General features: G+C 60.5%; 52 protein-coding genes and 1 pseudogene (2 of these 53 only partly in view). 17 read left to right on the forward strand and 36 right to left on the reverse strand.

What is annotated here, in order from left to right:
- From ACU0DV_RS02695 to ACU0DV_RS02705, 3 genes are all read right to left on the reverse strand, one after another.
- Positions 1-1,056 (reverse strand): acyl-CoA dehydrogenase family protein (locus tag ACU0DV_RS02695; RefSeq protein WP_446273470.1); only part of this gene is annotated, 1,056 nt, incomplete at its 3' end.
- 16 nt (positions 1,057-1,072) lie between these two features.
- Positions 1,073-2,311: a thiolase family protein gene (locus tag ACU0DV_RS02700; protein ID WP_027264384.1), complete on the reverse strand. Its 1,239-nt coding sequence runs from the start codon at positions 2,309-2,311 to the stop codon at positions 1,073-1,075.
- Between the two features lie 16 nt (positions 2,312-2,327).
- Positions 2,328-3,116 (reverse strand): enoyl-CoA hydratase/isomerase family protein, encoded by a 789-nt coding sequence (locus ACU0DV_RS02705; RefSeq protein WP_027264385.1) that lies wholly within the window; start codon positions 3,114-3,116, stop codon positions 2,328-2,330.
- Positions 3,117-3,229: 113 nt separating this feature from the next.
- Here ACU0DV_RS02705 and ACU0DV_RS02710 point away from each other — a divergent pair, with 113 nt between their 5' ends.
- Entirely contained in the window at positions 3,230-4,333 is a 1,104-nt protein-coding gene (locus ACU0DV_RS02710) for a CaiB/BaiF CoA transferase family protein (RefSeq protein WP_036051655.1), read from the forward strand.
- A gap of 25 nt (positions 4,334-4,358) precedes the next feature.
- On the opposite strand, the gene ACU0DV_RS02715 is transcribed toward ACU0DV_RS02710, so the two are convergent.
- The 18 genes from ACU0DV_RS02715 to ACU0DV_RS02800 form a co-directional block, all read right to left on the reverse strand.
- Positions 4,359-5,147, reverse strand: a complete 789-nt coding sequence (locus ACU0DV_RS02715; RefSeq protein ID WP_027264387.1) for an SDR family NAD(P)-dependent oxidoreductase — start codon at positions 5,145-5,147, stop codon at positions 4,359-4,361.
- Between the two features lie 12 nt (positions 5,148-5,159).
- A complete protein-coding gene (locus ACU0DV_RS02720; RefSeq protein WP_027264388.1) occupies positions 5,160-5,951 on the reverse strand; it encodes an ABC transporter ATP-binding protein in 792 nt (263 codons plus the stop codon).
- A gap of 61 nt (positions 5,952-6,012) precedes the next feature.
- Positions 6,013-7,251 carry an ABC transporter substrate-binding protein gene (locus ACU0DV_RS02725; protein ID WP_027264389.1) on the reverse strand — a complete coding sequence of 413 codons (1,239 nt, stop codon included), beginning with the start codon at positions 7,249-7,251 and terminating at the stop codon, positions 6,013-6,015.
- Between the two features lie 34 nt (positions 7,252-7,285).
- Complete coding sequence (locus ACU0DV_RS02730) at positions 7,286-8,338, reverse strand: branched-chain amino acid ABC transporter permease (RefSeq protein ID WP_027264390.1); 1,053 nt, start codon at positions 8,336-8,338, stop codon at positions 7,286-7,288.
- 3 nt (positions 8,339-8,341) lie between these two features.
- A complete protein-coding gene (locus ACU0DV_RS02735; protein ID WP_027264391.1) occupies positions 8,342-9,226 on the reverse strand; it encodes a branched-chain amino acid ABC transporter permease in 885 nt (294 codons plus the stop codon).
- Between the two features lie 15 nt (positions 9,227-9,241).
- Positions 9,242-11,239, reverse strand: a complete 1,998-nt coding sequence (locus tag ACU0DV_RS02740; RefSeq protein ID WP_223228100.1) for an AMP-binding protein — start codon at positions 11,237-11,239, stop codon at positions 9,242-9,244.
- Between the two features lie 4 nt (positions 11,240-11,243).
- Entirely contained in the window at positions 11,244-12,023 is a 780-nt protein-coding gene (locus tag ACU0DV_RS02745; protein ID WP_446273471.1) for an ABC transporter ATP-binding protein, read from the reverse strand.
- Between the two features lie 212 nt (positions 12,024-12,235).
- Positions 12,236-13,075 carry an FAS1-like dehydratase domain-containing protein gene (locus tag ACU0DV_RS02750; protein WP_027264394.1) on the reverse strand — a complete coding sequence of 280 codons (840 nt, stop codon included), beginning with the start codon at positions 13,073-13,075 and terminating at the stop codon, positions 12,236-12,238.
- A gap of 11 nt (positions 13,076-13,086) precedes the next feature.
- Positions 13,087-14,250, reverse strand: coding sequence for an acyl-CoA dehydrogenase family protein (locus tag ACU0DV_RS02755; RefSeq protein WP_027264395.1), 1,164 nt, complete (start codon positions 14,248-14,250; stop codon positions 13,087-13,089).
- A gap of 3 nt (positions 14,251-14,253) precedes the next feature.
- Positions 14,254-15,048 carry a citryl-CoA lyase gene (locus ACU0DV_RS02760; RefSeq protein ID WP_027264396.1) on the reverse strand — a complete coding sequence of 265 codons (795 nt, stop codon included), beginning with the start codon at positions 15,046-15,048 and terminating at the stop codon, positions 14,254-14,256.
- Complete coding sequence (locus ACU0DV_RS02765) at positions 15,048-15,962, reverse strand: SDR family NAD(P)-dependent oxidoreductase (RefSeq protein ID WP_446273472.1); 915 nt, start codon at positions 15,960-15,962, stop codon at positions 15,048-15,050. Before ACU0DV_RS02765 ends, ACU0DV_RS02760 begins: the two co-directional genes overlap by 1 nt.
- Before the next feature lie 12 nt (positions 15,963-15,974).
- Positions 15,975-16,934, reverse strand: coding sequence for a hydroxymethylglutaryl-CoA lyase (locus tag ACU0DV_RS02770; RefSeq protein WP_027264398.1), 960 nt, complete (start codon positions 16,932-16,934; stop codon positions 15,975-15,977).
- A gap of 4 nt (positions 16,935-16,938) precedes the next feature.
- Complete coding sequence (locus tag ACU0DV_RS02775; RefSeq protein ID WP_009803515.1) at positions 16,939-18,945, reverse strand: acetyl/propionyl/methylcrotonyl-CoA carboxylase subunit alpha; 2,007 nt, start codon at positions 18,943-18,945, stop codon at positions 16,939-16,941.
- Positions 18,946-18,955: 10 nt separating this feature from the next.
- Positions 18,956-20,563 (reverse strand): acyl-CoA carboxylase subunit beta, encoded by a 1,608-nt coding sequence (locus tag ACU0DV_RS02780; protein WP_088652161.1) that lies wholly within the window; start codon positions 20,561-20,563, stop codon positions 18,956-18,958.
- The gene (locus tag ACU0DV_RS02785) at positions 20,560-21,951 is read right to left on the reverse strand and encodes a phenylacetate--CoA ligase family protein (RefSeq protein WP_271109768.1); all 1,392 of its coding nucleotides are present in this window, start codon (positions 21,949-21,951) and stop codon (positions 20,560-20,562) included. Before ACU0DV_RS02785 ends, ACU0DV_RS02780 begins: the two co-directional genes overlap by 4 nt.
- A gap of 26 nt (positions 21,952-21,977) precedes the next feature.
- A complete protein-coding gene (locus ACU0DV_RS02790) occupies positions 21,978-23,138 on the reverse strand; it encodes an acyl-CoA dehydrogenase family protein (protein WP_271109767.1) in 1,161 nt (386 codons plus the stop codon).
- Between the two features lie 9 nt (positions 23,139-23,147).
- The gene (locus ACU0DV_RS02795; protein WP_271109766.1) at positions 23,148-23,927 is read right to left on the reverse strand and encodes an enoyl-CoA hydratase/isomerase family protein; all 780 of its coding nucleotides are present in this window, start codon (positions 23,925-23,927) and stop codon (positions 23,148-23,150) included.
- A complete protein-coding gene (locus ACU0DV_RS02800; RefSeq protein ID WP_446273473.1) occupies positions 23,924-25,174 on the reverse strand; it encodes an acyl-CoA dehydrogenase family protein in 1,251 nt (416 codons plus the stop codon). Before ACU0DV_RS02800 ends, ACU0DV_RS02795 begins: the two co-directional genes overlap by 4 nt.
- A 59-nt stretch (positions 25,175-25,233) precedes the next feature.
- Here ACU0DV_RS02800 and ACU0DV_RS02805 point away from each other — a divergent pair, with 59 nt between their 5' ends.
- The gene (locus tag ACU0DV_RS02805; protein ID WP_271109771.1) at positions 25,234-27,234 is read left to right on the forward strand and encodes an FAD-dependent oxidoreductase; all 2,001 of its coding nucleotides are present in this window, start codon (positions 25,234-25,236) and stop codon (positions 27,232-27,234) included.
- Positions 27,235-27,260: 26 nt separating this feature from the next.
- Positions 27,261-28,781: a class I adenylate-forming enzyme family protein gene (locus tag ACU0DV_RS02810; RefSeq protein ID WP_088652157.1), complete on the forward strand. Its 1,521-nt coding sequence runs from the start codon at positions 27,261-27,263 to the stop codon at positions 28,779-28,781.
- Between the two features lie 415 nt (positions 28,782-29,196).
- Here the strand turns inward: ACU0DV_RS02810 and ACU0DV_RS02815 are convergent, their stop codons facing one another.
- Together ACU0DV_RS02815 and ACU0DV_RS02820 are read right to left on the reverse strand one after the other, a co-directional pair.
- Positions 29,197-29,949: a glutathione S-transferase family protein gene (locus ACU0DV_RS02815; RefSeq protein ID WP_088652156.1), complete on the reverse strand. Its 753-nt coding sequence runs from the start codon at positions 29,947-29,949 to the stop codon at positions 29,197-29,199.
- Positions 29,946-30,380: a DoxX family protein gene (locus ACU0DV_RS02820; RefSeq protein WP_040608736.1), complete on the reverse strand. Its 435-nt coding sequence runs from the start codon at positions 30,378-30,380 to the stop codon at positions 29,946-29,948. The genes ACU0DV_RS02815 and ACU0DV_RS02820 overlap by 4 nt, the downstream gene beginning before the upstream one ends.
- 98 nt (positions 30,381-30,478) lie before the next feature.
- On the opposite strand from ACU0DV_RS02820, the gene ACU0DV_RS02825 reads away from it, so the two are divergent.
- Entirely contained in the window at positions 30,479-30,907 is a 429-nt protein-coding gene (locus ACU0DV_RS02825) for a MarR family winged helix-turn-helix transcriptional regulator (RefSeq protein ID WP_084658444.1), read from the forward strand.
- Positions 30,908-30,994: 87 nt separating this feature from the next.
- On the opposite strand, the pseudogene ACU0DV_RS02830 reads toward ACU0DV_RS02825, so the two are convergent.
- The 6 genes and pseudogenes from ACU0DV_RS02830 to ACU0DV_RS02855 all read right to left on the reverse strand — a co-directional run bounded on the left by ACU0DV_RS02830 (position 30,995) and on the right by ACU0DV_RS02855 (position 36,648).
- Positions 30,995-31,494: pseudogene (locus tag ACU0DV_RS02830) on the reverse strand (DNA-3-methyladenine glycosylase I).
- A gap of 305 nt (positions 31,495-31,799) precedes the next feature.
- Positions 31,800-32,255: a PaaI family thioesterase gene (locus tag ACU0DV_RS02835; protein ID WP_088652155.1), complete on the reverse strand. Its 456-nt coding sequence runs from the start codon at positions 32,253-32,255 to the stop codon at positions 31,800-31,802.
- 21 nt (positions 32,256-32,276) lie between these two features.
- A complete protein-coding gene (locus ACU0DV_RS02840) occupies positions 32,277-32,981 on the reverse strand; it encodes a helix-turn-helix domain-containing protein (RefSeq protein ID WP_254698509.1) in 705 nt (234 codons plus the stop codon).
- A 4-nt stretch (positions 32,982-32,985) separates the two neighbouring features.
- The gene (locus ACU0DV_RS02845; RefSeq protein ID WP_088652153.1) at positions 32,986-33,840 is read right to left on the reverse strand and encodes an SDR family oxidoreductase; all 855 of its coding nucleotides are present in this window, start codon (positions 33,838-33,840) and stop codon (positions 32,986-32,988) included.
- Complete coding sequence (locus ACU0DV_RS02850; RefSeq protein ID WP_100931406.1) at positions 33,837-35,774, reverse strand: AMP-binding protein; 1,938 nt, start codon at positions 35,772-35,774, stop codon at positions 33,837-33,839. Before ACU0DV_RS02850 ends, ACU0DV_RS02845 begins: the two co-directional genes overlap by 4 nt.
- Positions 35,775-35,886: 112 nt before the next feature.
- Complete coding sequence (locus tag ACU0DV_RS02855; protein WP_088652151.1) at positions 35,887-36,648, reverse strand: glucose 1-dehydrogenase; 762 nt, start codon at positions 36,646-36,648, stop codon at positions 35,887-35,889.
- Between the two features lie 154 nt (positions 36,649-36,802).
- On the opposite strand from ACU0DV_RS02855, the gene ACU0DV_RS02860 reads away from it, so the two are divergent.
- On the forward strand, positions 36,803-38,137 hold the full coding sequence (locus tag ACU0DV_RS02860; protein ID WP_446273474.1) for a TetR/AcrR family transcriptional regulator: 1,335 nt from the start codon (positions 36,803-36,805) through the stop codon (positions 38,135-38,137).
- On the opposite strand, the gene ACU0DV_RS02865 is transcribed toward ACU0DV_RS02860, so the two are convergent.
- Genes ACU0DV_RS02865 through ACU0DV_RS02890 form a run of 6 tightly spaced genes read right to left on the reverse strand, consistent with a single transcriptional unit; the run spans position 38,119 to position 43,104 of the window.
- Positions 38,119-38,520, reverse strand: coding sequence for a PaaI family thioesterase (locus ACU0DV_RS02865; protein WP_028093915.1), 402 nt, complete (start codon positions 38,518-38,520; stop codon positions 38,119-38,121). The two genes, ACU0DV_RS02860 and ACU0DV_RS02865, sit on opposite strands and share 19 nt — an antisense overlap.
- Positions 38,520-39,002, reverse strand: coding sequence for a PaaI family thioesterase (locus tag ACU0DV_RS02870; protein WP_027264417.1), 483 nt, complete (start codon positions 39,000-39,002; stop codon positions 38,520-38,522). The genes ACU0DV_RS02865 and ACU0DV_RS02870 overlap by 1 nt, the downstream gene beginning before the upstream one ends.
- 12 nt (positions 39,003-39,014) lie before the next feature.
- Positions 39,015-39,827: an enoyl-CoA hydratase-related protein gene (locus ACU0DV_RS02875; RefSeq protein ID WP_446273475.1), complete on the reverse strand. Its 813-nt coding sequence runs from the start codon at positions 39,825-39,827 to the stop codon at positions 39,015-39,017.
- Positions 39,811-40,665, reverse strand: a complete 855-nt coding sequence (locus tag ACU0DV_RS02880; RefSeq protein ID WP_027264419.1) for an SDR family NAD(P)-dependent oxidoreductase — start codon at positions 40,663-40,665, stop codon at positions 39,811-39,813. Before ACU0DV_RS02880 ends, ACU0DV_RS02875 begins: the two co-directional genes overlap by 17 nt.
- A gap of 11 nt (positions 40,666-40,676) precedes the next feature.
- Positions 40,677-41,876 (reverse strand): acyl-CoA dehydrogenase family protein, encoded by a 1,200-nt coding sequence (locus tag ACU0DV_RS02885; protein WP_027264420.1) that lies wholly within the window; start codon positions 41,874-41,876, stop codon positions 40,677-40,679.
- A 13-nt stretch (positions 41,877-41,889) separates the two neighbouring features.
- Complete coding sequence (locus ACU0DV_RS02890; protein ID WP_051372710.1) at positions 41,890-43,104, reverse strand: acyl-CoA dehydrogenase family protein; 1,215 nt, start codon at positions 43,102-43,104, stop codon at positions 41,890-41,892.
- A gap of 133 nt (positions 43,105-43,237) precedes the next feature.
- Between ACU0DV_RS02890 and ACU0DV_RS02895 the strand changes: the two genes are divergently transcribed.
- From ACU0DV_RS02895 to ACU0DV_RS02915, 5 genes are read left to right on the forward strand one after another with little or no spacing between them, the layout of a single operon-like run.
- On the forward strand, positions 43,238-44,023 hold the full coding sequence (locus tag ACU0DV_RS02895) for an enoyl-CoA hydratase-related protein (RefSeq protein WP_027264422.1): 786 nt from the start codon (positions 43,238-43,240) through the stop codon (positions 44,021-44,023).
- 21 nt (positions 44,024-44,044) lie between these two features.
- Positions 44,045-45,844 (forward strand): acyclic terpene utilization AtuA family protein, encoded by a 1,800-nt coding sequence (locus tag ACU0DV_RS02900; RefSeq protein WP_027264423.1) that lies wholly within the window; start codon positions 44,045-44,047, stop codon positions 45,842-45,844.
- 12 nt (positions 45,845-45,856) lie between these two features.
- Positions 45,857-47,326 (forward strand): acetyl-CoA carboxylase biotin carboxylase subunit, encoded by a 1,470-nt coding sequence (locus ACU0DV_RS02905; protein ID WP_027264424.1) that lies wholly within the window; start codon positions 45,857-45,859, stop codon positions 47,324-47,326.
- On the forward strand, positions 47,314-47,829 hold the full coding sequence (locus tag ACU0DV_RS02910; RefSeq protein WP_027264425.1) for an acetyl-CoA carboxylase biotin carboxyl carrier protein subunit: 516 nt from the start codon (positions 47,314-47,316) through the stop codon (positions 47,827-47,829). Before ACU0DV_RS02905 ends, ACU0DV_RS02910 begins: the two co-directional genes overlap by 13 nt.
- A gap of 2 nt (positions 47,830-47,831) precedes the next feature.
- Positions 47,832-49,439 (forward strand): acyl-CoA carboxylase subunit beta, encoded by a 1,608-nt coding sequence (locus tag ACU0DV_RS02915; RefSeq protein WP_027264426.1) that lies wholly within the window; start codon positions 47,832-47,834, stop codon positions 49,437-49,439.
- A gap of 111 nt (positions 49,440-49,550) precedes the next feature.
- Here ACU0DV_RS02915 and ACU0DV_RS02920 read toward each other — a convergent pair whose 3' ends face one another.
- Positions 49,551-50,162, reverse strand: coding sequence for an acyltransferase (locus tag ACU0DV_RS02920; RefSeq protein WP_027264427.1), 612 nt, complete (start codon positions 50,160-50,162; stop codon positions 49,551-49,553).
- A 253-nt stretch (positions 50,163-50,415) separates the two neighbouring features.
- Between ACU0DV_RS02920 and ACU0DV_RS02925 the strand changes: the two genes are divergently transcribed.
- Positions 50,416-51,600, forward strand: a complete 1,185-nt coding sequence (locus ACU0DV_RS02925) for a lipid-transfer protein (RefSeq protein ID WP_027264428.1) — start codon at positions 50,416-50,418, stop codon at positions 51,598-51,600.
- Between the two features lie 24 nt (positions 51,601-51,624).
- The gene (locus ACU0DV_RS02930) at positions 51,625-52,455 is read left to right on the forward strand and encodes an SDR family NAD(P)-dependent oxidoreductase (protein ID WP_027264429.1); all 831 of its coding nucleotides are present in this window, start codon (positions 51,625-51,627) and stop codon (positions 52,453-52,455) included.
- A 180-nt stretch (positions 52,456-52,635) separates the two neighbouring features.
- Positions 52,636-53,265 (forward strand): TetR/AcrR family transcriptional regulator, encoded by a 630-nt coding sequence (locus tag ACU0DV_RS02935; RefSeq protein WP_036051609.1) that lies wholly within the window; start codon positions 52,636-52,638, stop codon positions 53,263-53,265.
- Between the two features lie 4 nt (positions 53,266-53,269).
- Entirely contained in the window at positions 53,270-54,868 is a 1,599-nt protein-coding gene (locus ACU0DV_RS02940) for an acyl-CoA carboxylase subunit beta (RefSeq protein ID WP_027264431.1), read from the forward strand.
- 9 nt (positions 54,869-54,877) lie between these two features.
- The gene (locus ACU0DV_RS02945) at positions 54,878-55,672 is read left to right on the forward strand and encodes a crotonase/enoyl-CoA hydratase family protein (protein WP_009803479.1); all 795 of its coding nucleotides are present in this window, start codon (positions 54,878-54,880) and stop codon (positions 55,670-55,672) included.
- A protein-coding gene (locus ACU0DV_RS02950; RefSeq protein WP_271109765.1) for an acetyl/propionyl/methylcrotonyl-CoA carboxylase subunit alpha crosses the window boundary here: on the forward strand, positions 55,669-57,671 show its 5' portion. Its footprint extends 1 nt past the window's final position; the window shows 2,003 of its 2,004 coding nt (coding positions 1-2,003); the start codon lies at positions 55,669-55,671; its stop codon straddles the right edge of the window (only 2 of its three bases are visible, at positions 57,670-57,671). Before ACU0DV_RS02945 ends, ACU0DV_RS02950 begins: the two co-directional genes overlap by 4 nt.
- Positions 57,669-57,671 carry the 5' end (the start) of an acyl-CoA dehydrogenase family protein gene (locus tag ACU0DV_RS02955; protein ID WP_035366643.1) on the forward strand. 1,164 nt of this gene lie beyond the right edge of the window, so 3 of the gene's 1,167 nt are visible here — the first part of the coding sequence; it begins with the start codon at positions 57,669-57,671; the stop codon falls past the right edge of the window. Before ACU0DV_RS02950 ends, ACU0DV_RS02955 begins: the two co-directional genes overlap by 4 nt.

Consider the following 57,671-nt stretch of genomic DNA (forward strand, 5'->3'; position numbering starts at 1 on the left):
GAACTCTTTGGTGATGCCGTTGCCGCCGTGGATCTGCACCGCTTTGCCGGCGATTTCGACGGCCATTTCGGTTGCATACCATTTCGCCATCGAGGTCTGGGTGTCACAGCGCACGCCCAGGTCCAGAAGTTGCAGCCCGCGCTGGCACAACAGGCGCGCGGCATCCAGGTGCGTGGCCATGTCGGCCAGGTAGCCTTGAATCAACTGGTGCCCGCCGATCGGCTTACCATGTTGTTGGCGATCCTGCGCATATTTGACGGCACATTCCAACGCCGCCTGCGCTATGCCAATGCTCGTCAGGCCGACAAACACGCGAGCGCTCTCAAACAGTTTCAATGTCTGGAACAGGCCGCCGCCTGCATTACCCAGAACATGGTCAGCGCTGGTTTCGGCACGGTCGAAAAACAATTCGCAGGTCGATGCACCGACAAGCCCCAGCTTGCGCAATTCGCGGCTCTCGTAGTTGCCGGTATCGCGGTCGACGATGACCATGGAAATACCGTCGTCCAGATTGCAGACAACGATGGCGAAATCCGACTGGGCCCCATTGGAAATCCAGAGCTTCTGGCCAGTGACGAAAATCTTATCGCCCTCGCGGTCCGCACGTGTCTTGACCTCGCGTACGTTCGAACCGACCTCTGGTTCGGAAATACAGGTGGCACAGATCCGTTCGCTGCGCAGGAGCGGCTTCAGATAGGCCTCTTTCTGCGCCACATTTCCCAAGAGGTTGACCGCGAACACGGCATGACCCTGAATCAGCACCGCGATTGCCAGATCGGCCCATATCCGGGCCAGTTCCTCGTATAGGATGCCATAGGTCATGCGGTCGATTCCGGCACCGCCGTCCTCTTCGGGGATCAGGCCGCTGATCAGCCCGAATTCCTCGACCTTGGCGAACAGGGACTTCAGGGTTTTCGCATCGGGGGGGTGGCCGAGGTTCTCGTATTTCTCGGCCAGCGGCGCGAACTCTGCCTCGGCCATCTTGCGGAAGTTTTCCAGCAACATGCGTTGCTCATCTGTATAGATTGCCTGAGCGGCGGCGATCACGTTTTCCATGGTTCGTCTCCTTGTTTCAACGGCCCAGAATGGTGACGCAGGCGGCCGCTTCTTCTACCCCGTGCAACCCCCCGCCGTTTTCGGCGATGGCGTTCTTTGCCCCTTCGACCTGACGCGCGCCAGCTTCGCCGCGTAGTTGCGTGACCAGTTCGAAAACCTGCCCTATCCCTGTGGCACCGACCGGGTGGCCCTTGGATTCCAACCCGCCCGAGGGGTTCACCGGAATGCGTCCACCGATCTTTGTCTCGCCGCGCAGACTGGCGGGACCGCCCTCGCCGAATTCGACAAATCCGAGGTTCTCGATCTGGATCACTTCGCCCACGGCCGTGGCGTCATGCACTTCGGCCACCGATATATCCTCGGGGCCGATCCCGGCCTGTTCATAGGCCTCAAGCGCGGCAAGCCGGGTCAGGTGGTTCTTGTAATCTTCCGGCGGACGATCGGTGCCCGAGCGCAGGATCGCGGCCTTGACCTTGATCGCGCGCGCGGGATCTAGGCCCAGACGTTTTATCCCCTCGCCGGTGCATAAAACGGCCGCAGCGGCCCCGTCCGAGATCGGGGCGCACATCGGCAGGGTCAGCGGATAGGTGATCGGCGGCGCGGCCAATACCCGATCGACGCTCATGGCTTCTCGGTATTGCGCCAGTGGATTATGCACGGAATGCGCATGGTTCTTGGCGGCGACGGCGGCGAACTGTTCCTGAGTTGTGCCAAAGGTCTTCATGTGCAGCCGGGCGAAGCCTGCGTAGACATCCATGAACACGCTGTAGGGCTTGGGCGATTTCGATCCTTCGGGTTCCTCGACCCCTGCACCCAGATCGGCCAGCCGTTGCGCGACCTCTTCGCTGTTGCTGACGTCCCAGCCGCTGTCGAAGGCCGAAAACATCAACGCACGGTCGTCAGAATACATCTTTTCGGCGCCCACGGCGAGACAGCAGTCGCCATTGCCGGCCTTGAGGAAATCGACTGCCAGTTTGAACCCGGTCGAGGCGCTGGCGCAGGCGTTTTCGACATTCACCACCGGAATGCCCTGAATGCCCATTTCACGCAGCGCGATTTCGCCGCGGATCATGTGCTGGCCCTCCATGTGGCCCTGCACCGCGTTCGAGAAGAATGCGCCGTCGATACGATCTGCCGTCACTCGGGCATCGGAAAGCGCGGCGGCGACGGCCTCGCCGGTCATGTCCTTGATGGTTTTGTCCCGGAACTTTCCGAACGGCGTCATCCCGATGCCAACGATGTAAATGTCCTGCATCGTTTGTCCTCCTGACCTAGTATCCGCGAAACTGCGGTTTTCGTTTTTCATTGAACGCCGACAGACCCTCGTGCATGTCCCAGGATCGCATGTGCGCGCGCAGGTTCAGCATCTCTTCGGAAAGCGCGGCGGTTTCGTCCACGTCCAGCGACCGATTGGAAACCGTCTTCATGCGGCGTAAGACCGCCGGGCTTTTTTCTGCCAGCCTGTCGGTAAAGGCCTGCACCGCTTGTCGCAGGTCTTCGTCCGCGACGACCTTGTTCACCAGTCCCCAGTCCATCATGTCCCGTGCCGAAACGTTCTCGCCCGAGAACAGCAGGTATTTCGCGCGGTTCAGGCCAATCCTACGCGGCAGGATCGCCGCACCGCCGGCCCCGGGAAAGACGCCAAAGTTGGAATGTGCGTCGCCCAGTTGCGCGCTTTCGGCGGCAAAGACCAGATCGCAGGCCATCACCATTTCCAAACCGCCCGCCATCGCCAGCCCGTTCACTGCGGCGATCACCGGTTTCGGGCCATGTCGCATAAGCCCAAACGTGTGATCGACAAGATCCAGAAGATCCGGCTCGCCTGGTGCATGTTTGGCGCCAGCAACTTCTTTCAGATCGGCACCGGCGCAGAATGCCCGGCCAGAGCCGGTCAGGACAATTGTACGCACCCCATCGTCGGCCAGCGCCGATTCCAGTGCTGCCGCCATCTCGCGCAGCATCTGCGTTGACATTGCGTTGAGCTGTTCGGTGCGCTGGAAGGTAATCCATTCAGTTTTTGCGACCCGCTCAACGAATAGCGTCTGCTTTGCCTCACTCATGCTAAGCTCCTGATAATTATACATATTATTGGTTTTTCGCCTTGTCTTTTGCGGCGATTTACGCTGCACTCGGGCGGACCCGCACGTGGAAAACAAAAGAACTGGAGATTGATATGAGCACTGCACCCCTGGCCGGCCTGAAAATCCTCAGCCTTGCCGAACAGTTTCCCGGTCCCTATGCCACAATGCTGTTGTCCGACATGGGAGCCGAGGTGATCATGATTGAACGCCCGGGCATCGGTGATCCGGCCCGGCAATTTCCGCCCTTGTTCCGGGCACTGAACCGAGGCAAGCGCAGCGTTGCGTTGGATCTGAAATCGGCCGAGGGGCTGGCACGGTTTCGCGAACTGGCCAAGGAATCGGATGTCATCGTCGAAGGGTTCCGCCCTGGCAAGCTTGCGGCCTTGGGTGCCGGTTTCGAGGACATGCGTAGTGTCAACTCGCGGCTGGTTTATGTATCGATTTCGGGTTACGGGCAGGACGGCCCCTATCGTGACAGGGCTGGCCATGACCTGAGCTATGAAGGGGTTGGCGGTTTGCTGGCCGATCAGGCCGATGCAAAGCAGCCCGGCCCTGTGCCGCCGATCCCCCTTGCGGATGTTGGCGCGGCGTTGTTCGCGGCGATCGCAATCCTGTCGGCGGTGGTGTCGAGCCAGCGCACAGGGCAGGGGCGTTACGTGGACGTGTCCATGTCGGATGCGGTGGTTTCGATGTTGACCGCATTCCTCGTTCCCGCCGCCAATGGAACACCGCTGGGCGAATTTATCGCCGAGCCGGGCTATGGCGTGTTCACCTGCAAAGACGGCAAGCTCTTGACCTTGTCCATCGCGCATGAGGACTGGTTCTGGAAACCGTTCTGCGATGTGATCGACAGGGCGGATCTTGCGCCGTTGACAGGCCGCGACCGTGTCGCCCGCAAGGCCGCGCTGCGCGAAGAAATCGCGGCGATTCTGGTTGGCAAGACGCGCGCCGAATGGGGCGACCTTCTGGATAAGGCGGGGGTGCCATGGGGTCCGGTCAATTCCCTGGTCGAAACGTTGGACGACCCCCATGTGCGTGCGCGCCAGCTGCTGCGCAAGATTACGCATGACGGCGGCAAGGCCGAGACTTTTATTGTCCAGCCGTTGAAATTTGATGGCTTCGAAACCGCAACACCGAATCTGCCCCCTGAACTCGGGGCAGATAATGACAGCGTTTTTTCGGACGACGCCACCTAGAGGCGGCGGTTGGTCGATGTCTACTCTAGCAGGCAAACGAATACCCACCATTCACTGGATAGGTCTGTCCGGTGATCCAGCTGGCAGCATCCGAGCAGAGGAACAGGATCATTCCGGCGGGGTCTTCCGGCTCGCCCAGACGGCGGATCACGTATTGCGACAATGCCCGCTTCTCGGTCTCTGCATCCGGGATCAGGTCGGCGACAGCCGGAGTTCTTGTGCCCCCCAAGGCGACGCAATTCGCGGTGATCCCGAACCGGCCGCCGGCCTTTGCAATTGCCCGCATGAAGCCGGCCGCACCGGCCTTGGCCCCGGAATAAACCGCCAGATGCGGTTCACCGACACGGCCGGCGTCGGAAATGACGGTCACAATGCGCCCATAGCCACTGTTAACCATCAACGGCATGGCGTGACGGGTGCAGTTCAGCACCCCATCGAAATTGGTGGCCATCCAGCGGCGCCATTCATCGGGATCGGATTCCCAAAAAGGGACCAGATCGTCGAGCCGCGATGTCGGCCCGGCGTTGCCCGCATTGTTGACCAGAATATCCACGCCGCCAAATGTGGTCTGCGTTTCGGCAAACGCCGCGCCAACCGCGTCGAAATCCGAGACGTCGAAGGCGAGCGGCAGAGCCTTTGCACCCGCTGCCTCCACTTCCGCGGCAACGCTTTCGGCCCGTTCGGCGTGAAAATCGTTGACAACGATGGCACCGGCTCCGTGTTCCGCCAGATAAAGCGCGACTTGCCGACCAACGCCTTGCCCCGCTCCGGTTACAAATGCGGTACGACCTTTGATGGAAAGCAGGTTACTCATCTTCGCTCCTTTCTATCCCAGCCATCTCTTCCGGCGGCGATAGTGTTTGATATCTCGATAGCTTTTGCGCTCGCCCGATGCGGTTACGCCGAGATAGAATTCCTTGATGTCCTCGTTGTCAGCGAGCTTGTCGGCAGGGCCGTCCATCACGATCCGGCCGTTCTCCATCACATAGGCATAGTCGGCGATCGATAGCGCCGCGGCGCTGTTTTGTTCGACCAGGAAGAAGGTCGTGCCTTCTGACTTGAGCTGCTTGAGCACTTCATAAACATCCCGGACCATCATCGGGGCCAATCCCAACGACGGTTCGTCGATCGCGATGATCTTGGGGCTGGCCATCATGGCCCGGCCGATCAGCAGCAGTTGTTGTTCGCCACCAGACATGAAGCCAGAGGTGCGGTTGCGCAGGTCCGCAAGCCGGGGCATCAAGGTGTAAACATGGTCCAGGCGCTTTTTCAGCTCGGCGGAGTTGGGCACCATGTGCCCGCCGACGATCAGGTTTTGCTCTGACGTCAGATGCCGCAAAACGCGCCGCCCTTCCATCACATGGATGAGACCGTTCTTCACGACTTCCGAGGCTTCCATGTTCTGAATGGGAGTTCCGTCCAGAACGATGGACCCCGCCGAAACGGTTCCATCCTCGGATTTGAGCGTTCCCGAGATGGCTTTAAGCGTCGTGCTTTTTCCTGCGCCATTGCCACCGAGCAGAGCAACACATTGTCCCGCACGGACTGTCATGGACACGCCTTTGAGCGCCAGGATGACGTCGGAATATGTCACCTCTACGTTGTTGAGTTCCAGCATGGTCATATTGCCCGGGGCTAAGGATCAGAACGGGCGCCGCGACTGCGGCGCCCGGATTAATTCACCATTTCTCAACTTGCGGAACGTCGACACCCGTTGCCGCGATGGTGATTTTCCCATCTTTGACGGTGCCCACATTCACTTTGAGGCCTTCCAATGGGAACGGTGCTTCTGGCGTAAAGGACAAGGTCGGCAGGAACCCATGGGTTTCTTCGGTGGTGATCGGTTTGGCAAAAAGCGCCTCACGTACCATCTCTCCGGTCAGGCCCTCGGCGCCGTTCGCCTCGATCGCGTGATCGATCACGGTCACGGTATAGAGACCCTGAGATACGCCCATTGCGGTCACGACGTTCCAAGGTGCTTCGAGTCCGTAATCGGCAACCAATGTCTCGTAGAATTGTCGCGCGGGAGTGTCCTCATCGGCCGCAATCACCATGCCGTAGGCTTCAAAGTCCCCCTCCATTTGCTCAAGCCCGCCAAGCGCGCTACCCGAGGCTGGAAGCCCGTTATGCGAACTCATCATGATCGGGATGTTCGCCCCGTTGGCCTGCAGCCCACGTTTCGCGGCAACCACGATAGAGGTGTTCGTTTGGATTACCAGCACCTCGGCCCCGGCTCGTACAACGCGGCGCATTTGCCCCGTCAGATCGGTGGGTTGAACTTCGGTATAGATGACCTCGACGAGGTCGATCTCCTCGGGGTGCTCTTCGGCATAGAGTTCAATGCCCTTTGCCATGTCGACATAGGCAGGCGATGCTTCTGAGGCGAGGATCGCAACCTTGAGCGGTTCGTCTCCGCCGCGCTGTTCACGCATCCAGTTCAGAAAGCCGACACTTTCGTGCGAATAGGTCGGGCGTGGGTTGAAAATCCAGGCATCCGGTTGCCAGGCAAAACCGTAGGCCGCTGTGGCCATGAACATCGGGATTTTGTCTTCCGGCAGGCGTTCGGAAAGGGCCGCGACGTCGGGCCCGCCGAGGCCGACAACCGCAATCGGGTCCAGTTCCGATTTGATCCCGGGCCAGAGACTTGCCACCTGTGCCGCGTCATAGCGGGTTTCGTAGTTTTTGTAGTTCAGCGTGACGCCAAGTTCCTTGCCGCGGGTTTCATTCCACCAGGTGAACACAGCCTCACGTCCGCCGGCCAGAATGGGCATGATGTCAGCATAAGGGCCGGAAAAGTCCGACAGCAGGGCCAGATTATAGGTCTCTTCGGCCTGCGCCTTCAAAGGCATGGTCGCCGCGGCCGCCAAGGCAGCCGCAGCCAGAAAGCCGCGAAGACCTCGATTCGATTGGTAAGTCATATTCTTCCTCCCAGGTTTAGAGCCGCTCTATTTCTCAGTAAGGAAACGGCCAGATACGGTATGACGACTTCAGGATGTTCCAGCGGTGCATCAGCCCCTTGGGTTCGAGGATCATAAACAATGCGATCACGCCGCCAAGAACGACATTCATGCCAGCGAACACGATGTCACCGCCAAGGAATGATACCGAGTCGGCGATATTGGGGCCGACCGTCGCGATAATTTCCTGGATGATGCGGATAATGAAGACGCCGATCAGGGCCCCCACGATTGAACCCATCCCGCCGACGATGATCATCGCGACGAAGAAGATCGAGTGAAACAGGGTGAACTGGTCTACCCCCACGAAGCGGATCAGATAGGCCCAAAGCGCCCCGCCGACGCCCGCATAGAAAGCGCCGATCAGGAAGGCATTTGCCTTTGTGGCCGCGACATTGATCCCCATTATACCCGCGGCCACGTCATCATCCCTGACCGCCACGAAGGCACGGCCGAAGCGTGACCGAACGATCCCGAACGCGCCCGCCACCATGATCGCGGTGACCGCGAAATTCAGATAGAACTGCGAAGATTCGCTGACAAATCGCAGCCCGAAAAGCTCGGCCGGGGGCACGGTGATACCGTTCGATCCACCCAGCCAGGTAGACGGCAGGTTCAATACGGCAAAGTGGAACAGGAACTGAGCTGCAATCGTGGTCAGTGCCAGATAGAACCCCTTGATCCGCGCCGCGGTCAAGCCAAAGAGAAAGCCGAACAGCGCAGCCGAGAGCCCGGCCAGAGGAATGGTCAGCAGAAACGTAAGGCCGGTCTTCGAGGCCAGTATCGAGGCCGTATAGGCCCCGACCCCCATGAAAGCCGCCTGACCCAGGTTGATCTGGCCCGCATAGCCGGTGCAGATCTGAAGCCCGACGGCGATGACGGCGCTGATCATCATCATATTCAGGATAGCGATGATACGGCTGCTCACCAGGTAAGGCGCCAACAGCAGTAGAGCCATGAATACGACGAGGGCCAGAAACTGCCAGCGCGTTCGGATCAAACGTCTGTCACTGCGATAGCTTGTCGGGAATACGCCGGAAGGGTCCATGGATTACACCCGTTCAATTGTGCGCCAGCCGAACAGGCCGGTCGGTCGGATCAGCAGAATGGCAAGCATGATGATATAGGGGACAACGCTGCCCAGTGACCCTCCGATCAGCGGGTCAAGATAGTTGGTTGTCAGGCTCTGGACGATGCCGATAATCACGCCCGCAAGGATCAGCCCGCCGATGGATTCCAGCCCGGCAAACAGCGCCACCGGCAGGGCCGCGAACCCGATATCCGAGGCCAGGAAGGTCAGCGATTTGCCGCTGAGAAAGATCATCGCACCAATTGTGGACAGGATTGCCCCGAGAACCCAGGCAAAGGCAATCGAGCCTTTCACCGAAATGCCCATCGAGGAGGCCACGACGTGGTCTTCCGCCACGGCGGTCATCCGCAGGCCGGACCGGGTCCGGTTGAAGAACCACGACAGGCCGACGGCGGCGACAATGGTGATGATCCCGCCTATCAGGAGGTTCATCGGGATCAACATGTCGCCGAGGAACAAGGGTTTCAGCGGGAAAATGATCGGGAAGGGCCGCACGGCGGGACCGAACACAAGCAGCACCAGACCGCGCAGCAGGATCAGAAGACCGACGGTGACCATGACCATCGAGAAAACCGATTCACCGATCAGCTTTGTCAGGAAAATCCGTTCGATTGCGTACCCGACCAGCCCGGCCAGAACCAGCGAAAGGGGTATCGACAACCAAAGGCTAAGCCCCGCTTGCATCGTTGTGAACCAGACGATGAACCCGCCGATGATCACAAGCTCGCCCTGCGCGAAGTTGAACACCTTGCTGGCGCGATAAATCACAACAAAGCCCATGGCCACCAGCGAATACAGAAGGCCGATCAAAGCCCCGGTAATGATGTCATTGATGAAATAGACCATTGTCGCCGACCTCCTTTAAGATTTGGACTGCCGCTTGGCAGCCTTCGATGCGTTTTCAACATCCGACACGCGAACCGTGGTCTTGAGAACGCCTTGACGACCGTCCTGATAGGTCACAGCGATTTCGAGATCTGTCTCGTCATCGCCAGCATAGATCGCCTCGACGAGCTTGGCATACCGTTCCTCCAGAAAGGCCCGGCGAAGCTTTCGGCTGCGGGTCAACTCGCCTTCATCCGGGTCGAGTTCCTTGGGAAAATTCGCAAAACGTGCCACGCGCGAGCCTTCGGGCAGGAGCGCATTGATGCGCGCCACTTCGCCTTTGATAAGGTCCAGAACTTCGGGTTTCTGCGACAGATCGGTGTAGGTCGAAAAGCTGATCTTGTTCTCTTCCGCCCAACGCCCGAGAACTTCCATATCGATATTGATAAGCGCGCTGACGAAATTCCGGCGTTCGTCGCCCAATGTCATGAGGTCCTTGATGAAGGGGCTATACCGCAACCGCGTTTCGATGAACTGCGGCGGATAGCTGTGACCGTTTGCCAGGCGGCGCATGTCCTTGACACGGTCAAAGAACAATAGCTCGCCGTCGTCGGTCATCGAGACCGCATCACCGGTCTTGTACCAACCGTCTTCGGTCAGCACCTCTGCGGTCTTTTCGGGCTTGCCGTGATAGCCGCCGAAGCCCGATCCGCCACGCACCTGAAGCTCCCCTTCGTCCGAGACCCTGTATTCCAGCGGTTCGCCGTAGTTCGTGTTGCTTTGCATCCAGCTGCCGCTGGTTTCCAGCTGATAGCTTTCGCCGACATGCGCGGTCAGAAGGCCGATTTCGGTCGCGCCATACACGTTGCGCAGCTTAACCCCCATCGCGTGGAACATACGAAAGACGTCAGGTGCCATCAGGGCGCCGCCGCTCATTGCGTTTTTGGCCTTACCAAGGCCAAGATTGTCGCGCAGGTGATGCAGCACCAGAGCTTCGGCAAAGGGAAGCTGCAGGCGTGCGGCAAGGCTGGGGCTACGCCCTTCCAGCCGCTCGACGTAAACGTTGCGGCCAACCTTCATGCCCCAATTGTACATCGCATTGCGGAACTTGCCCGCGCCCAGCATCCGGGCCTGAACGATGGAGGCGAGGTTTTCCCACTGGCGCGGACTGAACACCAGTGCATCAACCGCCAGTTCGCGAATGTTGGTCAGTACGTCTTCAGGGCCTTCGGGAAAATTGACGACCATGGGCGCGATCAAACCGATCGACAGGCCGAAAATCTGTTCCGTGACCCAGGCAGGCGAAATGTAGGTCAGGTATTCGGTGCCCGGCGCGATTTCGATTGCCCCCATCACCCGCGAGCAATTGTCGAACAGGTAGCGATGGCTGATGACAACGCCCTTGGGTTTTCCCGTGGTCCCCGAAGTATAGGACAGCAAGGCGGTATCGTCCGCCCGTCCACGTTTTACGTGTTCTTCAAATCTGGCGGGTTCCTTGGCGTGGATCTGACGCCCTGCCGCGCTCACACTTTCAAACGAATGCAACAGGGGATGATCATAGCCCCACAGACCGGAATCGTCCCAGTAAACGACCGCCAGGGCGCCCGAGTACTTGCCCGCAATCTCGATGCATTTATCGACCTGCTCCTGATCCTGCGCCAGAAAAACCCGCGTTTGCGAGTCTTCGGCCAGATACAGAATCTCTTCAGCGTTTTGATCCGGATAGACAGACAGGACTTTGCCGCCTAACGACTGGACGGCGTATTCAGCCCAGAAATGTTCGGGTTCGTTTTCGCCAATCATCATGACGGATTCGCCAGCCGACAAGCCCAGGTTCTCCAACCCGAGAGCCAGGGCGCGAACCCTGTCAAGAACATCGGCCCAGGTGAATTCACGCCAGATGCCCAGGCGCTTGTGCCGTTCGGCGAGGTTGGTCGGTGTGGATGTCGCTCGCGCGAGCAAAACCTGCGGCAGGGTTTCGCTATGTGTCACTGCTGGGTCCGAAAAGACCATTGCTGTCCGTTGTTTGACCATGCCGCTACCCCAGATATGCCTTTATGACAGCCGGGTCCTTCTGGATTTCTTCCGGGGTGCCTTCGGCGATGACCCGCCCGAAATCCAGCACCACGATCCGGTCGGCAAGGTCCATCACGACGCCCATGTCGTGCTCCACCAGAACTACCGGAATCTTGCGCGCCTCGCGCACATCGAGAATGAAGCGCGCCAGGTCTTCTTTTTCCTCCGAGTTCATGCCGGCCATCGGTTCATCCATCAGCAGGATCGACGGTTCCTGCGCCAATGCACGGCCCAGATCGACACGCTTGCGCAACCCATACCCCAACGTGCCCACGGGCCGGTTGCGGATTGCCTCGATCTCGAGAAAATCGATGATCTCCTCTGCGGCTTCACGATGTTCCGATTCCTCGCGCATCACGGGACCGAACTGGAAAAAGGCCTGGACTACATTCGATTTCATCAGCATGTGGCGGCCGATCATAATGTTTTCCACCACCGTCTGCCCGGCAAAAAGATGGGTGCCCTGAAACGTCCGCGCCAGACCGCGCCCGGCGATCTGGTCAACACGCAGGCCGGTCACGTCCTGCCCGGACAATTCGACACGGCCCTTCTGCGGACGGTAGAAGCCCGCAGTCACGTTCAGAAGTGATGTTTTTCCGGCACCATTCGGACCGATAATTGCAAGCAATTCATCGTCGGCCACGGAGATGCTCACATCGTCGAGCGCGGTCACACCGCCAAATTTCAAAGTTGCGCCACGCACCGCAAGCGGTGACGATACGTGCCCGTTATTCGTGGTCATGTTACAACCCGTGCTTTTCCCCAACACCTCATGGAGGCACGCATAGCCTGACCGCACGGTTTTCCGTTGGTTACGAGTTTTCCTCGCATCGTTCCTCCTCCCACCTCTTAATTCAGAGGTTTGCCTGGTCTATTTTACCAAGTCTCTCCGCGCAGCCTAACAGATGTTAGAAAAATTGGTCAGCAACTGAATCCGCTACCAAAGGAAACCGATCAGACAGCCGCGTACTCTGCGGAAAAGCTTCGAAGACCGTTTTGATCCTGACACCAGACTGTCCCGGAGGTGCCGGTCTCTTCATTGTGCAGTTGCAATTCGCAGGGCAGGGTGAGTGGCGCGAGGCCGCGGAACGAAAACCGGTGGGGCGATGTTTTCAACGCATCCGCCGCCAGATTCAGAAGCAGCGTGGCCTGCAATGGGCCATGCACAACAAGCCCGGAATAGGCTTCGGTTTCGGTGGCGTAGACGTAATCATAGTGAATGCGATGGGCATTGAACGTCAGCGCCGAATAGCGAAACAGAAGAACAGGATCCGGTGTCAGCGTCGATCTAAGCGTGGTGGGGTCACCCGCGTCAGCTGCGCTCTCGCCCGTGCGGGGGGTGGAAATCTCACGATAAACGATCGTTTGCTGCTCCCGGATACAAAGCCGGTTGCCACTCAGATACTCATGTTCGACGGTCACAAACACCAATGGTCCACTACGGCCCTGCTTGGCCACAATATCCCTGATCGAAGAGCGCCGGGTGATGGTTTCGCCGATTTTCAGCGGCGCGATATGTTTAACATCGCCGCCGGCCCACATCCGGGCGGGCAGCGGGACAGGGGGTAGGAATCCACCCCTTGCGGCATGGCCGTCTTCTGACAGGGCGGTCGCTGGCACGGTATCAAGGGAAATGCACCAATGAATTCCCAGCGGGACATCGCCTGATCCGTCCCAAAGATGCGGACCGAGCGTGGCGCGGAATTTGTCGATCAGCCCCTCCGTCAGAACGTCTTCTTTAGTCTCGGTGCGTCCCAGCCAGGGCGCCAGCGCGTCAAGGTCGATCTCACCCATAATCCTGGCCTTCAGAACGATCTTGGCATGCCGAGGATATGTTCTCCGACATATGACAGGATCAGGTTGGTCGAGATCGGGGCGACCTGATAGAGGCGCGCCTCGCGGAACTTGCGCTCGACATCGTATTCCCGTGCGAAACCGAAGCCGCCATGGGTCTGGATGCAGGCATTGGCCGCTTCCCAGCTGGCCTCCGAAGCCAGCAGCTTGGCCATATTCGCCTGTGCTCCGCAATCCAGCCCAGCATCGAACCGCCTGCAGGCTTCAAAGCGCATCAGATTGGCGGCCTCGATGTTCACATAGGACCTGGCGATAGGGAATTGCACGCCCTGGTTCTGGCCGATGGGGCGGTCAAAGACCATGCGGTCGCCGGCATAGGTGCGGGCCTTGTCGACGAACCAGTATCCATCACCGATACATTCCGCCGCAATCAGGGTACGTTCGGCGTTCAGCCCGTCAAGAATATGGTAAAATCCGCGCCCCTCGGTCCCGATCAGGTTCTCGGCGGGGATTTCCAGGTTGTCGAAAAACACTTCATTGGTTTCGTGGCCGGGCATATTGGCGATGGGGCGGACCTCCATGCCGTTGCCGATCGCCTCTTTCAGATCGACCATGAAGATCGACAGGCCCTGCGATTTCTTCTTGACCTCGGCCAGCGGCGTGGTGCGTGCCAGCAGGATCATCAGGTCGGAATGCTGGATACGGCTGATCCAGACCTTCTGGCCATTGATCTCATACCGGTCGCCCTTTTTCACCGCCGTGGTCTTCAGTTTGGTGGTGTCGGTGCCGGTGGTCGGTTCGGTCACGGCCATGGATTGCAGGCGCAATTCGCCGCTGGCGATGCCGGGCAGATATTTCTGTTTCTGCTCCTCCGAACCATGCCGCAGCAGCGTGCCCATATTGTACATCTGCCCGTGGCAATGGCCCGCGTTGCCGCCGCAGCGGTTCACCTCCTCCATGATGATCGAGGCTTCCGTCAGGCCCAGACCCGAGCCGCCGTATTCTTCTGGGATCATCGCGGCGAGCCAGCCCTCGCGGGTCAGCGCATCGACGAATTCCTCGGGGTAGGTTTCATCCTCGCCGAACTTGCGATGATATTCTGGCGGAAACTGCGCGCAAAGTGCGCGCAAGGCGTCGCGCAGATCGGTGTGAGTGTCTGGGGCTGACGTCTGCATCGGTTACTTCGCTCCTGAACCCGACGTTTCAAGAATTTCCTGCTCGGCACGCTGCCAAAGCTCATAGGAAATCGGGTTTTCGCTCTCTTCGAGGATATGACCGACCAGACCGATGGCGCGTGCCATGACGCCAAAGCCCCGCACGATCTTCCAGGGGAAGCCAAATTCACAGCAGATTGCTCCGATCGCCCCGGTGGCGTTAATCGGCAGCATCTTACCCGATTTTTCTTCGGCAACGGCCTGAATTTTCTGGATCAACTCGATGTATTCACCGGACTTGCCGTTCTCGGCAGCGATCTGGAACAGGCGAGGTGTGCGCGGATCGACCGGCTTGTGCACCGGATGTCCGAGCCCCGGCACGATCATCTTGCGGGCGCGGAATTTTTCCACCGTCTCGACGGCCAGCGCATCCAGATCGACACCGGTGCCCAACTTGTCCTGTGGCAGTGCCTCGTAAAGCATTTTCGAGGCACCTTCCATAGAACCGACAAAGACGGTGCCCAGCCCACACAAGCCAGCCGCCACAGCCGCCTGAAGCGATTCCGGCGCCCCCATATAGGTCATCCGCGCCGCCAGGGCCGATGGCGTGATGCCATGTTCGACAAGGGTGATGATGATGGCGTTGAAGACGCGGCTTTCCTCGAGCGTGGCCTTGCGGCCCGTCAATTGCAGAAAGGCCAGATCGCCCAGGTTCATGTGGCCGAGGATTTCGTTCGGCAAGTCGAGCCCGCGCACGCAGATCTTGTCGGGGGTGCTCCAGGCAATGTCGGAGCTGATTTTTTCTTTGCGTTTTCCCATTAGACCGGATCCCACGAAAAGACATCCGCCGAAACTTCGAGCGGTGTGAATTGCGATTTGAGCGCGGGAATGGCGCGCTCGGCGATTTCATCGGCGGTCCAGCCGTCACCGGAGTGGACGGACCGGAGCGGGCGGGGCTGGTTGAACAGGAATATCTCGTTCATCCGCACTGCAAAGATTTGCCCCGACACATCCGCCGCGCGGTCGCTCATCAGGTAACAGGCCATCGGCGCGACCTTGGCGGGGGTCATCTTCTTGACCTTCTCGACCCGCGCCTTCTGTTCCTCCGTGTCGGTCTTGATCGACGATATCATCCGGCTCCAGGCGAAGGGCGCGATGCAGTTTGACCGCACGTTCCAGCGTTTCAGGTCGAGCGCTACCGATTTCGAGAAGGCCGCGATGCCCAGCTTTGCCGCCGAATAATTCGCCTGCGCCAGATTGCCGATCAGCCCCGAGGTCGAGGTCATGTGCACGAGCGCGCCGCTTTCCTGTTCGCGGAAATAGTCGGCGGCCGCGCGGCTGGTATTGAAGGCACCATAAAGATGGACCTTCACCACCGCGTCGAAATCCTCATAGGTCATCTTGTGGAAGTAACCGTCGCGCAGAATGCCGGCGTTGTTTACCACCGCGTCGATGCGACCGAATTCCTTGACCCCGGCTTCGATCATCGCGCGCGCGGCATCGGGATCGGTGACAGAGCCGCCATCGGCAATGGCATCGCCCCCAGCGGCCCTGATCTCTTCGACGACTTTCTGCGCCGCAGATTCTGTCTGACCGGTGCCTTTCAGGGATGCGCCCAGATCATTGACCACCACGGCGGCGCCTTCGGTAGCTGCCATCAAGGCGATATCACGCCCGATCCCACCGCCGGCCCCGGTGACCAGAACGACCTTTCCGTCAAGTGCTTTTGTCATCTTCTTGCTCCCTCAGCGTGACTTGCGGTATTTGTCCAACCCGCCGGTGTGCATGACCCGGCCCATGAGCGGCACACCGATGATCTCTTCTGCTTTGACCGCCGCTGCGATCAGCTTGTCCAGATCAATGCCGGTTTCGATGCCGAGCTCGTGACACAGGAACACTGCATCCTCGGTGCAGACATTTCCTGCGGCGCGCGCGTGGCCGTGGCCCGCGAAAGGACAGCCGCCAAGACCGGCGACGGAGCTTTCGAACATGTCCACGCCCATCGACAGGGCCGCATAAACGTTGGCGATCCCCAGCCCACGTGTGTCATGGATGTGCATACCGATGCGCGCCTCGGGCGCCAATTCGCGCAGGGCGCCGATCATCCGTTTGACCGCCTCGGGGTTTCCCCAACCCATGGTGTCGGCGACCACGAGGATCGGCACGGGGATGTTCTCTTCTTCGCATAGCTGAAGGATAAAGCGGAAATCGTCCAAGATGCGTTCTTGGGGGATGGGGCCCTCGAGGTTGCAGCCGAAAGCGGTCATCACATAGGCCGCGTCGACGGTATATCCCTCTTCCTTGTAAAGACGGACCCAGTCACGTTGTTTTTCCCGCATCTCGGCCGAGGAACAATTGTTGTTCGATTGGGCGAATGCTTCGGAAGGATAGAACAGCAGACGCGGGTCGATATCGACCTCATGCGCGGTCAGGGCCTTGCGAAACCCTTTGTCGTTCAGCCACAGCGATGTGTAGTTCACGCCCGGTTTGCGCTTGATACGCTGGAACAACTCGCCGGTGTCCGCCATCTGAGGAACGTATTTCGGGCTGACAAAGCTGCCGACCTGAATGCGTTTCAAGCCGGTTTCGCTGAGCATGTCGATCAGTTCGATCCGCTCTTCGATCGGGTAAATCTTCTTTTCGATCTGAAAACCCTCACGCGGGCCTTCTTCACGAAATTCTACGAATTTGGGAAAGTCGCTCATTTCATCACTCCTCGGATGGCAGAATCTCGGCGATGACCTGGCCCCGGTCGACCATGTCTCCATTCGAGACGGATATGTGGCTGGCGATCCCGGCCGCGGCCGCCCGGATCGAGATTTCGAGTTTCATGGATTCCATGACCGCAACCACGTCGCCTTCGGCCACGCTCTGACCATCGGAGACCTTGATTTCGACAATCATGCCGGTCAGCGGAGAGGTCACGGCGCGATCCGCCGCGGCATCGCCGCCGGCAAAGGCAAGGGGCGCGGCGGGGCGGAAAACCAGGCGGCCTTCGGGCGTGCCCAGTTCGATCACGCCGGCATGCAGACGTGCCTCGATCAGGTGGACAGTGTCGCCCTCGTTCAGGCGCCAACGGCCCGGCGTGATTTCGCGTGCCGACAGTGTCAGCGCCTCGCCGTTTTCCGAATAGACGGTGTATCTGGCACCCGGTTTGACAGGACTGACGCGCAATTCCTCGGATACCTCGTCAGAATCGGTAAGCGTCACGCGCTGCCCCGCTTCCATCGCATCGCCGCCCAGTCCAAGCCGCCAGCCGGTAAAGGCATCACGGTTGGTCCAGGGATTGGCGTTTGTGTCGCTGCGCGACTGGGTCACGAAGAGAATGGCAGCGGTTGCTTTCCACAGATCGGGGCGGGTCAGGCCGGGTGCCTGTGTCAGCTCATCCAGCCTGCCGTCGATCCAGCGGGTATGCACCTGCATCCGTTCGAATTCATGGTTTCGCGCCAGCGCCGTCAAAAAGGCGCGATTGGTTTCGACACCTTCGACCGCGACATGATCAAGCGCCGTGGCCAGACGTGCCAATGCGGTTTCCCGGTCGGGCGCGTGCACGATCAGCTTGGCGATCATCGGGTCGTAGTAGGGCGTGACGGCATCGCCTTCCTCGACGCCGCTGTCGATACGCAGGCCCGATGGCAGGCTGAGCGTGGTGAGCGTACCCGTCGACGGGGCGAATTGCATCGCCGGATCTTCGGCGTATAGCCGTGCCTCGACCGCATGGCCGTTGATCGCCAGATCCTCCTGCACCAGCCCGAGGCCCGCGCCTTCGGCAATGCGCAGGTGAAGCGCGACAAGGTCCAGCCCGGTGATCGCTTCGGTGACGGGATGTTCCACCTGAATGCGCGGGTTCACCTCAAGAAAGAAATATTCGTCCCCCGCGACCAGAAATTCGACCGTGCCCAGCCCGCGATAGTCCAGCGTTTCACCGAGGCGCACCGCGTCGCGCGCGATGTCGTCCAGAAGCGTGCGCGGCAATCCCCAGGCCGGGGCTTCCTCGATGACCTTCTGGTGACGGCGCTGAAGCGTGCAATCGCGTTCGAACAGGTGCACCACATGGCCCTTGCCGTCACCTGCGATCTGCACTTCGACATGGCGCGCCTCGGGCAGGAAACGCTCCAACAGCAGCCCTTCGGAACCGAAGGTGGATTTTGCTTCGCGCAGCGCGCCTTCGATGTCCTCGACCAGCGTGGTTTCGTCGGTGACGAGCCGTTGCCCTCGCCCACCACCGCCGCCGACAGCCTTGAGCAGCACCGGCAGGCCCATTTGGCGCACCTCCTCGGCAATCTGCTCGGGATCGGACCGCGCACCTTCGGCGCCCGAAATCACCGGGACGCTGGCCGCCACGGCGGCCTCTTTGGCGCTGGCCTTGTCGCCGAAACGTTCCAGCGTTTCCGGCGTCGGCCCCATGAATATCATGCCGGCGGCTTCGACCGCGCGGGCAAAATCGGGGTTTTCGGCCAGAAAGCCGTAACCGGGATGGATCGCATCCGCGCCCACCGATTGCGCGGCGGCAATCACCGCGTCGATCTTCAGGTAACTTTCGGAGGCCGGTCCGCCGCCGATACAGACAGATTTGCCGATCTCGCGGACATGCAGGGCATTGGCGTCGGCCTGCGAATGTATGCCGACAGGTGTGATACCGCTGGCCCGCGCAGTGCGCGCGATCCGGCAGGCAATTTCGCCGCGGTTGGCGATCAGAAGCGTTTTGATTTTCACGGTTCGCTCCTCACATCCTGAACACGCCGAAGTTGGTCTCGACCTTGGGTCTGCGCGATGTCACATCTAGCATCAGCGCCATGACGTCACGGGTCTCACAGGGCTCGATCACGCTGTCGATCCAAAGGTTGGAAGCAAAATTATAGGCTCCCTGAAAATCTTCGTATTCCTCGCGGATCGGTGCCTTGAAGGCCTCCTCCTCCTCGGCGGTCCAGTTTCTGCCTTCGCGTTCGTTGATCTGCGCGCGGACCTGAGCTAGCACGCTGGCGGCCTGTTCCGGCCCCATGATCGCCGACCGTCCCGTCGGCCAGGCGAACATTGCGTCCGGCTGGAACGGGCGGCCCAGCATCGCCAGGTATCCGGCCCCGTAAGAGCCACCGGTGATGATTGTGAATTTCGGCACCCGGGCCGAAGACATGGCCGTGATCATCTTCGCACCGGCTTTTGCGATGCCCATCTGCTCGACCTCGCGCCCGACCATGAAGCCGTTCACATCGGCCAGGAACAGCAGCGGAATATCACGCTGCACGCAGAGATTGATGAAATGCGTGGCCTTCAGCGCGGCTTCGACGAAAAGCACACCTGTATTGGCGAGAATACCGACCTCGTGGCCGTGGATGCGACCCCAGCCGGTCATGATCGTGTCGCCATAAAGCGGTTTGAATTCGTGAAAATCGCTCTCATCGACCAACCGAGCCACGATTTCGCGGTTGTCGGTCGGTACCTTGGGGTCGCGGCTGATGAGTCCATAAATCTCTTCGACCGGGTAGGCGGGCGCACGGGGCGCTTCGGGCGTCTTGCGGGGTTGGGGTTTTTCGCCAAGATGGCTGACAATTTCGCGCGTGATGGCCAGAGCATGGGCGTCATCTTCAGCCAAATGGTCGGTCACGCCGGAGACGGACGAATGCATCTTGCCGCCACCCAGTTCTTCGGCTTCGACCTTTTCGCCGGTTGCGGCAAAGGTCAATTCCGGTCCGCCCAGATACATAAAGCCCTGACCGCGCACGATCACCACTTCGTCACAGAGCGCGGGGATATAGGCACCACCCGCAGTGCAGGGCCCCATGACCACGGCGATTTGCGGCACACCATCGCCGGACATGCCAACCTGTTGGTGAAAGATGGACCCGAACTGGCCTTCGTCGGGAAAGATGTTTTCCTGATCCGGCAGGAAGGCGCCGCCGGAGTCCACGAGGGTGATAACGGGCAGACGGTTCTTCCATGCGATCTTCTGCGCCCGCACATGTTTGCGCGATGTCATGCCGAAATAGGTGCCGCCCTTTACCGTGGCATCATTGGCGATGATCATGCATTGACGGCCCTCGATCACACCGATCCCGGTGATGATGCCCGCGCCCGGCGGCACGCCATTGTATTTGTTCAACCCGGCAAGTTCTCCGAGTTCCAGAAATGGTGTGCCCGGGTCGATCAGGCGTTCAATCCGTTCCCGCGGCAGGATCTTGCCCTTCTCCACATGCCGGTCGCGCGCCTTTTTGGGGCCGCCGACACGTTGCAGCAGCCGCAGCGCGTGCAGATCGGAGAGTTTTTCACGGTAGTGTGCGTCATTTGCCCGAAAGTCGTCGGACCCGGTATCAAGCAGGGATTTCATTTTGGTCATGGCAGGTTCGGATATTCCCTGAGAACAAAGGCGACCTTGGCGGCGCCGGGTTTTTCGAAAGTGTCAGCCGCCACCAGGTGAACGTCGGCCTTGAAGACAAGCGCGTCGCGCAGGCGTTGCTCGATCTTCTTCTTGAGGGCGGCGTCATCGGCCGGATCACGACCGGGGCCGCGTTCGACAATCACCGTCAGCGCGCCCTGCGTGGTGTGGCCCTCGAAATCAGCGACGATCCGCATGACGCCATTGGTGTCTGGCACCATCTCGGTGATTACGCTGTTGATGGCGGACGGGAATACATTGGCCCCGCGCACGATCAGCATGTCGTCGGTGCGACCGGTGCAGCGGATCTTGGGGCCGGTGCGCCCGCAGGCGCATTCGGTGTCGATGACCTCGATATAGTCGCCTGACCGGAACCGCACGAGCGGGCTCGCCTGGCGGCCGATCGCGGTATAGATCATCTCGCCCTCGGCGCCCTTTTCCCAGGGAATGATCCTGCCGCTATCGGGATCGAGCAATTCGGTGATGATATAGTCCATGTTGACCATATGCATTCCCGACTGTTCGTCGCACTCGGCCCAGTAAGTCACGCCCAGATCGGTTCCGCCCAGCATCTCACAGCATTTCGCGCCCCAGGCCGCTTCGATCTTGGCGCGGATAGCAGGGATGCCGCCGCCGGGTTCGCCACCGACGATGACCTGTTCCACGCCCAACTCACTAGCCTTGCAGCCCAGCACTTCGGGCGCTTTTTCGGCCAGGTGCAGAACGAAATTCGGAGCACCAACGATGCAGCGCGGGCGCGTATCCGCGCAGGCACGCAGCAGCCGTTCGGCACCGCCATCCGCCCCCACAGGCACGTCGATTGCGCCCATGTACTGCAACCCCTGCATCACGGGGATGCCGCCGACAAAGCCCTTGGCCAGCGAAAACGCGTGCAACACCATATCGCCGGGGCGCACGCCATTGGCAAAGAAGCAGCGCGCTGTCATCTCGTGCCACATCTCGGCGTCGGATTCTGTCAGGGCCACATATGAGGGGCTGCCGGTCGTGCCCGACGAGGCCTGCATCTGGATGATGTCCGACATGGGCGCGGCACGGTGCTTGCCAAAGGGCGGCTCGGCAGCGAGGCTTTCGCGGATCTCGGTCTTGTAGGTATAGGGCAGTTTTTGCAGGTCTGCGATGGTGCGGATATCGTCGAAGTCCACACCGGCCTCGGCGAACTTTTCCTGATAGAAGGTCGAGTTCGCCTTGAGATACGCCATCTGATCGCGCAGCCGCTCTTCCTGAATACGGCGCACCTCGTCGAGCGGTGTGCCCTCGATCGTGTGCCAGAAGCGATCATTTACCTTGTCGGCGGCATCCTGCCGCCTGAAGCGCATTCCAAATTGCATGTCGTTCTCCATGTCGGGCAGAGCGATCAATAAGACCGCGGCAGACCCATGACCTTTTCGCCGATGAAGCTGAGGCACAGCTCGCGGTTCACGGGCGCCGTGCGCAACAAGCGCACCAGCGGGTACATCTCGTATAGTCCCGTATCCTCGGTGAAGCCCGATCCGCCATGCGCCTGCAGCGCGGCGTCCACCGCTTCGATCCCGGCTTCGGCGGCGGCGTATTTTGCCATGTTTGACGACGCCCCTGCCGGCAGTTTGTTGTCAAACTCCCAGGCCGCGCGACGGGTCATCAGGCTGGCCATCTCGACCGCTGTGTGCGCCTTGGCCATCGGGTGCTGCACGCCCTGATGCGCACCGATGGGTTGGCCGAACACATTGCGTTCGGAGGCATAGGCCACGCCCTTGTTCAGGGCGAACCGGCCGATGCCGCAGCACAGGGCGGCCAGGATGATGCGTTCGGGGTTGAGACTGTCGAACAGGATCGAGAACCCTTCGTCCACCTCGCCGACCACATCCTCCGGGCCCAGATCCACCTCGTCGAAGAACAGGGTCCACTGTTCCTCGGGCAGGGGGATCGAGATCTTCACCCGCTGCTTGTCGACGCCCTTTTTCTTCAGATCCACTGCGAACAGGGTAAAGCCGTCGGTCTTGCGGCTGACCTCGGTATGCGGCTTGGTTCGCGCCACGACTAGGCAATAGTCCGAGACCTCGGCGCCAGTGATAAAGGTCTTTTCGCCCGACAGGCTGAACCGGTTGCCCCGACGTTTGGCCAGCGTAGTGGCCTTCATCGTGTTCGACCCGGCGCCCGGTTCCGTGATCGCAAAACAGAACTGGATATCACCGCGGCAGGCCGCCGGCAGCAGCTCTTTCTTGTGGAATTCACTCCCGTGGCTGGCGATATGAGCCAGCGACATGGTCGGCCCGACCACCATCATCAAAAGCGGAATGCCGTGATTGGCGGTGCCTTCCATGAACAGCGCCATTTCGGTCATACCGAGGCCCGCGCCGCCGTATTCCTCAGGCACCATGATGCCGAGAAAACCGTCGTCGGCAACCTGCTTGAACATATCGTGGGGAAACTCGTGCTTGCGCGCGTGTTCCAGCCAATAAGCATTGTCATATGTCTGCGCCAGCTGGCCGCCATAGTCGTAAATCTGGCGTTGTTCGTCGTTCAAAATGAAATCCATGTTTCGTCCTCAAGCCTTGAATTCGGGGGCGCGCCGGTTCTCGAATGCATCGAGGCCCTCCGCCACGTCATCGCTGGGCAGTGCGCGCACGGCGGCATCGCGCTCAAGCCGCATCTGCTGGTCGATACCAAGGTCCGCGCCTTCGCGCGCCAACCGCTTCATCTCGGCGATGCCGGGACGTGAACGGGTGGCGATTTTCTCGCAGTATTCCAGCGCAGACTTGTGCAGGTCCGCATCCGGCACGATGTAGTTGACCAATCCGGCCTCTTTGGCCTCGTCCGACTTGAGCCAGCGGGCCGAGAACATCAGGTCGAGCGCCCTGCGCTGCCCCATCAACCGTGTCAACCGCTGCGAGCCACCCCAACCGGGAATCAGCCCGAATTGCGCGTGCTGATCGCCAAACTGGGCGCTTTCGGCCGCGAAACACACATCGCATGCCAGCATCAGTTCGATCCCGCCGGCCAGACACAACCCCTGCACTGCCACCACGACAGGGAGGGAGGAGGTTTCAAGCGCACGCAGGTTGTTCATGCCAAAGGCGATGAAATGGTCCAGCGCGGCGGGATCGTTCAATTTACCTTTCACTTCCACCAGATCGGCGCCGGTGCAAAAGTTCTTGCCTTGCGCCCGGATGAGGATCGCCCGAATATCCGGGTTCGCCTCGAATTCCGACCGCGCAGCAGAAATGCGCTCATGCACGTCAAGTGACAGGCAATTGAATTTCTCGGGGCGGGCCAGTTCGATGATGCCGGTGTTGCCCTCGGAAGTGACGAGGATGGGGCCGCTCATTTGGCGGCTCCCTTCGCCTTCTTGTCATACTGCAGCGCCATGCGACCGACCTTCTCGCGGGCGATCACCAGCTTCTGGATCTGCGCGGTCCCGTCACCGATCTGCAAGCCGAGCACATCGTTGTAGCGCTGGTGGTGGGGCAGGTCGGTGGTGTAGCCGTAATGTCCGTGCAGGATCAGGCACTGGTGCAGGATCTCGCAGGCGGTTTTGGGCAGGTACCATTTGCACATGGCGGCCTGAGAGGTGTGGGGCAGGCCACGGTCGCGCAGGTCCAGCGTGTAATAGCAAAGCTGGCGCATCATGGTAAGTTGGGTCTCGGCCTCGGCCAAGGGAAAGCTGACACCCTGATACTGCACGATTGGGGCCCCGAATGCCTCGCGCTCCTGAACGTAGGCCCAGGTTTCATCCACCGACGCTTGCGCGGCCCCCAGGCACTCCAGCCCGATCAGTGCGCGGGAATAGTCGAAGCCCGCCATGATCGTGCCAAAGGCACGGTCCTGTTCCGCCATCATGTTTTCAGCCGGCACGAAAACATCGTCAAAGAAAACCGAGCCGCGCCCGACAGGCTTGGTGCCGATGTCGTCAAAATGGGTGCGCTTGATGCCTTCCTGGTTCAGATCGACGAAAAAGGCGCTGACCCCGCGTGAGCCGCCGTCAGGATCGCCGGTACGGGCAAAGACGACCGCCGCATCCGCCTGACTGGCAAAACTCATGGATGTCTTTTCACCGTTCAGCCGCCAGCCGTTGCCGGATTTCTCGGCCCTCAGAATCAGGTTCGCCGCATCCGAACCGCCGCGCGGCTCTGTCAGGCCCAGGCCAATGACAGCATCACCCGAAACAACCTTGGGCACCCATTCCGACGCGATGTCCTTGGAGGCATGTTTGGCAACCATTCCGCCCATGAGAGAGCCCAGAAGCTGCACGTAACTTGCGTTGAAATCAGCATAGGCGATCTCTTCGACGATCAGCCCTGACGTGACAGAGCTTTCGCCGAGTCCCCCGAATTCCTCGGGCAGATCGGCCCCGATCAGCCCCAGTGCGCCCATCTCCTTGATCAGCGCACGGTCGAATGTATGGCCGCTGGCGCGTTCTTGATATGTGGGCGCAAGCCTTTCAGTTGCGAAGCGCTTTGCGGTCTCGCGAAACGCCTTCTGATCGTCTGTAGGCTGGAATTGCATCGGTGCTCCTCCCCATGAGCGAAAATCTTCTTTCCAAAAAAATCTAACAAATGTTAGAATGTAGATCAAGTGCAGTTTTGAGGAGGAGAACCAAAGTGAAAAATAGACCAGATGGAAGCTTTGAAACCATGCTCTCGCCCATCCGCGCAGGCCAGCATACGTTGCGAAATCGTGTCATCATGGGGTCGATGCACACGCGGTTGGAAACCGAGCCCGACGGCATAGCCAAACAGATCGCATTTTACGCCGAGCGTGCGCGGGGGGAGGCGGCGATTCTGGTCACCGGCGGGTTTTCGCCCAATGCCGAGGGCATATTCGATCCAGAAGGTCCGAGAATCGATGACCCGGAAGAAGCGCTTGACCTGCGCCCGATCTGCGAGGCGGTGCAGGCCGAAGGCAGCCTGATCTGCGCGCAACTCCTCCACGCCGGGCGCTATGCCAAGATCGAAGGCTGTGTCGCCCCGTCGCCGATCCGCGCTCCGATCAACCGTTTCATCCCGCGTGAAATGACCGAAGCCGACATTCTCCGTACCATCGAGGATTTTGCCGTGGCGGCCGCCAATGCGCAGGCCGCAGGCTTTGATGGCGTCGAGATCATGGGGTCCGAGGGATACCTGATCAACGAATTCACCGTCACCCATACCAACAAGCGCCAAGACGACTGGGGCGGCAGCGCCGCGAACCGCCACCGATTCCCGGTCGAGATCGTGCGCGCGGTGCGCGAACGTTGCGGCCCCGACTTTCTGGTCATCTACCGGATTTCGGCGGCCGATCTGATCGAGGGCGGCGCGCCCGCCGATGAAATTGCCGCACTGGCCCGCAAGATCGAGGCCGCAGGTGCGGATATTCTGAACACCGGCATCGGCTGGCACGAGGCCCGCGTGCCGACGATCGCCTATCCGGTGCCGCGCGGTGCCTGGCGCAAGGCGGCAGCCAACGTGAAAGCGGCCGTGTCGATCCCGGTGGTCGCCTCGAACCGGATCAACACACCCCAGCTTGCCGAAGACATACTTGCCTCTGGCGATGCGGACATGATCTCGATGGCGCGCCCGTTTCTGGCCGATCCGCATTTCGTGAAAAAGGCGCGAGAGGGCCGCGCGGACGAGATCAACACCTGCATCGCCTGCAACCAGGCCTGTCTGGATTTCATCTTTTCTGACCGTCCGGTCGGATGTCTGGTCAATCCAAAGGCCGGGCGTGAAACGGAATTCCGGGATACGCCAGCCGACACGCCAAAGAAAGTGGCCGTCGTTGGCGGTGGTGCCGCGGGCATGGCCACAGCCGCCGAGGCGGCGCGGCTGGGCCATGCTGTCACGCTGTTCGAGGCGCAGGACAAGCTGGGCGGTCAGCTGAATCTGGCCCGCGCCGCACCGGGCAAGGACGAATTCGACGAAACCCTTCGGTATTATGCCGGTCAGATGCAAAAACACGGGGTCACGCAGCGTCTGCGGCAGCGTGCTGACGTGAGCGATCTTGAAGGCTTCGACCATGTGGTTATCGCCACCGGGGTCATGCCGCGCATTCCCGACCTGCCGGGTATCGACCATCACAGCGTCGCGACTTACGCCGAAATTCTGTCCGGCGACCGTCTGGCGGGCGACCGTGTCGTCGTGATGGGGGCAGGGGGCATCGGTCATGATGTGGCCGAGTTCTTGGTGACCGAACCCGCCAAGACTGCCAACTCCGACGTCTTTTGCGAAACCTGGGGTGTGGACCCCGAATTTGTATCGTCGGGTGCCCTGGCGGGCGACCCTCTGGCACCGAAACCGTCGCGCCGCAAGGTCGTTATGCTGCAACGCAAGACGGCCAAACCGGGCGCGGGGCTTGGTGTTTCGACAGGGTGGATCCTGCGCAACGCGCTGCGCAAACATGGGGTCGAGGCAATGGGCGGCGTGACCTATGAACGTATCGACGATGCGGGACTGCATATCGTCGCGGACGGAATGCCAAAGGTCATTGCGGCCGATACAATTGTGCTATGCACCGGTCAGGAACCGGAACGGACCCTGGCCCAAGAGCTTGCCGCGCGCGGCGTCCCGGTTACGATGATCGGCGGGGCAAAAGAGGCCGCTGAACTGGATGCGCTGCGCGCCATTGATGAGGGCGTGCGCCTGGCGCAGGGTCTCTGAACCGAAGGCCGGGCAAGGGGTAAACCATGCTGACCGACGTCATCCGCGCGGGGCGCGCTGATCTGTATTCGATCTTTCGAACCCGCGCGCAAGACTGCGCCCGCGCCCTGGCCATCGAGGACGGCAGCAGGAAATTGACCTATGCCGAGCTGCTGGAGCGGGTCGATCGTCTGGCTGCCGTGTTTCTGGCCAGGGGCGTTGCGCCGGGCGACAGGATTGCGATCCTGTCGCACAACCGCTCTGAATACCTGGAGGTCGAACTCGCCGCAGCGGGAATCGGCGCGATCGTCGCCTGTCTGAACTGGCGGCTTGCTTCCGATGAACTGCGGCACTGCATAGATCTGGTCGCGCCGGTTCTCGCGGTCGTCGAACCGGACCTTTCAGAAGCTTACCGGGCCGTCGCGGCAACGCCCTGTCTGATTATCGGGCCGGATTTGGAAACGGCCATTGCCGCGGCCGGACCGGACCCGCGCATCGGAACCATGGTCGACGATCCAGAGGCTGGTCTGACGATCCTTTATACCTCAGGGACCACGGGCCTGCCCAAGGGCGCGCTCATCAGCCACCGCGCGCATATCGCCAGATCCATGGCTTTTGCGGCGCAGCTGGCGCTGGACCCCGGCGACGGGTTTATCGCCTGGGCGCCAATGTTCCACATGGCGTCCACCGATCATGGGTTGGCGACGGTCCTGCGGGGCGGAACCGTGGTGATGGTTGACGGTTTGCAGCCTGCGGTCATCAACGAGGCTCTGTCGCGCCACCGGATCGGCTGGTTCGTGATGATGCCCGGTGCGCTGGACGCCTTTATCGCAGAACGACGCGCCAACCCTTTGCCGCTGAAGGGTATCAAAGTTTGCGGCGCCATGGCCGATCTGGTGCCGCCGCATCAGATCGCGGAACTGACAGCCCTTCTCCACACACCCTATCTGAATTCCTTCGGCGCAACCGAAACCGGCCTGCCGCCGGGGTCCGCCGATCTAATTGCGCCAGGTGTGACTCCGGACCGCCTTTCCAAGCGCATCAGCGCACTTTGCGAGGTTCGGCTCGTCGATCCCGACGACCAAGAAGTGACGGATGGAACGCCAGGCGAAATGGCTGTGCGGGGTCCGACATTGTTTTCAGGGTACTGGAACGCGGACGACGCCAATGCCCATGACTTTCGCAACGGCTTTTTCCACATGGGCGACTTGTTCCGGCGCAATGCGGACGGAACCATCGACTTTGTGGACCGGGCCAAATACTTGATCAAGACCGGCGGCGAGAACGTCTATCCTGCGGAGATCGAGCGTGTTCTTCTATCTCATCCCGGGGTGGTCGATGCCGCAGTCGTACGGGCATTTGACGTGAAATGGGGCGAAAGTCCGGTGGCCTTTGTCGCCCGCGGCAAGGACGGGCCGGATGCCGAAGCGCTGATGAATTTGTGCCGCGACAACCTCGCAGGCTACAAACGGCCGCGCGAAATTCGCTTCATCGCGTTCGAGGATTTTCCCAGATCGACCAGCGGAAAGGTCCAGCGGCATGTCCTAGAAGCGCGGCTCGCAGATTAATTTTTGCTCCGACCCGATCGTCACCCCGCCACGCCCGTTCGCCCCACTAGCGAAATAAGCGTTCCTGTCATCGTTGCGACGAGCTTCTCATCCCCGCCCTTTGGAGTAGCCCCCTGAAAGTGGTCCACCAACCGGGATAGATTGACCCGCGATTGACGTGCTGCCCTCTGTCGGACCACACGGCTGGAGTTTTCCCGGGGGTTTGAGCTCAGGCGGATTCTTCGATCCCTGAGCCATTCATCAGCGCGATCGGTGGTTTGTTCCCGGTTGCGCTGTGGGGGCAGCAGGTCACCCGGCGCTTCGCACGGACGGGCATGGAATGCCGGCAAGTGCCGGTTGGGGCTGCTGCGGGCCTTCAAGGGAAAGTCGGCGACTATCCGATGTGCGGGACAGAGCGGGTATTCACCAAGCGAACTCAAACGTCCGGTTCTGCACTGCGGCCCGACAGAACGATATCAAGTGATCGGCGATCAGCCGATTGCACCTGTGTAACAGTCTTCTTCGGCCCTCCTGTCTGCATGATCTGGGACAGGTAAGAATTGCGCCGTCTGATGAAGTCACGCAGAAGAGTCGGGTAGTCTTCACTGACGGCACTCTTCACAGAAACCCGACGCTCCAGTTCATATCGCCAGGCCCTTACACGGGCAAGCCCTGTGAAGACGCCAAACTCTCCGATGGCGTCAAAAACGTCGAAATAGCGGAAGACCGGGCCGAATACGACATCGACGAGGCTGAACTGGTGGCCGTCGAACCATGGTCCCTCCCCAAGCTCCGCGTCCAGCCGAAGGAATTTTGCGCGGAGCGCCGCGACTTTTGCTTCCAACGCTTTATCGTTCGGCGCCGAGTAGAACCCCGCAATGTCGTTCAAGACAGCAGATCCAAATTCAATCCAGGCACGGTGGCGGGCGCGATCGAGAGCGTCGTGCGGATGAAGTGCGTGGGGTTGTGTATCCTCAAGATATTCGAGGATAACCGCAGATTCGAAAATCGGCGTCCCGTTCACAACCAGGACAGGCGTCTTGCCCAGCGGAGATATGGCAAGAAACCAGTCGGGCTTGTTCGAAAGATCGATGTGAGTTCTCTCGAACGTGACACCTTTCTCAGTGAGCGAGATCGCTGCGCGCTGCACATATGGGCAGAGCGCATGGCTAATGAGGTGGAGGCTCATGTTGTCTCTCCCTCCATCTGCACGTTGCCGGGCGCGAAGGAGGGGCTGAGGGCGAAACGGCCGTCGCCCAGAAGTCCTTGCACGACGGCAAGCAGCGTCAGATAGGCCGGGTATTCCCACCCGCCGTTCTCGTATCCGAACATCCAGCCGTTTCCTGAGTGAGCCCAGGTTGCTCCGGCCAAGATGGGCACGGTCGCCGACGCGACCCACCGAGCCTGTACGCCGAGGACCAAAAGGGCACCGGCAATCGCCTCGACTGCAAAGATCATATAGGCAAACCAGCCGGGCAGCCCGATCGAAACGAAGAACTGCGCCGTTCCGGGAAGTGTGAAAATGAAGAGCTTGAGAAACAGGCTGTGCGCCAGGAACATGATACCGAGTGCTATACGGAGCAGGAATATCCCAAATTCTGTGAGGTGCGATTGTGACATGATATGATCCCATATGTCGATGCATTTGCATCTATATATAGCGCGTCACATGCGACGTCAAGGTTGATGCACTTACATGTATATGATATGTGCTGGATATGAACGAGATTGACCATGCTACTGAGGCCGCCTGGACAGCCCTCATGACTAAAAGCCGCGTTTTGCTTGAGGCTGTCGAATCGTCTCTGAAATCGGCAGGATACCCGCCACTTGCATGGTATGACGCGCTTCTCGAACTCGAGAAGGCAGGCCCGGACGGACTCCGTCCATTCGAACTCAAAGACCGGATTTTGTTACCCCAATACGGTACATCGCGGTTGCTGGACCGCATGGTGAAAGCAGGGCTGGTGGACCGACGGAACTGCTCGGAAGATGGGCGAGGTCAAAACATTTCTATCTCTGAAAAGGGTAAATCTGTCAGGAGGGCGATGTGGCCGATCTATGAACGGGTTCTGTCGGAAAGGATCGGCGCAAAGCTGAAACCCAAAGACGCCGCTCAATTGGCCACGCTACTCTCAAGGCTCTGAAGTCTCGGTCGACTGACGCGAAACCTGTCTGTGACTTTCCACGCTAAGTGGCCCTGATTTTTTTCACGTTAATTGGCCGACAGTTGCCTATGTCGGTGTGCGAAGGGTGTTTCGGGCTGTTCCGACGTCCTTTCGCATCCAACAGACTTCTGCGTGATCGTTGATAAATCCCATGGCCTGCATGAATGCATATACGGTGGTCGGTCCCACGAATTTGAAGCCAAGCTTTCGTAGATCTTTGGACAGGGTCTCGGACGCTGGTGATTTGGACCGCATTTGTGGCAGTGCGTCGTCCTTGGCAGGTTCATATAGCCAGATGAATGCAGCGAAGGAGCCTTCCTCTTGGACGACCTCGAAAGTACGGCGAGCGTTGTTGATCACGGCTTCGATCTTGCCTCGATAGCGAACAATTCCTTCATCGGCAAGTAGGCGCTCAATGTCGTTGTCGTCAAAGTTCGCAACTCCCGAAAGTCGAACCCGGCGAAGGCAGCACGAAAATTCTCGCGCTTGGCCAGAATGGTGCGCCAGCTCAGCCCTGACTGGAAACTCCGGCGTGACGGCAGCCCATCGGCACCGTGGGCGTCCATCCGTTCCAATTACGGTTGCAGCATCAGGCCGCTGCAGCATAAACTTGAACAGAAACCGAACCAGATCCTCCGTTACGATACAGTCTCAGCTCTCCGAAAAACCCTGACGACGGACAATCGGCGACCGCACTGCTAAAGGCTAACATTACCGCTTGGCAGGTCTGAACCTGCTGGCGGCGATCTGGATACCGCGCGAGCCTACGGGAAACGGTTGGCCGAGGTCGCGAGCCGCTGGAACAGCTGATCCAGCTGTCTGAATAATCGGCCCGGCCGCCCGGATCGGATGTGCTGCGGCCGGGTTGCGCTCAGTCCGCGACCCCCGCCCGCCCGATCAGCGCCATGAGCGTTCCGGTCATCGTTGCGACGAGCTTTTCATCCTGGCCCTTCACGGCATAGGCACGCGCCTCGCATATGGTCAGCGTCCTGCCTGGTTTCACCACGTCAGCGACGAAGCGAAACCGTGCGCCGTCCGCCGGGTTGAGTAGGTTGATCTTGAATTCGGCCGTCAACACTGCCGCGTCCGCTGGCATCAGCGAAAAGGCCGCGTATCCGCAGGCGCTGTCCAGCGCTGTCGACACGATTCCGGCATGCAAAAACCCATGCTGCTGGGTCAGTGCAACCTGATGTGCCATTTCCAGAACGATGCGGCCGGGTAACAACTCGGCAATGCTGATCCCCAACGTGTTCATTGCCTTCTGGCGATCGAAACTGTTGCGCACGCGTGCGTCATAGTCGGGGTTTTTCGGTTTGAATTGTGTCATGGCGGGTCTTCCTCTTCGATTTCATTCGTCAATGACCAATCTTAGGCGGTCTTTGAGGCGCGTATCTTGTAGCAAAAGGTCAAAACGACGCGGAATAGACAGAGCGCGCAACGCGCCGGGCGGTTTGCCGGCGAAGATCCGGCAAGCGGCGGACAAGTGAGATTGATCGTAATATCCGGCGTCCAGCGCCAGATCGCTCAGCGGCAGGGTCTTTGACGCAAGCTGCCCGAGAGCCCGGCGAAAGCGTCGCAAGGTCGCAAGCCGCCGCCGCGACACGCCGGTTTCCGCCCGCACCTTTCGACGTTTGGTCCGGTCGCTGTAAGCTCCGGTTGGTGCGGCAAAGCGCAGGTCTCTCGCAAGGCCGTCAAGCACCGCGATGAGCGCAGGCAGGTCATCGTCCCCGGTCTGAATCCGGGCCAGTTCTGAGGCCAGCATGTCCAGCCCTGTGGAGTCGGGAAATCGCTGCGGTCGTGACGACAGTCGCAGCCCGGCCACGACACCCTGGAATGGCCTTGGGCGGGGCGAAAAATAGGGGCGCGGTTCTGCCAGCGATACGCGCCCGCCGCCGCTGTCGTCGCGCGTTACCGAAAGGGTAAAGAGGTCGGTTGCGAACCGCCCGCGTCCACCACCGCTCAGCACACCGGTATCGCGGAACACGAACAAATGGTCGATCTGTTTGGCCGCTTCCTCAGTCGGCGCCAGTTCGAGATAAAGCGGCGGCGCCATCAGGTTACTTGACGAAAGCATCCCGGTTCTCGGCGACGAAATCGGCAAATCGGCGCGCCGGGCGTCCCATCACATCGCTGACCGTGGTCTCGATGCCGGCAAGGTAGCCCTTGGGCGCGATGGAAGCCAATTCGACCATGGCTCTGGCGACCTCGTCCTGCATTCCGCCAGCCACCATGCCCGCCTTGGCATTTTCGGCCGACAGGGGTGCGCAGGTGACAGTGCGCCCGGTCACCCTGGACAGGAGGGCGGCGATATCTTCTCCGGTAAGAGCTTCGGGCCCGGTCAGACCAAGAGCCTTGCCTTCGTACCCCGGAGCGGTCAGCGCCTCGGCGGCGACATCCGCGATGTCGCGGGCGTCGACCCAGGCCACAGGGCCGCCCAGATCGTCGTAATAGACCCCATCTTTTGCAATATTGCCGGCCTGCCAGAGCAGGTTCTGCATGAAATAGGTCGGCTGGACGAAGGTCCAGTCAAGGCCGCTTTGCTTCAGCAGTTCCTGGGTTTCGGAATGCCATTTCCCAAATGTCAGCCCCGCCTTGGGCGAGGCGCCAAGCCCGGTGGCCACGACAACATGGCGCACCCCCGCGGTCTTGGCCGCCGCGATCACATTCGCCTTCCACTGACGCATGTCCAGATGGGCAGGCGTGACCAGGTATATCTTTTCTGCCCCGTCACAGGCCCGCGCCAGCGCGGCAGGGTCCGTGAAATTCGCAACGACCGCCTCGCATCCTTTGGCTTTTAGCGCATCGAGCCTGGAAGGGTCGCTGGTGACAGCACGCACGGTCGCGCCTTTTGCCATAAGCGTATCGACAAGAGGGGCGCCGGTGGTGCCCGTGGCTCCGAAAACAGTGATCATGGCTTTTCCTTTTGCAGGTCTGCGATGGGTTGAATGGTTTCCGGGTTGCTGATCGACGACAGATCGCCCGGATCTTCGCCCAGAAAGGCCGCGCGCACGATCCGGCGCATGGTTTTCATGCTGCGGGTCTTGGGCAGGGCCTCGACAAAGTGGATCTCGCGCGGGCGGAAGGGTTTCGAGACGATCTCTCCGACCCGATCCTTGAGCCGCTCCACAAGCTCTGCGTCAGGCGTGACGCCCTGGGCTGCCACACAGACGCAGACGACGGCCACGCCTTTGATATCGTCGGGTGCAGCAATGGCAGCGGCGTCCACCACCTCTCCGGTTTCGGTCAGGGCCGCCTCAATCTCGGGCGGGCCGATGCGTTTGCCGGCGATGTTCAGCGTGTCGTCGGACCGGCCCAGGATATACCATGTCCCGTCCGGATCGCAGCGCACCCAATCTCCGTGTCGCCACATGCCCGGGAAGGTGGACCAATAGGTTTCAAGGTAGCGCTCGCGGTCGCCCCGGATGGCCGGGGTCAAACCCAAAGGCGGTTGAGTCACCACCAGTTCCCCCACCTCGCCCGGCGCGGCTTCACTGCCGTTTTCCCGCAGCACCTTGGCGCCGACGCCAAGTGCCTGGGCCGAAAATCCGCCGGGCTTGATCTCGTGTAGCACGGTCGAGGTCAGGATCGCGCCAAAAAGCTCGGTCCCGCCCGAGATGTTCAGCGGCACGGCGCGGCGGCGGCAGATATGATCGAGCTGCCAGAGCCAGGCGTCGTCGGTCCAAGGTTCACCGGTCGAGGCGACAATCCGCAGGGGCGACAGGTCGTAGCCCGACAAAGTTTCCGTATCCTGCGTCATGAACTGCCGTATCAGAGTCGGGGCCACGCCGAGATGTGTGACCTCCATTTCGGACGCAAGACGCAGCAGCCTGAAGGGATCGCCGGACATTGATGGTGCGCCCTCGGCCAGTACCAGAGTCGAACCGGCCAAGAGCACCGACAATAGGGTGAGCGGTCCCATGACCCACCCCATGTCGGTCATCCAGAGGTGCCGGTCGTCCCGTTTCATGTCGAGACAAAGCAGGATATCGGCCGTGGCCTTCGCCTGCACGCCCAAATGGGTATGCACGACGCCCTTGGGCCGCCCGGTGGTGCCCGAAGTATAGGCGATCAGAAAGGTGTCTTCGGCCTTGACCGGAACGGCGGCAAACTCCGGACTGGCGCGGCCTATGGTTTCGCTCCAGTCCAGATCGCGGACCGGATCGGCCACTGCACCGCCGAACCGTCGCAGGCTGATAACGGTATGAACCGATGGTACGTCGGTCAAAGCCTGGGCAAGGGTCGCCTCCATCCAGACCGGCTTGCCTCGTCGGGGTGTGGCATCCGCTGTCAACACCGCTACGGCATCCGCATCGCTCAGGCGCGATACGATGGCATGGGGCGCAAAGCCGGAGAACAGCGGTACCGCAACCGCGCCCAGCCGCGCGATACCCAGAAGCGCGGCCTCGATTTCGGGGATCATCGGCATATAAATGCCCACCGCCTGACCCGGCATTACACCGCGCGCGGCAAGGGCCGAGGCGACGCGGGAGGCTTCGGCGGCAAGGTCGAAGTAGGTCCAGCGACGGCGGCTTCCGTCTTCACCGACCCAGTCGATTGCGGTCTTGTCGCCCAGGCCATCGGCAATTCGGGCGTCAAGACAGGTTTCTGTCAGATTCAACGTGCCTCCCACGGCCCATCTGATCGATTCGGGCCCTGTGGAGATATCTCGCAACCGGGTGTAAGGCTGCGCGAACCGCATGCCGGCATGGTCGATGATCCGGCCCCAGAACCATTCGGGCTCTTCGTTCGATAGGCCGACGAGCTCCTCGTAGCTGTCAATCTCACAGTCATTCAGAAAAGCGGTCAGCGTGCTTGTTCGCTGGATTTCAGAGCTTGGCTGAAACATTCGCAACCTTTCTACAATAAAAAGGGGCCGCACATAAGGCGCGGCCAGTCGAGGAGTAACTCTTGGCACGGTTTGGCAGCAGCGCCTTGTCTCCGTCGCAGCTGTCAGCGTTTCAACCGTGCATGGACAAGCCGCCCGAAACCGAAATCACCTGACCGGTGATGAATCCCGCGTCGTCGGACGACAGAAAACAGATGATGCCCGGGTAATCTGACGGCTGCGCCAGGCGCTTCATCGGAATCGCCCGCTTGAGACCCTCAGCGATCTTTTGACCGGCCTCGCCTTCGGCAACCTGCGCGAACAGAGGCGTGTCGGTCGGTCCGGGGGCGACCGCGTTCAATTGAATGCCATTGCGTGCAAGTTCGCGCGCCACGGTCTTGGTAAACGAGATGATGCCACCTTTGCAGGCCGAATACACAGCCTCGCCGGATGATCCGACGCGTCCGGCGTCGGACGCGATATTGACCACGCGGCCGCTGCCGTTCTTGACCATGCCCGGAAGCACCGCGTGATGCATGTTGAGCGGGCCATAAAGATTGATGTCGATGACCTTTTTCCAAAGATCGGCATCGGTATCGAGGAACGGTTTGATCACGTCCCAGCCGGCGTTGTTCACCAGCACGTCAATCGGGCCTCCGGCCTCGAACGCGGCCACTGCCATGTCGACCTGAGAACGATCGGTGATGTCCGCTTTGAAGGCCTGGGCCTTTCCACCCGCGTCGATGATCAGTCGGACAGTTTCATCCGCCCCATCCTTGTTCAGATCGAAAACGGCAACTTCGGCGCCCTCTGCGCCGAACCGTTCGCAAACCGCTCGGCCGATGCCGCTCCCACCGCCGGTCACGACGACCCGTTTTCCACTCAATCCTCGCATGTGGAGGTCCTCCTCTTCCGTTGCACCTTGAAAAGAGTTGATTCGACACTCTCTCGGATGTATTCTAACGTCTGTTAGATTTATTGCAATGGACAGCCACAGGGCCAACAAGTATCGACAATGGATGGCACGACAGAGTGAAGATACCAAGATAGTGTATGACGATCTAAGCAAGTCGGAGAGGACCCGCGAAGCCATACTCGCTGCGGCCGCGCGACTTTTTCGGTATCAAGGTTATCATGCAACGACGATGCGCGACATCGCGCAGGAAGCCCGCATTGAGGCCGGCAGCATTTATTACCATTTTCAATCCAAGGACCAAATTCTGAGCGAAGTTCTCGAAATTGGCGTCCGTCAACTATATCAGACGGTCAGTGAAATCGTTCGGCCGGCACCGACAAGTTCGGAGGATTTTCGCAAGACTTTCGGAACCCTGATTGAAACACACCTTACCTATCTGTTGACCGACAGTGACTTTACGTCAGCTAATATTCGGAACTATCCGATGTTGTCGGACGAAACACGCGCCCTGCATCGCGAATTGCGTGCATCATATGCAGGTGCCTGGGGCAAATTCCTGAATGACGCCAAACGCGCCGGCCACCTTCGAAGTGACATATCCACTGCTGTGATCCGCCAGTTCATCCTGAGTGCCATGAACTGGACCGTGGAATGGTACGATGTCGACAAGTATCCGGTGCGCATCCTCGCGGAACGAATGAGTAAGCTGATACTTGACGGAATGTGTTTGCATGACAGTGCTGATACAGAAGGCTTGAAGCTGTGTCCCGCCACTCCCGTCAAAACTCCGGACCCTGGCAGCAAGGCGGCTAAGACCCGTGCAGAAATACTAACGGCCGCAGCGCGCGTTCTGAGGGACAATGGCTACAAGGCGACGACTCTGAGAAAGGTCGCGGACAATGCTGGCTTGAAAGCGGGCAGCGTCTATTACCACTTCAATTCCAAGGACGCGATCGTTGACGAAGTGCTGAACGCCGGACTAAAGGACCTGCTATCAGGTGTCGAAGCCGCCGTTCGGCAATTCGATGCCCCCTACGATCATCACGCCAGGATAGCGACCGCAATCTGGACGCACCTGGATTTCCTCTTCAAGGCAAGCGAATTTACCTCGGCGAACATCCGAAGTTATGGAATGCTCCCCAATCATTTCAGGGAGAGGCACAGGGGTATTCGCCATGAGTATGGAAAACTCTGGGATTGGATACTCCGTGAAGCTCAGGACGACGGTGCCATACGGTCGGATATCAAGATCGTCCCCTTGCGCCAGGTGATGTTGGGTGCCTTAAACTGGACGGTGGAATGGTTCGACCCGAACAAGGCAGGAGTGGAAGGATATCTATCACTGCCTGAATTCTCCAGCATGCTCATCAATCTGTTACTGGAAGGCATTTGTAACCGGGAAGCGGCCCCGTCCACAGGACAAGGTAGCCCTGAAAGCGGTTGCCCCGGTCAGACCAGAAGGAAGTGATACAGCCCTTCGGCAACCGCCTTTTCCCGATCCGTCTGCCAGCTGAGCACGCTGACGCTTGCCATCCGCTTGCCTTTGCGCGTGACGTTAGCGCGGGCAAAAAGCGGTCCCTTCACACCGGGTCTGAGGTAATCGACGGTCAGGTTGATCGGCTTGGCCGGAACGTCGGCGAAATCGGGCTGTACCGCGATGGCGGCAGTGGCCTCCATAAAACTCGCGATTATGCCGCCATGGTAGTACTCCATGATCGGGTTACCGATATGGCGGTCATCAAAGGTCATTTCCGCCTCAGCATGGAGACTGTCTAGACTTCTGACCTCAAAGTTGAGAAATCGGAAGAACGGCACCCGGGATACATTGGCATTGACAGTTTGCACGTCCATCACGAGGTTTTTCCTTTTGTCATTGCGTCAAACAGGCTGGTTTCGCCGCGCGTCAATGCAAACGAGGCGGTTCCCCTGGCTATTTCAGCATCCTCATGGCCCGCGAACCAGACGCTGCCGGAATTGAAGGCGATGTGGCGGGTCTTGCGAAAACAATGCGCTTGAACGATGACATCCGCGCGTGAACGGGCCGGGCGCAGGTAATCAACTCTGAGGTCAAGAGTGGCCATGGTACTGACGCCTTCGATGGCAACAAAGTTCGCCAGTCCAAAGACACTGTCCAGAAGTGCCGTCAGGATACCACCGTGGAGCAGCGATTGTTCCGCATCGACGCAAAAGTCCGGATTGAACGGCATCCGAACCCGAACACCTTCCGTCGAGACCTCTTCGATCTCAAGCGCCATATGCGTTATCAGACCCTTGCCGCGCGCATTCCACATCTGCGCGATTTGCTCCATCTTCTTTTGGGTGATGTCTGACATGCGATCTTTCCTTTAACGCCCCGTGAAATTGGGTTTTCGTTTTTCGACGAACGCAGCAACCGCCTCGTGGTGGTCTTCGGTCTGATGCATGAGCGCCTGATAGGCCGCCGCGGAATTCAGGAAATCCGGCAGGTCCATCCGTTCGGCATTGCGCATCAGACGCTTGGCGACCCGCACCGCACGCGGCGGTTTCGCGGCGATGACAGCGGCCCGTTCGCGGGCACGTTCCATCAATTTTTCATGAGGCACAAGTTCAAGCACCATACCAAGCTCCAGCGCTTCCTTGGCCTCGACCATGCGCCCTGAGAAGGTCAGATCGGCGGCCTTCTGGTGGCCCAGACGACGCAACAGGAACCAGCTGCCCGCATCGCCCGGAATGATTCCGAGATTCAGAAACACCTCGCCGAACCTTGCTTTTTCCGACGCGATGCGCATGTCGCACATCATGGTCAGGTCGCACCCCGCGCCCACCGCCGGGCCGTTGACTGCGGCGATGGTCGGAATATCCATGTTGTAGAGCGCAAGCGGCAGCCGCTGCACCCCATCAACATAGCTCTGCGCCGCCGCCAGCGGCTCCTTGCGGAACACGCTGTCGGGATCGTTCATTTCCTTGATGTCGCCGCCGGCACAAAAGGCCGGGTCGGCGCCGGTCAGGATCATCACGCTGACCTGAGGATCGGCCTGCACCTTGGCGAAGGTCTTCAGAAGGGCAGCGATCATGTCGTTTCCGGTGACCGGGTTGCGCCGCTCGGGATCGTTCAGCGTAACCGTGGCGATCCTGTCGGAAATCTCCAGAAGGACGGGCTGTTTATTCATTCTTGCCATCTCCCCGTTCGCGTTTTTCGAACATCGCGGGGTTGATCATGTCCCGCGCGTCATGACCCATATGCAAGGTCTCACCGCCGTCTACATAAATGTCTTCTCCGGTGATGAAACCGCCAAGTTTCGAGGCCAGGAAAATGATCGTGCCTGCGATGTCCTCGGCCGCCCCCATCCGGTTTAGCACCGAGCGGTTCAGCTTTTTCCACTGTTCCGGCGGAATCGGATAGCGGCCAAGCGCATCGGTCTTGATCGTGCCCGGCGCGACACAGTTCAGCCGGATGCCGTACTCGCCCCATTCGGCGGCCAGCGTTTTCATCATGCCCGTCACACCGGCGCGGGCGGCGACGGTGTGTGTAAAGCCGGTAAGCGCGGTGCGCGCAGAGATGGCGGTGACAAACACAACCGATCCACCATTGTCGTACATGAAGTGATCCGCCGCTGCCCGGGTCATCTGCCAAGATCCGATCAGGTTGTTGCGGATCACGGCTTCGAAGCCCTTGTTGGTGATATCGCGGGCGGCCGCGATATACTGGCCGCCGGCATTGTTCACCAAGACATCCAACTGCCCATAGTGGTCCTTGATCCGCCCCATCGCAGTTTCAATACTGTCTTCGTCGCGGGTGTCTCCGGGCACGACGAAGGCCTCGCCCCCCGCCGCGCGGATCATTTCGGCGGTCTCTTCCAGCGGCTCTTCCCGGCGCGCGAACAGCGCAAGCCTGGCTCCGCAAGCGGCCATTTCGATCGCCGTCGCCCGGCCCATTCCAGATCCAGACCCCGTGACCAGGGCAACCTGGCCCGCCATGAGATCCGACGCGTAACGCCTTGATTTCGCTTCGCTCATGTTCCGCCCCCTTAGTTCTTCAGCAATTCGCCGGAGATGATGAGTTTGCGAACCTCCTGGGTGCCCGCGCCGACCTCAAGCACGCGACCGGTCCGGTACAGCCGGTTCACTTCGGTATCACGCATGTAGCCTGAGCCGCCGTGAATCTGGACAGCTTTGTCCAGCACGAAGGATGTCGCCTCAGCGGCCTTGTAGATCGCCGCAGCGGTGAGCTTGTGGATTTCGCCGCGCCCGCCTTCGCCCTCTTCGAGGCCTTCACACATGGCAGCGGTGCGCAAGGACAGGCTGCGCGCGGCCTCGATCTGCGTATACATGTCGGCCAGCATCGCCTGAACCATCTGGAAACTGGCGATCGGTTTGCCGAATTGCTGGCGTGTCTTGGCGTAATCGATGGAAATATCCAGCGCCCGCTGCGCAATGCCCAGAGCGTTGAAACAGACGATGGCACGTTCCAGATCAAGTCCGGACATGGTAACGGCAACCCCGCCATCCAGCTTGCCGACCATGTTTCTGGCCGGAACACGGCAATCTTCGAATACCAGTTCGCCCGTCGGCGAGCCGCGGAATCCCATCTTGTTGAGCTTCTGCGCCACCTTGAAACCGGGCGTGTCGGTTTCCACGATAAAGGCGGAAATGCCCTTGGCCCCTTTTTCGGGCGATGTCTTGGCATAGACCAGCACCAGATCGGCAATCGGCCCATTGGTGATGTAGATCTTGGCGCCGTTCAGGATGTAGTCGTCGCCATCCTTTTTGGCCGTGGTCCGCATCGAGCCAAGCGCATCGGACCCCGCGCCGGGTTCGGTCAGGCCCAGAGCACCCACCAGCGTGCCGTTGCACAGGCCCGGCAGGTATTTTCGGCGCAACTCGTCATTGGCGTTGCGATAGATGTTGTTGACGCACAAATTGTCATGGGCCACATGGGTCAGTCCGATGGCCGCCGAGGCCCTAGACATTTCCTCGGTGATGATACAGGCCGAGGTAAAGTCGAGCCCGGCCCCGCCGAATTCCGGCGGCACGTTCAGGCCGAGATATCCCATCTCGCCCAGCTTGGGGAAAACCGAAGGCGGCAGGTCATCAGTATCGTCCATTTCCGCGTTCAGATGGTGGAATTCGGACATGAAGAACTTGCCGGCCTGATCGGCCAGGGCCTGCTGTTCGTCCGTCATGAAATGTGTTGGCAGAGCGGTGTCGTTGCGCAGTTGCTTGTTCATTGTCTCGTCCCCCTCAGGCGCGCAAAAGTTCTTCGGCAATGATGATCTTGCGGACTTCGCTTGTACCCGCGCCGATTTCCAGCAGCTTGTTGGCGCGGAACAGCCGGTTGATCTCGGTGTCCTGCATGTAGCCAGAGCCACCATGAATATGGCAGGCTTCGGTCACCGCCTTGTTGAATGCCTCGCCGGCGTAAAGACAGGCCGCCGCCGTCAGTTTGTGGATTTCGCCGCGGCCCCCGGCCCCTTTCGGCAACCCGGTACAGGCGGCCAGCGCGCGATAACCGAAGGCGCGCGCGGTTTCGACCTCGGTGTAGATCTCGGCCAGTTTCGACTGCATCATCTGGAAACTTGCAATCGGCTTGCCGAACTGTTCGCGAATCTTGGCGTATTCCAGCCCCAGTTCCAGGGCGCGTTCGGCCATGCCAACGCAGACTGAGGCAACCATAGCACGCTCCAGATCCAACCCGCTCATTACCACCGAAACGCCGGTGTTTTCCGGTCCAACCATGGCGGATGCGGGTACGCGGCAATCCTCAAACACCAGTTCTCCGGTTGGCGAGCCGCGAAAGCCCATTTTGTCAAGCTTTTGCGCCACCTTGAAACCGGGATTGTCCGTCTCGATGATGAAAGCAGAAATGCCCTTGGCGCCCTTCGACTTGTCGGTTTTGGCATAAAGCAGGATCACATCGGCAATGGGGCCGTTGGTGATGTAAATCTTCGAGCCGTTGATGACATAATCATCACCGTCGCGGCGGGCAGTGGTGGCCATGGATCCGAGCGCATCGGATCCCGCACCCGGTTCGGTCAGGCCCAAAGCACCGACGAGCTCGCCCGAGCAAAGGCCCGGCACGTATTTCTTCACCTGCTCTTCGGAGCCATTGCGCAGCAGGTTATTCAGGCACAGGTTGTCATGCGCCCCGTGCGAGAGGCCCACAGCCGGATTCCACTTCGAAATCACCTCGGACACCAGCGCCTGGGTGAACTCGTTCTGCCCCGATCCGCCCAGCTCCTCCGGCGCGGTAATCCCCAGCAGGCCCAGCTCGCCCATCTGCTTGAACAGATCATCGGGCCACCATTCCTCGTCATCCATGCGCGCCTGCAGCGGGTGCAGCACCTCGCGCGATACCCGATCCACGTGATCGACGATCTGGCGTTGCTCATCAGTCAAAGAATAGTTCGCCCTGATGGCTTCCAGATCAGCCGAGATGGCCTCACTTTGAGCGGTCATATCGTCCTCCCGAAAAATGTTGTTTGCGTTGTTGACCAAAATCAAACACATGTTAGAAAATAGATCAAGCCAAGCTTTTGACGACCTGACGTAAGAAAGCGCGGCGTCCTGAATGCAGGGGGGAACTTCGGAAATGACTGAGAGCGTTGTTCAATCGCAGGTGCTCGGCAAAGAAGTGCGTATCACGATTCGACGTCCTGATAATCGAAATGCCCTCAACCGTGAGGTCGCAGACGGGATCATGGCCGCCATATGTGCTGCCGAGAGGGACAGCGATTGCCGCGTGATCGTTCTGACCGGCGAGGGCGAGCGCGCCTTCTGTGCCGGGGGCGACATCAAGGCGGGGGCGGATGGCGGCCCGTTTGTTCAGGATCCGGCGGACCCGGATCATTTTGCCGGAAGGTTGTTCGAGACGATACAGGCGTGCCGAAAGCCAACGATCGCGCGCATCAATGGCGTCGCGATGGGGGCGGGAGCGGGCATCATCTGTGCCTGCGATCTGGCTGTGATGGCGGATCATGCCCGCGTCGGAACGCCGGAAGTGAAGGTGGGTCTGTTTCCCATGACGATCGTGCCACCCATGATGCGCGTGCTGCCCCGGCGGAGGCTGATGGAGATGTTCATCACCGGCGTTCCTCTGACGGCCGAGGAAGCCCTGCAGTTCAATCTGGTCAACTATGTGACCGATGCCGCGGGGCTGGACGACAAGGTTGCAGAACTGGTTGCCCAGATCGCCGCGCAGTCGCCGAGCGCGATCCGGCTGGGAAAATACGCCTGTCACGCGATGGAGGATATGACCTATCCGCAGCAGATGCGGTTTGCAGAAACACTTTTACCGCGTGTGGCGCAGACCGAAGACGCGCGCGAAGGCTTTGATGCCTTCATCTCGAAGCGCAAACCTGAATGGACGGGCCGCTGATCAAACGGGGAGGAGAGGAATATGTCGGAACGCAAGCTGCGCATCGGATGCGCGTCGGGCTTCTGGGGCGATACGCCGGAAGCGATCGGTCAACTGGTCTCAAAGGGCGAGATCGACTATCTGGTGTTTGACTATCTGGCAGAGGTGACAATGTCGCTGATGGCGCGGGCCCGCGCCAAAGCGCCCGAGACGGGCTATGCGCCGGACTTCGTCAAGGCGCTGGCACCCTGGTTGCCGGATATCAAGGCAAAAGGGATCAAGGTCGTTGCCAATGCAGGGGGCGTGAACCCGCGTGGCTGCAGCGATGCGCTTGCCAAAGCCGCCGCCCAGGCCGGGATCGATCTGTCCATCGGAGTCGTGCTAGGCGATGACCTGTTGCCCAGGGCCGATGAAATTCGCAAAAACGGTCAGACGGAAATGTTCTCGGGTGTCGCATTTCCAGATGATATCTGGAGCATGAATGCCTATCTGGGTGCCCGCCCCATCGCTGCCGCGCTGGATGCCGGGGCCGACATCGTGATCACCGGACGCTGCGCCGACAGCGCGGTCGCGCTTGGTCCCCTGATGCATGAATACGGCTGGGGCGACGATGACTGGGACAAGCTCAGCCAGGGATCGCTGGCCGGCCACCTGATCGAATGCGGCCCCCAGGGAACCGGCGGCAACTTCACCGACTGGCAGGACGTGCCGGGTTGGGACAATATGGGCATGCCCATCGTCGAGGCGTCCGAAGACGGCAGTTTCATCATGACCAAGACGCCTGACACCGGCGGGCTGGTCGTGCCCGGGTCAGTCGGAGAGCAGATGCTCTATGAAATCGGGGATCCGCGCGCCTACCTGTTGCCCGACGTGATCTGCGACTGGTCCGGGGTCACCCTGGAGCAGGTCGGACCCGATCAGGTGCTGGTCAAGGGCGGCAGGGGGCTTGGGCGCACCGACAGCTACAAGGTGTCGGCGACCCATGCCGATGGCTGGCGCGCGGTCTCTACCCTGACACTGGCCGCGATTGATGCACCCGCCAAGGCCGAACGTGTGGCCGAGGCGATCCTGACCCGCTGTCGCCGGATTTTCCGCGACCGCAACATGGGCGATTTTCGGCAGGTCAGCGTCGAGGTGCTGGGGGCCGAGGCGGCCTATGGCGCAAATGCGCGCGCCCGAACCCGCGAGGTGGTGCTCAAGATCGGCGCGGTCCATGACGATCGCGCCGCGCTGAACATCTTTGCCGGCGAAATAGCACCGATGGCGATTTCGACCGCGCAGGGTCTGACCGGGTTCTTCGCCGGACGGCCCAAGGTGCAACCGGTGGTCCGCCTGTTCTCCTTCCTTCAGAGCAAGGCCGAGACCCCCGTCGCGGTCGAGGTCGACGGCAAGGATGTGCCCGTGAGCGTGGCCACTACGCCAGTCCACCTTGATCCACCTGCCGCACCGCCCGCAGATAGCCGCGAGCCCGGCCCGGACGCTGTCAAGGTCCGCCTCGTCGATCTGGCCTGGGGCCGCTCGGGCGACAAGGGGGACATCGCCAATATCGGCATCCTCGCGCGCAAGCCGGACTACCTGCCATATATCCGCTCGGCTCTCAGCGAAGAGGTGGTGAAGGACTATTTCGCCCATGTCTGCGACGGCAGGGTAGAACGGTTCGACTTGCCTGGAAGCCATTCGCTGAATTTCCTGTTGCATGAATCGCTTGGCGGTGGCGGCATCGCCTCGGTTCGCATAGACCCGCAGGGCAAAGGGTTCGCGCAGATGCTGCTTGATATCGAAATTCCCGTGCCAGCCGATCTGGCTGCACGTGACGGACTGAATGCCGCGGCCCGGAACTAAGAGGACGACACCATGACCATTTCGAAACTCCTGGTCGCCAATCGGGGCGAGATCGCGGCGCGCGTGTTGCGCACCGCCAAGGCCCGCGGGCTTGCGACGGCCGTGTTGCGTCATGTCGCCGAGCAAGAGGGGCCGGCGCATCTGATCGCAGATGAGGTCGTGATGATCGACGGCCCGACGCCCGTGGCCGCCTATCTCGATATTCCGCAGATCGTCGCGGCGGCAACAAAGATCGGCGCGGATGCGGTGCATCCCGGCTATGGCTTTCTGTCAGAGAATGCCGGTTTTGTCGCGGCGCTGGAAAAAGCCGGAGTGACCTTTGTCGGCCCGACGTCCGAGGTCATCGACCTGATGGGGGACAAGGTCCGCGCCCGCGCCTTTGTCGAGGAACACGGGTTTCCCGTCGCCCCCTCGGCGATCGAGGATGATGATCCGGCGAGCTTTGTCGAACGCGCCCGCGCCGTGGGCTATCCGCTGCTGATCAAACCCTCGGCCGGCGGTGGCGGCAAGGGCATGCGCGTTGTGCGCGAGGACAGCACGCTGGAAACCGAAATCGAAACCGCGCGCCGCGAAGGCGAACGATATTTCGGCGACGGGCGGCTTTTCGTCGAACGCTATATCGAACGCCCGCGCCATATCGAGGTGCAGGTGATGGGCGACGGACAGGGCAACGTGGTCCATTTCTGGGAACGTGAATGTTCGATCCAGCGCCGGTTCCAGAAGATTATCGAGGAAACGCCGTCACCGGCGCTGACCCCCGAGCAACGGGATGAGATCTGCGAGACCGCTGCCGGAATTGCCCGTGCCGTCAAATACCGCGGGGCAGGGACCGTTGAATTCATCTATGCGCAGGACGGGGCCTTTTATTTCCTGGAAATGAACACCCGCCTTCAGGTCGAACATCCGGTGACCGAACTGGTGACCGGCTTCGATCTGGTTGCCGAGCAGCTGCGTGTCGCGGCGGGCGACGGGCTGAGCGCCGTGCAGGCGGATATTCCCCAAACCGGACACTCGATCGAACTGCGCATCTGCGCCGAGGACGCGACGGCCGATTTCCGGCCCGCGATCGGCGATATCCTGCTGCTGGACGAACCCCAGGGCGAGGGGATCCGCGTGGACAGCGGCATTCTGGATGGCGGCAAGGTGACAACCGACTTCGACCCGATGTTGTCCAAGCTGATCGTACATGGCCCGGATCGCGCGCAGGCCATCGCCCGTGCCCGGAGCGCGGTGCAAAGCTATGTGATTCTCGGGGTAACGACCAACACTGGTTACCTGGATGCAATCCTTGCACATCCGGATTTCGCCTCTGGTGACGTTTCAACTGGCTTCCTGGCTGAACAATCCGAAACGCTGACCGCGCCGGGCGAAGATGTCTCTGACTTGCTGATAGCGGCGGCGGCCCTATCGGACGAGCGCCTGGTGAGTGACGTAATGCAGATACCGGAAATGTACCGCAAGATGGGCGGGTGGAGAAACTGATGCAACGGATTTTTCAGATCGACGGAGAAGAGACTGATTGCTGGTTGGGTCATGATGGCAGCCGGTTCGTGCTCAATACCCCCACTGGCGCTGTTACCTGCCAATTGGACCCGACGGGTCTGCCGGGCGGTTACAAGCTGCGGGCCAAGGGTGTTGTGCGCGAATTGCGACTGGCCGTGGGGCCGGAAGCAACTTTTGTGCACATGGACGGGCGAACCTACGAAGTCGGGCGGGTTGATCCCGCCGAACGCCTGGCCGGAAGCGACGGTGGCGCGAGCGACGACCGATTGGTGGCGCCCATGCCGGGTGTCGTGGTGTCGGTTGCGGTTAAACCCGGCGATGCGGTTGAAGAAGGCCAGCCGCTTCTGGTGATCGAAAGCATGAAGTTGGAAACCACACTGACGGCGCCGCGCGGCGGGGTCGTTGCCGAAATGCCATTCGCCGAAGGCGACAGTTTTGGTCTGAAAGACATCCTGGCCCAATTGGCCCCGGAGGAGGAGTGACAATGCGCAGGATTGAAAGTCAGATCGACACCAATGCCGCCGACTACAAGGCAAATTTCGCCGCCATGTCTGAACGGCTGAAGGAATTCCACGCCCGCCAGCACGCGGCGCGTTTCGAACGTCCGCAACGCGATATCGACCGCCTTGCCCGCCAGAACAAACTGGGCGTGCGCGAGCGGTTGAAACTGCTGCTGGACCCCGGCACTCCGTTTTTGGAGTTTTCCACACTTGCCGCCTGTCGCGAATACGATGGCACCGTGCCTGGCGCCGCTGTGGTGACGGGCATCGGTATTGTGCAGGGTCGCGAGGTCGCCATCCACGCCAACGACGCTAGCGTCAAGGGCGGGGCTTGGTATCCACATACGGTCAAAAAGGTCGTGCGTCTTCTGGATGTCGCGCTGGAAAACCGCCTGCCGGTCATCCATATCTGCGACAGCGCGGGCGGTTTCCTGCCGCTGCAGCACGGGGTGTTTCCCGACCGGTATCTGGGCGGGCGGGTGTTCCGCAACCAGGTCAAGCTGAGCCAGGCCAATATCCCGCAGATTGCCGTGGTCGGCGGACACTGCACGGCTGGCGGTGCCTATGTGCCGACGCTGAGCGACTACAACATCATCATCGAAGGCACAGGCGCGATTTTCCTTGGCGGTCCCCCGCTGGTCAAGGCGGCCACCGGCGAAGAGGTCGGTGTTCAGGAACTTGGTGGGGCGGTTATGCATACCTCGGTTTCGGGAACCGGCGACTACCGAGCCGCCACTGAACAGCACGCCTTTTCACTGGCGCGCGAGATTGTCAGCCAATGGAAGCGCACCCCGAAAACGATCATCGAAACCGCCGCTTTTGAAGAGCCATACTACGACCCCAAGGAGCTTTATGGGATCATCCCCAAGGACCGGAAAACCCAGTTTGATATGCGCGAGGTTCTGGCGCGGATCGTCGATGGCTCGCGCTTTCACGAATACCAGCCCGACTATGGCACCACGATGGTTTGCGGCTTTGCCCATATCTGGGGTTACAAGGTTGGCATCCTTGCCAACAACGGGGTGTTGTTCAACGACAGCTCGCTGAAGGCGGCGCATTTCATGCAGCTTTGCAATCAGAACCGCACACCTCTGGTCTTCTTTCAGAACATCACTGGCTATATGGTGGGCCGCGAATACGAAGAACGCGGCATCGCCAAGGACGGTGCCAAGATGCTGATGGCGCAGGGCGGTTCGGTCGTGCCGAAGTTCACAGTGATCGCCAATGCCTCGTACGGGGCAGGCAATTACGGCATGTGCGGGCGGGCCTGGGATGCGCGCACGCTGTTTATGTGGCCGCAAGCCGAGATCGGCGTGATGGGGGCGGATCAGGCCGCTAATACCATGGCGGACGTCAAGATTCGGCAGCTTCAGCGCGAAGGCAAAGAGCTGACCGAAGAAGAAATCGCCGCGATCCGCGAACCGGTGCTGGAAAAATACAAGCGCGATGTCGAAGCCTATACCTCCACCTCGGAACTGTGGGATGACGGCATCCTCGATCCGGCGGACACACGCAACGCGCTTGGCATGTCGATTTCTGCCTCGCTCAATGCACCGATCGACGATCCGCACTACGGGATCTTCCGTCTGTAAAGGCTTGAGGGACGGCACACCGGGTCGGGGAGTGCCGTTCCGCGTCAAGGCGCTTCCATCTGGCGCTTTCGGAATCTGAAGTAGTCCTGACCGGTCCGGTTCCCGGACAGGTCAGGACGATGTCCGCCGCGCCTCCTGAATGGAGACGACGTCAGAGGCCGCCATGCCGGGCCGGTCTGCCTCGACCGCCTTCAGCGGTTCGACCGGCGTCAATCCGGCCAGACAGTCGCGCGCAAGTTGCTGGTATTCCGCGGTGCCGCGCGTTTTCCACGCGACTTCTTTCTCGCTGACCTCGCGGATCACCTTTGCCGGCGATCCCACCACCATCGAACGCGGCGGAATCACGGTTTCGCCACGCACAAACGCCTGCGCGCCGACAATCGATTCCGCCCCAAGCTCTACACCATCCATAATGACGGAATTCATTCCGACCAGAGCGTTCCGGCCCACTGTGCAACCGTGCAGGATCGCGCCATGGCCGATGTGGCCGTCGCTTTCCACCACGGCGTCGCGGCCGGGAAAGGAATGGATGATGCAATTGTCCTGAACATTGGCTCCATCCCCGATCACGATCCTGCCGAAATCGCCCCGCAAGCTTGCTCCGGGGCCGATGTAGCATCCATGACCCAAGATGACATTTCCGATCAGAACGGCCTGGGGGTGGACATATGTATCCTCGGGCACGACGGGTATAAAACCCTTGAACTCATAACAGTATGCCATTCCGACCACCTTTCGTAAGCTGAGTGCTAAACGCTTGTCAGCGGTTGCGCCGGGACCAGAATCCCTCAATTGTGCCGCCGATCAGGGCGTGTGGCCCGAAAACAAACACAAGTTAGAAAATAGCGCAAGCTCCCTACGTCACAGCTTGGCAATATTGACACTTCCCAAGGTTGGGATTTAAAATCTAACAAATGGTAGAAAATAGGCTGGCGGACCGATTAGGGTGGCCTGACCGAACTTGGGAGAGAGAGAAATGACAGACAAAGCCTATGTTGCAGGCGTTGGGATGGTCCCGTTCCAGAAGCCGGGAAAATCCGAAAGCTACGATGTGATGGCGACCGCTGCGACCCGGTCCGCTCTGGCAGACGCAGGGTTGGATTATGATAAAGTCCAACAGGCCTATGTTGGCTATGTCTATGGCGACAGCACCTGCGGTCAGCGCGCCCTGTACCATGTCGGAATGACAGGCATCCCGGTTCTGAATGTGAACAACAACTGCTCGACCGGATCGTCCGCCCTGTTCCTGGCCAGGCAGGCAGTTGAAAGCGGCGCGGTCGAATGTGCTCTGGCACTTGGGTTCGAACAGATGCAGCCCGGCGCAATCGGTGCGATGTTCCATGACCGGGTCAGCCCGTTTGCGGCATTCGACAGAGAAACCGACGAACTGGTTGGCAGTGCCGAGATCCCGCTGGCGCTGCGGTACTTCGGCGGTGCGGGCAAGGCGCATATGGACGAGTTCGGCACCCCCCTGGAAACCTTCGCAAAAATCCGCGCCAAGGCCAGCCGACATGCTGCGAAGAATCCGGTTGCCCTGTTCCGGCAGGAGGTGACGGCGGAAGACGTCATGGCCGCCCAGGTCGTCTGGCCCGGCGTCATGACCAAGCTCATGGCCTGTCCGCCAACCTGTGGCGCGGCCGCCGCGATCATTTGTTCCAAGGAATTCGCCGACAAGCACGGACTGGACAGTTCGGTTCGGATCGCGGCGCAGGCCATGACGACGGACGGCCCGGAAACTTTCGAAGCCCATGACATGCGCGAAGTGGTCGGCTTTTCGATGGCCAAGCGCGCCGCCGATCAGGTTTACGAGGACGCGGGCATCGGGCCCGAGGACGTGGATGTGGTCGAACTGCACGACTGTTTCGCCCACAACGAGCTTATCACCTATGAGGCGCTTGGCCTTTGCAGTCGCGGCGAAGCGGCGAAATTCGTTGATGATGGCGACAACACCTACGGCGGAAAATACGTGACCAACCCGTCGGGCGGTCTTTTGTCCAAAGGCCATCCGCTTGGGGCGACCGGCCTAGCGCAATGTACCGAGCTCGTTCAGCAGCTTCGCGGCCAGGCAGATGCGCGCCAGGTTGATGGCGCACGTCTGGCGCTTCAGCACAATCTGGGCCTCGGCGGGGCCTGCGTCACCACGCTTTATGAAAAAGCCTGATAGCGCCTTTCGGGAGGAATCAATATGACTGGAAAACTCGACGGGCGCGTGGCGCTGGTCTCGGGCTCGGGCCGGGGCATTGGCCGCGAAATCGCTCTCAAACTGGCCTCGGAAGGGGCCCGGCTGGTGATCAACGATCTGGACGCCGATCCGGCCAATGAAACCGCCGAGGCGGTGCGCGCAATGGGTGCTGAGGCCGTGGTCTGTGCCGGCAGCGTTACCGAAGACGGTTTTGCCGAACGGTTCATCAAGACCGGCGTGGACAGCTTTGGCGGGTTAGACATCATCGTGAACAACGCAGGCTACACTTGGGATAGCGTCGTTCAGAAGATGTCCGACGAACAGTGGCAGGCGATCATCGACGTCCACCTGACGGCACCTTTCAAGATCCTGCGCGCTGCCCAGCCGGTGATCAGCGCCAAGGCCAAGGAAGAGGCCGCCGCCGGGCAAGAGGTGTTCCGCAAGGTAGTCAACATCTCGTCCATCGCAGGGACCGGCGGCAATGCTGGCCAGATCAACTATTCCGCCGCCAAGGCCGGTATCCTAGGGGTCACCCGGACGATGGCCAAGGAATGGGGCCGCTACAAGGTCAACGTCAACGCCGTCGCCTTCGGCCCGATCCGCACCCGCCTGACCGAAGGCAGCGCGGATGGCGACAGCACGATCAAGGTCGAAGAAAAAGAGATCAAGGTCGGCGTGAACCCCGATCTCCTGTCCCAGATGGAGCGCATGATCCCGCTGGGCCGGGTCGGCACTCCGGAAGAAGCTGCCGGTGCCGTCTATCTGTTCTGTGCGCCGGAATCGAACTTCATTTCAGGCCAGCACGTCATCTGCGGTGGCGGTTTCGTGATCTAAGGCATTTGCCCGGACCCGATGACGGGGTCCGGGCAAGCACATTAATGTCTGGACGGCCTCTTGGCGGTCGCCAATGCGGAATTTTCCGCAAACTCTAGTCTGGCACGATCACGACGATTGACTCACTTGCGTTGTTAACCTAACAGGCGTTAGTTAGGCGTTGGAGCGATACGAAGGTCTATGGCACAGAACACGGCAATCAAAGCCAACGAGACATCGCGCAGCGCGGTTGGACGGGACGGGGTGCTGGACATTGCCGCGCGGCTTTTCCGCGAACAAGGCTACGGGTCCGTTTCGCTCCGAAAAATTGCCGAGGCCGCCGGGATCAAGGCGGGTAGCATATACTATCATTTCGGTTCCAAGGACGAGATCGTCGCGGCCGTTCTTGATGCAGGGATTCGAGTCGTTCACGCGAGCATGAGAGACGCCATCACCGACCTGCGGGCCGATACCGACGGCGAAACGGTACTGCGCGCCGCGATCCGGGCGCATCTGCGCGCGCTTCTTGATGTGAGCGATTATACATCGGCGAATGTGCGTATTTTCGGGCAGGTGCCGCAATCCGTCCGGGATGCCAACTTGCCCACGCGAAGGGCCTATGAGGCAGAGTGGGACAGTCTTCTGTCCCAGCTTAAGAAAGATGGCACGCTGAAGCAAGACGTCGATATCCGTCGCCTGCGCCTGATGCTGATCGGTACATTGAACGCCACGCTCGATTGGTTCGACCCGGACCGCGGTAGCGCCGATGCGTTGTCACGCACCTATGCCGATGTGTTCCTCAACGGGATACTCCAAAGACAGGATACCTGACTACATGGCACGTCTTGAAACAGCGGTGCTGACCGCATCAGAGACCTACACCCGCAACCACGCCGCACAAAGCGAGCGCGTCGAAACGCTGCGTGCGCGGATCGCCGAAGCAACGGCTGGCGGCCGCCCCGACATGGTCGCGCGGCATCGCAAGCGCGGCAAGCTGCTGGTCCGCGAACGGATCGACCTGCTGGTGGATCCGGGCACTGCATTTCTTGAGTTGTCGTCGCTTGCCGCCTACGGTCAATATGGAGGCGAGGTGCCCGGTGCGGGGATCGTGACCGGTATCGGGATCGTCCACGGGCTGCCCTGCGTTGTGATCGCCAACGATGCGACAGTGAAGGGTGGTTCCTTCTATCACGAAACCGTGCAGAAACACATCCGCGCCCAGGAAATCGCAGCCGAGAACCGGCTGCCCTGCCTCTATCTGGTGGATTGCGGCGGTGCCTATCTGCCAGAGCAGGACAGGGTCTTCCCCGATGCCCGGCATTTCGGCAATTCCTTTTATCGCCAGACCAACATGTCGGCGAGCGGTCTGCCGCAGATCTCGGCGGTCTTTGGAGGCTGCACGGCCGGTGGGGCCTATATCCCGGCCCTGTCGGACGAGGTCATCATGGTGCGCGGCAACGCGCGCATCCATCTGGGCGGGCCGTCGATCGTCAAGGTGGCGATCAACGAAGAGGTCGATGGCGAAACGCTGGGCGGGGCCGAGATGCATTCGCGTGTTTCGGGGGTGTCCGACCATCTGGCCGAGGACGAGTACCACGCATTGGCACTCATGCGCGACATCGTGGCCGAGCTGGGCCAGTCGCGCGCGATGCAGCCCGACAAGGTACCACAGCCGCCCGCGCATGATCCCCAGGAACTGCTTGGCGTCATCAGCGCCGATCGCAAACAGCCCTATGACATGCGCGAGGTTCTGCTGCGCATGATCGACGCCGGCGAATTCCGCGAATTCAAGCCCGGATGGGGTGAGACGCTGGTCTGTGGCACAGCGTGCATCCATGGATACCGGGTTGGCATTCTGGCCAACAACGGTGCGCTTTTGTCCGCAAGTTCGCTGAAGGGCGCGCAATTCGTGTCGATGTGCGATCAACGCAACATCCCGCTTTTGTTCCTGCACAACATCTCGGGCTTCATGGTTGGCACCGACGCTGAACGCGGCGGCATAGCCAAGGACAGCGCCAAGCTGGTCTATGCCATGTCGGTGGCCAAGGTGCCGCGCCTGTCGGTGCTGCTGGGTGGCTCTTACGGGGCGGGCAACTACGGCATGTGCGGACGTGGCTTCGCCCCGAATTTTCTCTTTGCCTGGCCCACTGCGGAACTGGCCACCATGTCTGCCGACATCGCCACAAATGTGATGCTGGAACTGCGCCGCCAGAAAGGGGGCGACCCGGGCAAGATGGAGGCCGACATGAAGCTGATCGAGGAGCAGGTTCGGGCCCAGTACGGTGAACAGTCCGATCCCTATTATGCCACCTCGCGGCTTTGGGATGACGGGCTGATCGAACCCGCGCAAACCCGCGATATCCTTGGCCTGTGCCTGGCCATCGTGACATCGGTGCCCGAAGCCGGTCGCCATACGCCTGTATTCAGAATGTGAGGCTTCAAGTTGACCAATACCTACAACACGATCCTTGTCGAAACCGATGCGCGCGGCGTCGCCACGCTGACGCTCAACCGCCCCGACAAACACAATGCGCTGAATGGCGAATTGATCGCAGAGCTATACGATGCCGCCGAAAAGCTGGCTGCAGATGACGATGTGCGTATTGTGGTCCTGACCGGCGCGGGCAAGAGCTTCTGCGCGGGCGGCGATTTCAACTGGTTCGCCTCTAATGTCGAGAAAACCCGTAGTGAAAGGGTCGCACAAAGCGCCACGCTGGCGCGGCTGTTGCGCCGTCTTGACACGCTGCCCAAACCCTTGATCGGGAGGATCAACGGCCCGGCTTACGGTGGCGGTGTCGGCATGATCTCCGTCTGCGACTACACCATCGGCGCCGAAGGCGCGCGCTTCGGTCTGACCGAGGTCAAACTGGGCCTTCTGCCCGCGAATATATCGCCTTACGTGGTGGCCCGCATCGGCAAGGTGCATTCGCGTGAGACCATGCTGTCGGGGGCGTTGTTCGACACCGCCCGCGCCGAGCGGATCGGTCTGTTGACCGAGGTTGTCGCGCCGGGCGACCTGGACGCCACGGTGAACCGGGTGGTGCATGATCACCTTCAGGCCGCGCCGGGTGCGGTGGCCGATACCAAGGCGCTGATCGCCTATGTCGCGTCCCACGATCTGGAGACCAACATGATCTACACCGCCGACCGGCTGGCCGATGCGTGGGAGACGGAGGAAGGTATCGAAGGCATCAACAGTTTCATCAACAAGGGCGTTCCGTCATGGCGGGTGAAATGAGCTTCACCCGCGTTCTGATCGCCAACCGGGGCGAGATTGCCCGGCGCATCCAGCGCGGGTGCCGCAAACTGGGGCTGGAAAGCGTAGCGGTGTTTTCGGACGCGGACCGCGACGCGCCCTTCGTGGCCGAGGCCGATCATGCCGTCTGCATCGGCGGGGCCGCCCCGTCGGACAGCTATTTGAACGTCGCGGCCATCCTTGAGGCCGCGCGGGCGACGGGCGCGGATGCGGTACACCCGGGCTATGGTTTTCTGTCTGAGAATGCCGGTTTCGCGGCGGCGGTCGAGGCGGCGGGCCTTGTGTTCATCGGGCCGGAACCCGACGCTATCGCGCGGATGGGCTCCAAGATCGAGGCCAAGGCTGCCGCCGAAGCCGCAGGCGTGCCCGTCCTGCCCGGCTATCGCGGCGAGGATCAGTCCGACGCGCGCCTGCTGCAAGAGGCCGAGGCGCTTGGCACCCCCTTTCTGGTCAAGGCCAGCGCCGGCGGCGGCGGACGCGGGATGCGGCTTGTCTCCGATCTGGGCGACGCACCCGAAGCGATTGCATCTGCCCGGGCCGAAGCGCAGAGCGCCTTCGGCGATCCGGCGGTGTTCCTCGAACGCTATGCGCCCCGTGCCCGCCACGTCGAAGTGCAGGTTCTGGGCGACACTCACGGCACCGTGCTGCATCTGGGCGACCGCGATTGTTCGCTGCAACGCAACCACCAAAAGCTGATCGAAGAAGCCCCCGCCGCCGATCTTCCCGAGGCTGTGCGCGACCGCATGCGTGCTGCAGCGGTGCGGTTGGCGCTGGCGATCGGCTATCGCTCCGCCGGGACGGTGGAATACCTCTATGACCCCGGGCGCGGTGAATACTACTTTCTGGAAATGAACACCCGCTTGCAGGTCGAACACCCCGTGACTGAGGCAATCACCGGCATCGACCTTGTTGAATGGCAGTTGCGCATCGCGCGGGGCGAGCCGCTGACACTGGCGCAATCGGATGTGAAATTCGACGGGCACGCGATTGAAATCCGCATCGCCGCCGAAAACCCGGCCGAGAATTTCCGCCCCGAAACGGGCGAGATCAGCCTTTGGGCTCCGCCCGCCGGCGTGCGGCTCGATACCGGGGTCGAGGCAGGCTCGGTCGTCAGCCACCATTACGATTCGATGATTGCCAAGCTGATCGTCCACGCGCCGGACCGGGCCGGTGCGATCCGTCAGGCGGTCGTCGCAATGGATGCCTTTGCCGTCGGTGGCGTCGGTCTGAACCTGGCCTATCAGCGCGCGTTGCTGACACACCCGGATTTTGAGGCGTTCCGTCACCATACCTCGGGCCTGCCCGAGATGTTTCCAGGCGGCTGGACTGAACCGTCCGCTGATCCCCGGGACATGGCCTTTGCCGCGATGGCGCTGCATCTGCGTCTCGTGCCGGCGGGCGCGTCGCCCTGGGAAAGCCTGGGGTCATGGCGACTCACAGCCCCTGCGAGACAGTCCGGCGCGGCCTTCTATTGGGACACAACCAAAGACGAACCGATCCGCATGAACGGCTCCGGGTCGGGGTTGACTGCCATTCAGCCGGACGGCCAGACCATCACGGTCGAGAGTGCCGCTTTAACAGGATGCCGACTGAGCGGACGCATCGATGGGGTTCCGTTTTCGCGCATCGCTTACGTCGTGCGCGCGCCGAGTCACTGGCGAGTGCACCTGCAAACCCCTGCTGGAATGACCGCGACAGACCTGCGTACGCTGGAAGACCAGCATCTGCAACGTGCCACCGGCGGGTCTGGCGTCGCTGACCTGTTGTCCGCACCCATGCCCGGCGCCGTGGCCGAGGTGCGCGTCGCACTCGGCGACCGCGTCAAAGCCGGTGACACCCTGGTGGTGCTTGAGGCCATGAAGCTGTTGCAAAGCCTGCCCGCGCCGGTCGCGGGCGTGGTGACTGAAATCTATTGTGCACCCGGCGATACGGTCGCCGGGCACGCCCCACTTATCAAACTCGATCCAGAGGAAAACACATG

This window comes from Sagittula sp. (assembly GCF_052825245.1).

Bases quoted from the DNA above. Each gene is read 5' to 3' on its own strand.
- ACU0DV_RS02700 (WP_027264384.1), bottom strand. From the start codon at position 2,311: ATGCAGGACATTTACATCGTTGGCATCGGGATGACGCCGTTCGGAAAG.
- ACU0DV_RS02705 (WP_027264385.1), bottom strand. From the start codon at position 3,116: ATGAGTGAGGCAAAGCAGACGCTATTCGTTGAGCGGGTCGCAAAAACT.
- ACU0DV_RS02710 (WP_036051655.1), top strand. From the start codon at position 3,230: ATGAGCACTGCACCCCTGGCCGGCCTGAAAATCCTCAGCCTTGCCGAA.
- ACU0DV_RS02715 (WP_027264387.1), bottom strand. From the start codon at position 5,147: ATGAGTAACCTGCTTTCCATCAAAGGTCGTACCGCATTTGTAACCGGA.
- ACU0DV_RS02720 (WP_027264388.1), bottom strand. From the start codon at position 5,951: ATGCTGGAACTCAACAACGTAGAGGTGACATATTCCGACGTCATCCTG.
- ACU0DV_RS02725 (WP_027264389.1), bottom strand. From the start codon at position 7,251: ATGACTTACCAATCGAATCGAGGTCTTCGCGGCTTTCTGGCTGCGGCT.
- ACU0DV_RS02730 (WP_027264390.1), bottom strand. From the start codon at position 8,338: ATGGACCCTTCCGGCGTATTCCCGACAAGCTATCGCAGTGACAGACGT.
- ACU0DV_RS02735 (WP_027264391.1), bottom strand. From the start codon at position 9,226: ATGGTCTATTTCATCAATGACATCATTACCGGGGCTTTGATCGGCCTT.
- ACU0DV_RS02740 (WP_223228100.1), bottom strand. From the start codon at position 11,239: ATGGTCAAACAACGGACAGCAATGGTCTTTTCGGACCCAGCAGTGACA.
- ACU0DV_RS02745 (WP_446273471.1), bottom strand. From the start codon at position 12,023: ATGACCACGAATAACGGGCACGTATCGTCACCGCTTGCGGTGCGTGGC.
- ACU0DV_RS02750 (WP_027264394.1), bottom strand. From the start codon at position 13,075: ATGGGTGAGATCGACCTTGACGCGCTGGCGCCCTGGCTGGGACGCACC.
- ACU0DV_RS02755 (WP_027264395.1), bottom strand. From the start codon at position 14,250: ATGCAGACGTCAGCCCCAGACACTCACACCGATCTGCGCGACGCCTTG.
- ACU0DV_RS02760 (WP_027264396.1), bottom strand. From the start codon at position 15,048: ATGGGAAAACGCAAAGAAAAAATCAGCTCCGACATTGCCTGGAGCACC.
- ACU0DV_RS02765 (WP_446273472.1), bottom strand. From the start codon at position 15,962: ATGACAAAAGCACTTGACGGAAAGGTCGTTCTGGTCACCGGGGCCGGC.
- ACU0DV_RS02770 (WP_027264398.1), bottom strand. From the start codon at position 16,934: ATGAGCGACTTTCCCAAATTCGTAGAATTTCGTGAAGAAGGCCCGCGT.
- ACU0DV_RS02780 (WP_088652161.1), bottom strand. From the start codon at position 20,563: ATGACCAAAATGAAATCCCTGCTTGATACCGGGTCCGACGACTTTCGG.
- ACU0DV_RS02785 (WP_271109768.1), bottom strand. From the start codon at position 21,951: ATGCAATTTGGAATGCGCTTCAGGCGGCAGGATGCCGCCGACAAGGTA.
- ACU0DV_RS02790 (WP_271109767.1), bottom strand. From the start codon at position 23,138: ATGGATTTCATTTTGAACGACGAACAACGCCAGATTTACGACTATGGC.
- ACU0DV_RS02795 (WP_271109766.1), bottom strand. From the start codon at position 23,927: ATGAGCGGCCCCATCCTCGTCACTTCCGAGGGCAACACCGGCATCATC.
- ACU0DV_RS02805 (WP_271109771.1), top strand. From the start codon at position 25,234: ATGCTCTCGCCCATCCGCGCAGGCCAGCATACGTTGCGAAATCGTGTC.
- ACU0DV_RS02810 (WP_088652157.1), top strand. From the start codon at position 27,261: ATGCTGACCGACGTCATCCGCGCGGGGCGCGCTGATCTGTATTCGATC.
- ACU0DV_RS02815 (WP_088652156.1), bottom strand. From the start codon at position 29,949: ATGAGCCTCCACCTCATTAGCCATGCGCTCTGCCCATATGTGCAGCGC.
- ACU0DV_RS02820 (WP_040608736.1), bottom strand. From the start codon at position 30,380: ATGTCACAATCGCACCTCACAGAATTTGGGATATTCCTGCTCCGTATA.
- ACU0DV_RS02825 (WP_084658444.1), top strand. From the start codon at position 30,479: ATGAACGAGATTGACCATGCTACTGAGGCCGCCTGGACAGCCCTCATG.
- ACU0DV_RS02835 (WP_088652155.1), bottom strand. From the start codon at position 32,255: ATGACACAATTCAAACCGAAAAACCCCGACTATGACGCACGCGTGCGC.
- ACU0DV_RS02840 (WP_254698509.1), bottom strand. From the start codon at position 32,981: ATGGCGCCGCCGCTTTATCTCGAACTGGCGCCGACTGAGGAAGCGGCC.
- ACU0DV_RS02845 (WP_088652153.1), bottom strand. From the start codon at position 33,840: ATGATCACTGTTTTCGGAGCCACGGGCACCACCGGCGCCCCTCTTGTC.
- ACU0DV_RS02850 (WP_100931406.1), bottom strand. From the start codon at position 35,774: ATGTTTCAGCCAAGCTCTGAAATCCAGCGAACAAGCACGCTGACCGCT.
- ACU0DV_RS02855 (WP_088652151.1), bottom strand. From the start codon at position 36,648: ATGCGAGGATTGAGTGGAAAACGGGTCGTCGTGACCGGCGGTGGGAGC.
- ACU0DV_RS02865 (WP_028093915.1), bottom strand. From the start codon at position 38,520: ATGGACGTGCAAACTGTCAATGCCAATGTATCCCGGGTGCCGTTCTTC.
- ACU0DV_RS02870 (WP_027264417.1), bottom strand. From the start codon at position 39,002: ATGTCAGACATCACCCAAAAGAAGATGGAGCAAATCGCGCAGATGTGG.
- ACU0DV_RS02875 (WP_446273475.1), bottom strand. From the start codon at position 39,827: ATGGCAAGAATGAATAAACAGCCCGTCCTTCTGGAGATTTCCGACAGG.
- ACU0DV_RS02880 (WP_027264419.1), bottom strand. From the start codon at position 40,665: ATGAGCGAAGCGAAATCAAGGCGTTACGCGTCGGATCTCATGGCGGGC.
- ACU0DV_RS02885 (WP_027264420.1), bottom strand. From the start codon at position 41,876: ATGAACAAGCAACTGCGCAACGACACCGCTCTGCCAACACATTTCATG.
- ACU0DV_RS02890 (WP_051372710.1), bottom strand. From the start codon at position 43,104: ATGACCGCTCAAAGTGAGGCCATCTCGGCTGATCTGGAAGCCATCAGG.
- ACU0DV_RS02895 (WP_027264422.1), top strand. From the start codon at position 43,238: ATGACTGAGAGCGTTGTTCAATCGCAGGTGCTCGGCAAAGAAGTGCGT.
- ACU0DV_RS02900 (WP_027264423.1), top strand. From the start codon at position 44,045: ATGTCGGAACGCAAGCTGCGCATCGGATGCGCGTCGGGCTTCTGGGGC.
- ACU0DV_RS02905 (WP_027264424.1), top strand. From the start codon at position 45,857: ATGACCATTTCGAAACTCCTGGTCGCCAATCGGGGCGAGATCGCGGCG.
- ACU0DV_RS02915 (WP_027264426.1), top strand. From the start codon at position 47,832: ATGCGCAGGATTGAAAGTCAGATCGACACCAATGCCGCCGACTACAAG.
- ACU0DV_RS02920 (WP_027264427.1), bottom strand. From the start codon at position 50,162: ATGGCATACTGTTATGAGTTCAAGGGTTTTATACCCGTCGTGCCCGAG.
- ACU0DV_RS02925 (WP_027264428.1), top strand. From the start codon at position 50,416: ATGACAGACAAAGCCTATGTTGCAGGCGTTGGGATGGTCCCGTTCCAG.
- ACU0DV_RS02930 (WP_027264429.1), top strand. From the start codon at position 51,625: ATGACTGGAAAACTCGACGGGCGCGTGGCGCTGGTCTCGGGCTCGGGC.
- ACU0DV_RS02935 (WP_036051609.1), top strand. From the start codon at position 52,636: ATGGCACAGAACACGGCAATCAAAGCCAACGAGACATCGCGCAGCGCG.
- ACU0DV_RS02940 (WP_027264431.1), top strand. From the start codon at position 53,270: ATGGCACGTCTTGAAACAGCGGTGCTGACCGCATCAGAGACCTACACC.